We start from the raw sequence: 57671 nt of genomic DNA, 5'->3' as shown, positions 1-57671 counted from the left end.
AATTCCAATAGGAGACAGCGGCGCGTGTTCCTTTCGGTTTTCGACCTGTTCAAGATCGGCATTGGACCATCGAGTTCGCACACGATGGGACCGATGACAGCTGCGCGGCGTTTTCTCGACGAGGTCGCGGGAGATGACTGGCCACGCCCGGCCGGCGCCAAGGTCGACCGCATCGCCGCCAGCCTGCACGGCTCGCTTGCCTATACCGGCATCGGCCATGGTTCCGATCGCGCCGTCGTGCTCGGGCTTGCCGGCCAGACGCCGCAGACGGTGGACCCCGATCAGGCGGACAACATCGTCGACCGTATCGCCGCCGACAAGCGGATTTCGCCGCCCGGCCATCCCTCCTATCGCTTCGACCCGGCGACGGATCTGGTACTGGATCGCAAGACGCCGCTTTCCGGCCACGCCAACGGCATGGCTTTTTTCGCCTATGATGCTGACGACCGCCTGCTGCTCAAACGCATCTATTATTCGATCGGCGGCGGCTTCGTGGTTTCCGAGGAGGAGCTGCAGCGGATGAAGGTGAAGGGCTCGGTGAAGACGGAAGGCAAGAAGGTTCCATACCCCTTCAAGAACGCCGTCGAGATGCTGTCGATGGCGGCGAAAAGCGGCCTTTCCATCGCCGACATGAAGCGCGTCAACGAAGAGACGCAGATGCCGCGCGAGGAACTCGACGCCGGCCTCGACGGCATCTGGAGGGCGATGAAGAGCTGCATCGAGCGTGGCCTGTCGCAGGACGGCATCATGCCGGGCGGGCTGAAGGTGCGCCGACGCGCGCGGCAATTGCATGACAAGCTGCAGGACCAGTGGCGGCAGAACCGGCCCAATCCGCTGCTCGCCAACGACTGGCTGTCGATCTATGCCATGGCGGTGAATGAGGAGAACGCCGCCGGCGGGCGCGTCGTCACCGCGCCGACCAACGGTGCTGCAGGCACGCTGCCCGCGGTGCTGCGCTACTGGCTGCATTTCCATCCCGAGGCCGACCAGCCAAGCATCCGCGATTTCCTGCTGACCGCGGCGGCGATCGGCGGCATCATCAAGACCAACGCTTCGATCTCGGGCGCCGAAGTCGGCTGCCAGGGCGAGGTCGGTTCGGCCTCGGCGATGGCGGCAGCGGGGCTGTGCGCCGTGATGGGCGGCACGCCCGAGCAGGTCGAGAACGCCGCCGAGATCGCGCTTGAACATCATCTCGGCATGACCTGCGATCCGGTCGGCGGGCTGGTGCAGGTGCCTTGCATCGAGCGTAACGCACTCGGCGCCGTCAAGGCGGTGACGGCTGCTTCGCTGGCCATCAAGGGCGACGGCGTTCACTTCGTGCCGCTCGATGCCGCGATCGAGACCATGCGCCAGACCGGCCTCGACATGAACGAGAAATACAAGGAAACCAGCCTCGGCGGACTGGCCGTCAATATCGTGGAATGCTGAGCCAAACTTTGCACTGGGATTGGCACTGTGGAGAACAGCACTGCCAAGACTGGCACTGTGGAGAAAGTCGGCCAGGCCGTTGACGCCTTCGCACGCCGGACTAACCTTAATCCATGTCTCTTAATCTGATAAAGCTCTGCGTTGGCTGCGACAGCGTCGAAGATCTCGAAGAGTGGATCGCCTTCCGCCTCGACGAACGGCGGCGCGCCGGTGAACCGGTCGAGCATTACCACACCACCCGCATGATGCCGACGCGCGGCGCCGAGGTCACCGATGGCGGTTCCCTCTACTGGGTGATCAAGGGCAATGTGCAATGCCGCCAGTTGATCACGGAAATCCGTCCTTTCACCGATGACGAGGGCATCGGCCGCTGTCATCTGATCCTCGATCCCGCGGTGGTGCGCACCGAATGGCAGCCGCGCCGCGCCTTTCAAGGCTGGCGCTACCTGAAACCGTCGGACGCATCGGCCGATCTCGGCAAGGGTAAAGCGGGATCGGTCGAGATGCCGCCGAAACTCAGGCGCGAGCTTGCCGATCTCGGCCTTCTCTAGGAAGGTCCCCCAAATTCAAAGCTGCCGTGATCGCTGGCCCTCCAGATCGCCTCATGCTGGGCTTGCAAGCTGTGCGACAACGCCACATCTTGAATGTCATGAGCGACAAGAAGCAGCCCGTGCCCGCAAAGGCCAATCCTGCGCCGGTCGAGTCCCAATCAAGCACTGGCGAGATCGACGCCTTTATCCGTCAGGCAAGGACGCTCGCTGCGTCCGCGACCGGTTCTGGCAGGCTGATACTCTCGCTCGACGCGACGATGAGCCGCCAGCCGACCTGGGACCTTGCCTGTGCGCTGCAGGGCGAGATGTTCGACGCCGTCGGCAAGGCCGGAGCGCTGAAAATTCAATTGGTTTATTTTCGTGGGCTTGGCGAGTGCCGCTCATCTGGATTCGTCACCGATACGGACGCGCTGAAGCAGCTGATGACGCGGATCGAATGCCGCAGCGGCCAAACCCAGATCGGCAAGGTTCTCGCCCATGCGCTGAAACAGACGGCGGCGGCCAGGGTGAATGCGCTGGTCTATATCGGCGACGCGATGGAAGAAAACATAGACGATCTGGCCGAAAAGGCCGGCAGCCTCGGCCTGCACGGCGTTCCTGTCTTCGTCTTTCAGGAGGGCCATGATGCCGGCGCAGAAAAGGCATTTAAGGAGATTGCGCGGCTGTCCAAAGGTGCCTGGTTCCGATTTGATCGGCGGGCCGCCGCAACATTGGCCAGCCTGCTTTCGGCGGTCGCCGTGTTTGCAACCGGCGGGCTGAAGGCACTGGAGGCCAGGGGCAGGCCGGAAGACCGGCTGATGATCGAGCATCTGCGGAGCAGCAGAAAATAATGGGCGCGACTATCGCATTCGTGGCGTTGCTTTTGGTGCTGCTCGGCGTGGCCACGATCTTTCTCCGCGCCGACCCCGCGAGACTCGCAAGCGGGATGAGGACACTTGGGCCCGTCCTGCTGGCGCTGATCGGCGTCGCCGTGCTTCTGGTCGGACGCGAAGGTCTCGGCGGCTTGATCCTGTCGACTGCGCTCGCCTGGTATGGCTCCATGCGGATGAAGCGGCCGACGGCGAAACTGGAGCCGGGCAAGCATTCGACGGTGCGCACCGCGGCACTCGAAATGGAGCTTGATCACGATACCGGCAATCTGGAGGGGCTCGTGCTCGCCGGCCGCCATGAAGGCAAGATGCTTGGCACGATGAGCCTTTCGGAGTTGCAGCAACTTTATCGCGAGCTCCCCGGCGACCCGGAGAGCCGCCAGTTGCTAGAGACGTATCTTGACGGCAGATTTCCCATCTGGCGCAAAGACGCTGAGGCGAATGGTGGCGAAGGGCTGGGTGTTTCGCCAGGTTCGGGCGCCATGACTAAGGAGGAGGCCTACAAGATCCTTGGTCTTGAAGCGGGGGCCGCCGCGGCGGATGTCCGCAAGGCGCACCGCCGCCTGATGCAGCGCCTGCACCCCGATATCGGCGGCACGTCTTTTCTGGCGGCGCGGATCAATGAAGCCAAGGACGTCTTGCTCTCCAATCACAACTAGTCTCCTTCGACGCAGAATTTTTCCCGGAGATGTTTTCGACGCCGTCTACTGCTGGACGGCGTAGCACTCGATTTTCTTTTTCTTCAGGGCGTTGCAGGCTTTCCAGGCAGCAGTCTTCGAACCAAAGCCGAACCGGGCGCGGTAATAGGTGACGCCGTCCTTTTCGAAGGCGACGGTGAAACCTGTGGCATCGGCGAGGATCGAAGGCGCCTGCCTGCTCGTCTCGTCCAGGAGAGCCTGGGCTTCGGATTGTTTTGGCGAAGAGGCGACCTGGACTGCCCAGCCGGACGGCACCGATGCCGTGTTGACGGGATCGACCGCCGCCGGTTCGGCGTAGGCTGCTGCGACCCTTGCCGTCGCGACATCGTCCGCCGTGGCCGCGGCCACTGTGTCGACCTTCTTGGTCTGAGAAACGGGCCTGGTCTGGACGACGGGGGTGGCTTCTTCAACGGCGGGGTCGGTTTCCTCAACTAGCGAGGCAATGGCATCATCGTCCGGGGCATCGTCGTCCGGCCGGCTGTCCGGCGTCGGCGCGTCGCGCTTGGGCAGGAACACTTTTGCCAGGGCGCTGATCGGGTTGCCGCCGCCGGCCTTGGCGACCAGCATGCCGTTGCCGCGCGACGACGCCTTCGGCATGTAGGTTTTGATCAATGCGGCCATTTGGTTGTCGCGGCTGCCGCCGGATTTCCCGCCTATCACCACCGCCACGATGCGGCGATCGCCGTCGTCGACCGAGGAAACGAGATTGTAGCCGGAGGCGCGGGTGTAACCGGTCTTGATGCCGTCGACGCCCTTGATGCGCCCAAGCAGGCGGTTATGGCCGTTGATGCGCCTCCGGCCGTAGAGAAAGGAACGCTGCGAGAAATAGCCGTAATATTGGGGAAAATGCTCCCGTAGCGCGATGCCGAGCACCGCCATGTCGCGCGCGGTCGTGAACTGACCGGGGTTTGGCAAGCCGTGGGCGTTGCGGAAAACGGTCCCCTTCATGCCCAGCGCCCGGGCCTTGGCTGTCATCATATGGGCGAAATTGGCTTCATTGCCGCCGAGAAGCTCGCCGAGCGCCGTCGCCGAGTCGTTTGCCGACTTGGTCACCATCGACAGGATCGCGGTCTCGACCGTGATCGCGCCGCCCCGTCTGACGCCGAGTTTCGTCGGCGGTTCAGCAGCAGCATTGGCCGAAAAGACGACCCGGGAGTTCTTGCTGATCTTGCCGTTCGCCATGGCCTCGAAGGCCAGGTAAAGCGTCATCATCTTGGTGAGCGAGGCCGGATAGCGCCGACCATCGGCATTCGAAGAATAAAGCACCTTGCCGGTCTTGGCATCGATGACGATGGCCGCCGACCTCGCTGCCATGGACGAAGCAGCGTCGGCAACGACGAATGTCATCGCCAAAGCGAGGATCATGATCGTTTTCAAAGAGGACGCGGATTTGGAGAGAATGCCCGACAACGCCTGACGCACCGATAGTTCCTTTGAATTTTTTGTTGCTGGAGGCGGCAAAGGTCCTGCCTCACTTCGAGCCAAGCTATCGCGGTCAGCGTTACCAATCCGTTTATGGTAACCATCGTGTTCACCATTTTCTTCGGGCTTGAGCTTCCCTTTATTTGAATTTTAGCGATTGCCGGTGGCCGGGCCTGCACGCCGGGCCGGTCGCCCGGAACCGCGCTCGGCGAAACATTGACTTTTTGTGCAGTGCACAATATATAACTTGCATTGCACAACGCGGCCCCCGGACAGGGCGCGTCCACCGTTCAACGGCAACTGTCAAGGGAGCGTGAAATGACCCAGACCTATGAAGATTTCAGCAAATACGGCAAGGAGTTTGCCGACACCGGCTTGAAGAGCTTCGCATCCCTTTCCAAGGGTGCGCAGGCCATCGCCACCGAGGCGGGCGAGTACACCAAGAAAAGCTTCGAGGCCGGCAGCGCAGCAGCCGAGAAACTGTTGTCGGCCAAGTCGCTGGAGAAGGCGATCGAGATCCAGTCCGATTTTGCCAAGCAGTCGTACGAAGCCTTCGTCGCCGAAGCGACCAAGATAGGCGATCTCTATGCCGAACTCGCCAAAGAAGCCTACAAGCCGTTCGAATCAATCGTCGCAAAAGCGAAATAATCTTGCTATAATGTGAAGATGGCCCTAGGGCTGCAAGACAGACCCGGTCGCGAACGCGCGACCGGGTTTTTTCATGGCAATTTGAAATCAGGGGTTTCTGCCGCCTTCACGATTTCGAAAATCGGCCAAGTTTGGCCACCTAGCCATATTGTCAGCTAAACAGAAGGGCTTAAAATCGTTCATCGAAGACCTACATGTCGAACTCGTATGGGGATTCGAAAAGGCAGGGCTACGTGACGATTGGTTTGACTGCCATGAGAGATGTGGTGCGGATGCAAAACGGCAACGACGGCAATGAGGCCGGTCGCGGCACGGCTGTCATCACGCGCACCAAAACCAAGACCAAGAAGCCTAGCCTTTATCGGGTCCTCATTCTCAACGACGACTATACGCCCATGGAATTCGTGGTTCACGTACTGGAGCGTTTTTTCCAGAAGGACCGTGAAGCCGCCACACGCATCATGCTACATGTTCACAATCATGGAGTGGGCGAGTGCGGGGTCTATACATTCGAGGTGGCCGAGACCAAAGTGTCTCAGGTCATGGATTCCGCCCGACAGAATCAGCATCCGCTGCAATGCGTGATGGAGAAGAAGTGAGGTAACATGCCGGCTTTCTCCCAAGGCCTGGAAAAGGCGCTTCACCAGGCGCTGACGCTCGCCAATGAGCGGCACCACGAATACGCAACCCTTGAACATTTGCTGCTCGCTCTCATCGACGACACCGAGGCGGCCGCGGTCATGCGCGCCTGCAACGTCGATCTCGACGAGCTGAAGCACACGGTTCTCACCTATATCGACACCGAGCTCGACAACCTCGTCACCGGCTACGACGAGGATTCCAAGCCGACGGCCGGTTTCCAGCGCGTCATCCAGCGCGCGGTGATCCATGTGCAGTCGTCCGGCCGCGAGGAAGTCTCCGGCGCCAACGTGCTCGTTGCGATCTTCGCCGAGCGTGAGAGCCATGCCGCCTATTTCCTGCAGGAACAGCAGATGACCCGCTACGACGCGGTCAACTACATTTCGCATGGCATCGCCAAGCGTCCTGGCGCATCCGAGACGCGGTCGCCGCGCGGCGCCGACGACGAGCAGGGCGGCCAGAGCGGCGCCGAGCCGCAAGAGGACGGCGGCAAGAAAAAGCAGCAGCAGGACGCGCTCACCGCCTATTGCATCAATCTGAACAACAAGGCCAAGGCCGGCAAGATCGATCCGCTGATCGGCCGGGGGTCCGAGATCAACCGCACCATCCAGGTGCTGTGCCGCCGCTCCAAGAACAATCCGCTCTATGTCGGCGACCCCGGCGTCGGCAAGACGGCGATCGCCGAGGGCCTTGCCAAGCGCATCGTCGAGGGTGACGTGCCGGAAGTGCTGCACAACGCCACCATCTTTGCGCTCGACATGGGAACATTGCTGGCCGGCACCCGCTATCGCGGCGATTTCGAGGAGCGGCTGAAGCAGGTCGTCAAGGAACTCGAGGACTATCCGGGCGCGGTTCTGTTCATCGACGAGATCCACACCGTGATCGGGGCAGGGGCGACGTCGGGCGGCGCCATGGATGCGTCGAACCTGTTGAAGCCGGCGCTGTCGTCCGGAACGATCCGCTGCATCGGCTCGACCACCTACAAGGAGTTCCGCCAGTTTTTCGAGAAGGACCGCGCTTTGGTGCGGCGCTTCCAGAAGATCGACGTCAACGAGCCGACCATCGAGGACGCCATCGAGATCATGAAGGGTCTGAAGCCGTATTTCGAGGAGTTCCACAAGGTTCGCTACACGGCTGAGGCGATCAAGGCTTCGGTCGAACTGTCGGCGCGCTACATCAACGACCGCAAGCTGCCGGACAAGGCAATAGACGTGATCGACGAGACCGGCGCCTCGCAGATGCTGGTGCCGGAGGCCAAGCGAAAGAAGACTATCGGCATCAAGGAGATCGAAGCGACGATCGCCACCATCGCCCGCATTCCGCCGAAGACGGTTTCCGCCGACGACGAGAAGGTGCTGGCCGGTCTCGACGTTGAGTTGAAACGTGTCGTCTACGGTCAGGACACCGCGATCACGGCATTGACCTCGGCGATCAAACTGGCGCGGGCCGGCCTGCGCGAACCGGAGAAGCCGATCGGCTCCTACCTGTTCTCGGGACCGACCGGCGTCGGCAAGACCGAAGTGGCAAAGCAGCTCGCCGCCTCGCTCGGTGTCGAGCTGATCCGCTTCGACATGTCGGAATATATGGAACGCCACACCGTCTCGCGGCTGATCGGCGCGCCTCCCGGCTATGTCGGCTTCGACCAGGGTGGCCTGTTGACCGACGGCGTCGACCAGCATCCGCATTGCGTGCTGTTGCTGGACGAGGTCGAGAAGGCGCATCCGGACCTGTTCAACATCCTGCTGCAGGTCATGGACCACGGCAAGCTGACCGACCACAACGGCAAGCAGATCGACTTCCGCAACGTCATCCTGATCATGACCACCAATGCGGGCGCTTCGGATGCGCAACGCGCGGCGATCGGGTTCGGCTCGACCAAGCGCGAAGGCGATGATGTCGAGGCGATCAACCGGCTGTTCACGCCGGAATTCCGCAACCGTCTCGATGCGATCATCCCGTTTGGCTCGCTGCCGGTTCCGGTCATCCACCAGGTGGTGCAGAAGTTCGTCATGCAGCTCGAGGCCCAGCTCTCCGAGCGTGGCGTCACCTTCGACCTGTCGCAGGAAGCGATCGCCTGGCTGGCCGAGAAGGGCTACGACGAGCGCATGGGAGCACGGCCGCTCGGCCGCGTCATCCAGGAGCACATCAAGAAGCCGCTGGCCGACGAGGTGCTGTTCGGTAAGCTCAAGAAGGGCGGCACGGTGCGTGTCACCGTCGAGAAGAAGGAGACCGGCGAGACCGGCCTGAAGCTCGAGTCGCTCGCCGACGAGGCGCCGGTCAAGCCGAAGAAGGAAGAACCGGACGACACGCCGAAACTCAAGAAGGCTGCCAGCAAGAAGCCCGTCGCGAAAAAGGCGATCGCGCAGAAGGCGGAGCCCAAGGGCAAAGATGGCGGCAAGCGCAGCTTGGTGCCGCAACTGCCCCGCAAAGGGTGATGGCCTGAAAAAGCCCCGGAAACGGGGCTTTTTTATTGGATAAAGAGGTAGTGGATGCTGGAGGCGTTGTGCGCGACGCCCGGCTTCAGCTTCCCAGCTCTGTTCGTATCTTGTCAGCGTTCTCAGTCAACACTTCCGGTTTCTCCATCTGCCCGCTATGCGGCTTCAAAGGGATTCCCTGGAAGCGCGGAATGACATGGACATGGAGGTGGTAGACGGTCTGGCCCGAAGCAGGCTCGTTGAACTGCAGGATGGTGACACCATCGGCGCCGAAGGCCTTCTTCACCGCCAACGCCACCTTCTGCACGACGGCGAAGAGCGGGCCGAATACTGCCGGGTCCGCGTCAAGCAGGTTGCGCGACTGCGCCTTCGGCACAACCAGCGTATGACCCGGCCCTTGCGGCATTACATCCATGAAGGCAACGATCGCGTCATCTTCATAGACGCGATGCGACGGTATTTCACCGCGCAGGATTTTCGCGAAGATATTGTTGCTGTCGTAGGTGGGGTCAGCCATGGCGTGCGCTCCGGATTGTGCCTTGCTCTACCGCATCAAACCCGAAAATCGGAATCGATTTTCGGAAAGTACGATGCGGAGATTTCAAAGTGTTAGAGCATGCTTTGTGCGTCCAATTGGACGCGTCGCCCTAACCGTCCGCCAGATCCTTGCGGAACGGCGTGTGCTCTTCAAGATAGTCGCCCATCCGCTCCACTTCGCGCCGCTCGCGCCTGAGATAGTCGGCGACCGCGTTGCGCAAGCCGGGATGCGCGATGTAATGCGCCGAATGCATGGTCACCGGCCTATAGCCGCGCGCCAGTTTGTGCTCGCCTTGCGCGCCGGCTTCGACCACTTTCAGCTTACGGTCGATCGCGAAGTCGATGGCCTGGTGATAGCAGACCTCGAAATGCAGGAACGGATGGTCTTCGATGCAGCCCCAGTTGCGGCCGTAGAGCGCATCGGAACCGATGAAATTGATAGCGCCGGCAATGTAGCGTCCATGGCGCTTGGCCATCACCAGCAGGATGTCGCCGGCCATGCGCTCGCCGATCATTGAGAAAAACTCGCGGTTGAGGTAGGGCCGCCCCCATTTCCTGCTGCCGGTATCCATGTAGAAGGCAAAGAAGTCGTCCCAGATCCTTTCGGTGAGATCCCTGCCGGTCAGCCAGTCGATCGAGATGCCGTGGGCGAGCGCCTCGCGCCGCTCCTTCTTCATGGCCTTGCGCTTGCGCGACGCCAGAGTGGCGAGAAAATCGTCGTAGGTCGAAAAACCTTCGTTGAAGAAATGGAACTGCTGGTCGGTGCGGTGCAGGAAACCCGCCGCTTCCAGTGCCCCGACATCCTTCTGCTGCGCGAAGGTTACGTGCGCGGAAGAGACGCCGAGCTTGTCCGTCACCGCCTTCAGGCCTTCTGCCAAGCCGGCTTTCACGGCGCGACTGTCCTCGCCCTTGTTGACCAGCAGGCGAGGACCGGTGACCGGCGTGAACGGCACGGCGCATTGCAGTTTTGGGTAGTAACGCCCGCCGACGCGCTCGAACGCGTCGGACCAGCCGTGATCGAAAACATACTCGCCCTGGCTGTGCGATTTCAGGTAGCAGGGAACGGCACCGAGCAGTTTTCCCTGCGCTGTCTCCAGCCTGAGATGATGGCCCCGCCAGCCGGTGCGCTGCACGGCGCAGCCCGAATCTTCAAGCGCGCTCAGAAAAGCGAACGAAACGAGGGGGTTGTAGCCGTTTTCTGCATCGCCGCGTGCGGTACCGCCGAGGCCATCCCATTCCGCGCAGGTGAAGGCTCCGATGCCGGAGGCAACCCGGATCGCATACGCTCCATTCGCCGTTTGCCCGTCGCCTTCATCGCCTTGATCCATGAGGCTTATTTAAGCTCCGTGCCGGTCCATGCAAGCTCGGTTTCAAGCGACCTGCACAAGATCGGGTTCGAATCCTTCGAACGTCATTTGGTCGGCGTATCTAAGGGTCAGGTCGACCGCCGGTTGGTCGAGCACGGTCCAGGTGATGACCGGCATTTTGAGCCGTTCGCGCACGAAACTGACAAACCGGTTCGGCAGGTCGCCGGCGGCGTAGGAGGCGAAGGCGATGTCGTGCGCCAGCATGGCGAAATGCGCCTCGATCAGCTTGACGTCCTTGCCATAAGCGGTCAGCCCGCCCGGAATGCCGGGCGCGTGTTTCGGGAAATCGCGGATCAGCCAGTGGTCGAACGACATGATCGCCGCCTTGCCCTTGTAGTGCTTGAGCATCTCGCCGACGCTTTCCACCAGACCTTCGTCCCGGCCGGGGACCCCTTTCAGCTCGACGACCATCGGCACACGACCATCGACCAGGTCGAGTGCCTGCTGCAGAGTCGGTAGATGGTCTGATGTGCCGCCAACCCTGAGCGCCGTCATCTCCGCTGCCGTTCGCTGCCAGACGAAGCCGTCCTTGCCGGTCAGCCGCTTCAGATCGCTGTCGTGAATCACGACCGGGATGCGGTCAGACGACAGATGCACATCGCATTCGATCGCATAGCCGCGTTCGGCTGCCGCGGCAAAGGCGGAAAGCGTGTTCTCCCACCGCGTCTTGTTCATGTCGTGGAGGCCGCGATGGGCAACGGGTCGGGCGGTCAGCCAGGAAAGATCGGTCATGATTGGCTCATTCGACTTCGAAGATGGCTTCGATTTCCACTGCGGCATTAAGCGGCAGGGAGGCGGCCCCGACGGCGGAGCGGGCATGTTTGCCGTGATCGCCGAGCACTGCAACCAGAAAATCCGAGGCGCCGTTGGCAACCAGGTGCTGTTCGACAAATTCCGGTGCCGAGGCGACGAAGACGGTGATCTTCACCAGGCGGCGGATTTTCTCAAGATCGCCAAGGGCTGCCTTGGCCTGCGCCAATATGTTGATTGCGCAGTATTTTGCCGCTTCCTTGCCGCTTGCGGTGTCGACATCGCGGCCGAGCAGTCCGCTCACCTGCAGCTTGCCCTCGCTGAGCGGCAGCTGTCCGGCGGTGAACAGCAGATTGCCTGACCTGGAATAGGGCACGTAATTGGCGGCGGGCGCGGCTGCGACCGGAAGCGTCACGCCGAGACCGCTTAGCCGCTTTTCGATTGTTTCGCTCATGGTATTTCCCTATTGCTTGATGACGCCGGGCAGGCCGGGCCGAAATTGCTATTTTTGCCTCGCTTCCGCCACGACTTTTTTTAAGCTGGACCCTCTTTCCTGCGGCCTGCCATCAGGCGCGATGATCGGAGCCCTCATGCGCGCAACACGCCTCGCATTCCACGCTGTCCTGCTGCCAGCGGTGTTCTCGATGGCGCCGGCTTTTGCCGTACCGGCGCTGCAAGCGCATCGCGCGGTTTACGATCTGAGCCTGGACAAAGCCTCCGATCGCTCCGGCATTACCGGCATTTCCGGCCGCATGGTCTATGAGTTCAACGGCTCACCTTGCGAAGGCTACACGGTGAAGTTCCGCTTCGTCACCCAGATTGCCACTAACGATAATGCAACAAAGCTGACCGACCAGCAGACGACCACTTTCGAGGACGCCGAAGGCAAGACGTTCTCGTTCGTGACAAAATCCTTCGTCGACCAGAACCTCGACAAGGAGGTGAAGGGCACCGCGACGAAGGAGACGAAGGGCCTCAAGGTCGACATCGACAAGCCGGAGAAGAGCAGCCTCGAACTCGCTGCCACCCAGTTTCCGACCCAGCATCTGGCCGAACTGATCGACAAGGCCGAAAAGGGCGAAAATTTCTACGAAACCAACCTGTTCGACGGCTCGGAAGATGCCGACAAAGTGATGACCACCACCGTCGTAGTCGGCAAGAAAGCCGATGCCGACAAAGCTGATCCGGAAGCGCCGGCATTGGCGAAACTCGCCACCGACAAATACTGGCCAGTCGACATTGCCTATTTCGACGGCACCGACAAGTCAGGCGAGGAGGTGCCGGAGTACCGGATCAGCTTCAAGCTGCATGACAACGGCATCACGCGCGACCTCGTCATGGACTATGGCGAGTTCTCGATGACCGGCAAGCTGGTCAATCTGTCGTTGTTCGATCAGTCGAAAGCCTGTCCGCCGAAATAGGCTTCAGGTTAACCACGCCGGGAAGGCGGCGCCTACAGCGCCGCGCGTTCTTGGCCGCGCAAAGGACGCTGTAGCACTTTGATTTTGCGCATGATCCTTTCCGAAAATCGATTCCGATTTTTTGGGGTCATGCGCCATGACTTGAACACGCCGCAATTGCATCTCAACTTCTACGCCGATGGGTCGATCGGGGGGTGGGTTGAGCAGAATCGATGTGTTCGTGGCGCCGAGGCCCAATCCGGCGCTGATCAGGATCATGACTGTAGTCAACCGGGTTGTCATGCTGCATGGCATTCCCGGGTTTCGCGACCTGTTGCCGTTCAACCGCCTGGCCGGATTGCGCGGCGTCGCCAATGTCCGTCATATCGACTTTCCCGACGACGACCGGCAGCGGCTGAAGGCCTGTTGCGGCGCCGGCAAGGCGACGTTCATCACGCCCAACCATCCGGAATTCTTTACCGACTGGATGATCGACAAGGAGATCGTCTCGCAGGTCAGTCCGCTCGCGGCATCCTGGGCCACGCATGGCGTCGTCAACGGCCTCGGCCGGATCATGCAGAAATTCTGGCTGGCCAACAATCTGATCGCCCAGATTCCCGGCAACAGTGGGGCCGCCAAGGAACACTCGATCGCCTGGGCGCTGAAAGGGCATGGTGTTCTCTTGCATCCCGAAGGCGGCGTCGGCTGGCATGCAAATGTCGTCGGTTCGCTCCTTCCGGGGGCGGTCGAGATGGGGTTCGAAGCGCTTAAGCGCGGTCGCGCCACGGATCAGGATTGTAGGATTTGGATCGCGCCGGTTGTCTGGAAGCTCGCCTTCACCAAAAATGTCGAGCCGGCGCTGGCGCAGGAATGCGCGTATGTCGAGAAGAGCCTGAAGATCGAACGCCGTGCCGCCGATACGCTGCCGGAGCGCGTCCACCATGTCTATGCGACGTTGCTGTCGCGCGATGAGATTGCCTGTGGCATGGCACCCGACGAACGGGCTTCGTATGCAGCGCGTCAGACGCAACTGCTGCTCGAATTGAGTCGGCGCCTGGGGGAGGGCATTTCGTTCGATCCCGGCGCCAACGAGATCGCCGAGCTTTTGCGCCGGTCGCGCCGCTGGCTGCGGGAAAACACCGGCGACGCTGAGAGACAAAAACAGGTCCGCACGCTGGCGGACACGATCCAGCGTCTCCAGCGCGTCGGACCGTGGGCCTCAGTTAACTCGCGCATCACGCAAGAGGAGATCGCCGAGCATCTGAAGCGCGTCCGCAACGACTATTGCAAGGGCACGCTGCGCGACACGATCAACCGTTTCGTGCCGCAGCCGGCCGGGCCGCGCTGCGCGCATATCCGGGTGCCGGAACCGTTGGGATTGCATGCCTTTCGGGGCTCGATCGACGATGCGCTCGCCGAACTTCACAGCCGTATGCAGGCGGCTGTCACCACGTCAGTAGCCGAACTCGAAGCCGCCGGCGGCTTCATTTTCTATCCGAATCCCTTCTATCATCGCTAACGTTTGGATCTTGGCCCCAGGTGAACTGCGGCTCCGCTGGTCGGCGCAAGATGAAGGAGTGCGGCAAACCTCATGGCGGTGTATGTCGACGCGGCGATCTGGAAATGGGTCGGCCACCGCTGGTGTCATCTGCTGGCCGACGACACCGACGAGCTGCATCGTTTTGCAGCACAGCTCGGCGTCAAGCGCTCGTCCTATCAGGGGCCGCCGAAGACATCGGCGCCGCATTATGACATAACCGGCTTCGAGCGTGACCGCGCGGTGCGGCTAGGCGCCATCGAATGCAGCCGCGAAGAGATCGTTGCTGTTTTCCGGCGTGTCCGCGTGCCGAAGGGGAAGATACGACCATAGCCCGGGTGCGCTGATCGCCGCATGCTGAGCCGCAAGACACCGCAGCGCTTGCGTTTGTCGCGCATCCCCTCTATATGCGCGCTCATTCCACACACGGACTTTGGTGTCTGCCCGGGAGAAATCCGGCTGAAACCTCCGGTGGCGTTCGAGGACAAAGTCCAGAAATGCCTGTGTCCGTGGAGGCTAACCGGAAAGGATACTCAAGAATGGCTCTGCCTGATTTCAGCATGCGCCAGCTTTTGGAAGCTGGCATTCACTTCGGCCACCAGACTCACCGCTGGAACCCGAAGATGGCGCCCTATATCTATGGCGCCCGCAACAACATCCACATCATCGACCTCTCGCAGACGGTGCCGCTGCTGCACCAGGCGCTGAAGCAGGTTTCCGACACCGTCGCCAAGGGTGGCCGCGTACTGTTCGTCGGCACCAAGCGCCAGGCGTCCGACATCGTCGCCGACGCCGCGCAGCGCTCGGCCCAGTACTATGTCAACTCCCGCTGGCTCGGCGGCATGATGACCAACTGGAAGACGATCTCGAATTCCATCCAGCGCCTGCGCAAGCTCGACGAGATGCTGGCTGGCGAGGCCCAGGGGCTCACCAAGAAGGAGCGCCTCAACCTCGATCGCGAGCGCGAGAAGCTCGACAAGGCGCTGGGCGGCATCAAGGACATGGGCTCGACGCCCGACCTGATGTTCGTGATCGACACCAACAAGGAAGCGATCGCCATCCTCGAGGCCAAGCGCCTCGGCATCCCGGTCGTCGCCATCATCGATTCCAACTGCGACCCGGACAAGATCGATTTCCCGATCCCCGGCAATGATGACGCGGCCCGCGCCATCCAGCTCTATTGCGATCTGATCGCCAAGGCTGCAATCGACGGCATTGCTCGCCAGCAGGGCGCGCTTGGCGTCGACGTTGGCGCTTTGGCCGAGGCCCCGATCGAGCCGGCACTCGAGCCGACGCAGACCGCCGAGACACCGGCTGCCCGGACACCGGAAGCATAACAGGGAAGGCCGGTTTCGGCCTTCATCTTTCTCATATTCTGGCGCGCTAAGCGCTGGCGCCAGGCGCATCATCGAGGACCGGTGGTGCGTCGGTGCATTTTAAACAAAGAGGCGACAATGAGCATTTCGGCTGCACAGGTCAAAGAACTCCGCGACTTGACCGGCGCGGGCATGATGGACTGCAAGGCGGCGTTGAACGAGACCAACGGCAACATGGAAGAGGCCGTCGACTGGCTGCGCAAGAAGGGCATTTCCAAGGCCGACAAGAAGGCCGGCCGTACCGCGGCCGAAGGCCTGATCGGCGTCGATTCCGGTATCCGCGAGGCGGCGGTCGTCGAGGTCAATTCTGAGACCGACTTCGTTGCCCGCAACGCCGCCTTCCAGGAGATCGTCGCCAAGGTCGCCAAGGTCGCGCTCGCCTATGGCGGCAAGACCGAGGCCGTCGCAGCCGCCCCCTATCCGGGTTCCGACAAGTCGGTTGCCGACACCATCAAGGACGCTGTCGGCACTATCGGCGAGAATCTTGGCTTCCGCCGTTCGGCCAAGCTCACGGTGGAGCAGGGCGCTGTCGCGACCTACGTCCACAATGCGGTTGCCGACGGCCTTGGCAAGCTCGGCGTGCTGGTCGCCATCGAGACGACAGGCAACGCGCAGGCCGCCAACGCCTTTGCCCGTCAGGTCGCCATGCATGTCGCCGCCACCAACCCGATGGCGCTGACGACGGAGCAGCTCGATCCGGCCGCGGTCGAGCGCGAGAAGGCGATCTTCGCCGACCAGGCGCGCCAGTCCGGCAAGCCGGAGGCGATCATCGAGAAGATGGTCGAGGGCCGTCTGCGCAAGTTCTACGAAGAGGTCGTGCTGCTCAAGCAGGCTTTCGTGCTCAATCCCGACATCACCGTCGAGAAGGCGCTGCAGGATGCCGAGAAGGAAATCGGCGCACCGGCCAAGATCACTGCCTATCTGCGCTTCGCGCTCGGCGAGGGCATCGAGAAGGAAGAGACCGATTTTGCGGCGGAAGTCGCGGCGGCGGTCAAGAAGTAAACCGCACCCTATCTTTCTGAAATGACTTTATGGCCGGGTGTCCGCGAGGATGCCCGGCCGATTTCTTGCGTGGTGCGGCCGGCGACAGGCCGGTTGGCTATCTGCCGGATCTGCTCATGCCCGGATCTGCTCATGCAAGGTGCATTTGCCGGCGTAAGCTAAAGGCTGGAAGAGAGTTTTCCGGTTCGGGCGCCGCGTGACATCGCGGCGCCCTTCGTGTATCGGAACCCAATGTTTCGGGGCAGCGCCTGCGCGGCGGCAGCCCGCGGCGCGTCACACGCATGATAATGAGGACCAGATGACGGTGAAGCCCCTCTACCGACGTGTCTTGCTGAAAGCATCTGGCGAAGCGTTGATGGGCGAGCAGCATTTCGGCATCGACGTGTCGGTAGTCGATCGCATCGCCGCCGACATCGCCGAGGCCCGCGCCCTGGGCATCGAGGTCGGCATCGTCATCGGCGGCGGCAACATCTTTCGCGGCGTGGCGGTTGCGTCCAAGGGAGGTGACCGGGTCACCGGCGACCACATGGGCATGCTCGCCACCGTGATCAACTCGCTGGCGCTGCGCACTTCGCTGAACAAGATCGGCGTCGACGCGGTGGTGCTGTCGGCAATCGCCATGCCTGAGCTTTGTGAGAGTTTTTCGCAGCGTCAAGCGACCGCCTACATGAACCAGGGCAAGGTCGTCATTTTCGCCGGCGGCACCGGCAATCCTTTCTTCACCACCGATTCGGCCGCGGCGCTGCGCGCGGCGGAAATCGGCGCCGATGCGCTGTTCAAGGGTACCCAGGTCGACGGCGTTTATTCGGCAGATCCCAAGAAGGACCCGAATGCGACCCGCTTCGAGCGCATCAGCCATGGCGAAGTCATAAGACGCGGTCTTTCGATCATGGATACGGCTGCGATTGCACTTGCGCGCGAAAACAACATTCCGATAATCGTCTATTCGATCCACGAGAAGGGTGGTTTCGGTGATATTCTGAGGGGCGGCGGCCGTTGCACGGTCGTCACGGACGACTGATCGGGAGCCCGATCCCGAACCCGAAGGTTTCCCGTAGGCGAAAAGCGGGAACCGGTTTTCGGATTGAGGCTTGAATACGGGATTACCCTGAAGTGAACCCGGCTAACGGGTCGAGGAGACGATGATGAGTGGCGAATACGATGATCTCAAACGGCGCATGGACGGGGCGATCGCTGCGTTCAAGCACGATCTGGCTTCGCTGCGGACCGGCCGCGCTTCGAGCAACCTGCTCGACGCGATCCAGGTGCAGGCCTACGGCACCACCATGCCGATCAACCAAGTGGCAAACGTGTCGGTGCCGGAGCCGCGCATGATTTCGGTTTCGGTCTGGGATAAGTCGATGGTCGGCGCGGTCGATCGCGCCATCCGTGAATCCAATCTCGGCTTCAATCCGATCGTCGATGGCACCAATCTCAGAATTCCGCTGCCCGAGCTCAACGAACAGCGCCGCAAGGAACTGGTCAAGATCTCGCACGGTTATGCAGAGAATGCTCGTATAGCCGTGCGCCACGTGCGCCGGGACGGCATGGAGTTTCTCAAAAAGGCGGAAAAGGACGGCGATATAAGCGAAGACGATCATCGCAAGCGGTCCGACCAGGTTCAGAAACTCACCGACGAGATGATCAGCACCATCGACCATCTGCTTTCCGATAAGGAAGCTGAAATCATGCAGGTTTAGGGTCTGGCCACTGCTGGCTCGAAAGCGAGAACATGACAAGCCCCGCGCATGTCGCGATCATCATGGACGGAAACGGACGCTGGGCCAAGGCGCGTGGTTTGCCACGGCTTGCTGGGCATCGTGCCGGCGTCGAGGCGCTGCGCAACACGGTGCGCGCCGCTCCTGGCCTCGGCATCTCATTCCTGACCGTCTACGCCTTCTCGTCGGAAAACTGGTCGCGGCCGAAGTCCGAAGTCAGCGACCTGATGGGCCTGTTGAAAATCTTCATTCGCCGCGATCTCGCCGAACTGCACCAAAACGGCGTGCGGGTCAGGATCATCGGCGACAGGGCAGGCCTGCAGCCTGACATCAGGACCCTGCTTGAAGAGGCCGAAACCCTGACCGTCCGCAACGACGCGCTGACCCTGGTCATCGCTTTCAACTATGGCGGACGCGACGAGATCGTGCGCACAGCGCGCAAGCTTGCCTCGGCGGTGGCGCGCGGCGAGCTCGACAGCGAGGCGATCACGGCCGAATCCTTTGCCGGCTCTCTCGACACCCAGGGTATTCCGGATCCGGAACTGGTCATCCGTACCAGCGGCGAGCTCAGGCTGTCGAATTTCCTTCTGTGGCAAGCGGCCTATAGCGAGCTTGTCTTCCTGCCTTGCTACTGGCCCGATTTCAGCCGCGAGCATTTGGCCGACGCATTGCGCGACTTTGCCAGTCGCGAGCGCCGTTTCGGCGGTCTGGGCGCTCAAGACGTCGCCGTGACGGCCAAGGGATGAGCAACCTCCAGCTTCGGGTTATTTCTGCCGTCGTGCTTGCGGTCGTCACACTCAGCTTGACCTGGCTGGGCGGACTGCCCTTCCGGTTGCTTTGCGCGGCCATGACGATTCTGATCTTCTACGAATGGTCACGAATGTGCCGCCCGGTTGCCGCCACGGGTCTTGGTTTTCTGCCGGAAGCGCTGCTTCTGGTTTTCGTCGGCGGTTTGGTCGCCGGCTTGCCTGCGTCATGGCTTCTGCTTCTTGTGGCAGTGATGGTCGTTGTCACCGTGGTCGTGGGTTCGATGCGCCAGGCGGGACAGTGGGACGCGTCCGGCCTTGCCTATGCCGCCATTTCCGGACTGTCACTTGCTCTTTTGCGTGACGGCGATCATCCCGGCCTCGTCGCCATTCTCTTCCTGTTCGCGGTGGTTTGGGCGACCGACATATCAGCCTATTTCGTCGGCCGCGCTGTCGGCGGTCCGAAGCTGGCGCCGTCGATCTCACCAGGCAAGACTCAGAGCGGGGCACTCGGCGGCGCCGTCGGCGGCGTGGTTGCCGGGCTGCTTCTGGCGGCCGCGGCCGGAGGCGGAAATCTCGCAGTGCTCGGCGTCGTCGCGCTCGTGCTTTCGCTCGTCTCCCAGGCCGGCGACCTTTTCGAATCATGGGTGAAGCGCCGCCACAACCGCAAGGATTCGGGCACGCTGATACCGGGCCATGGCGGCGTCATGGACCGGGTCGACGGGCTTGTCGCGGCGGCTTTCGCCCTGTACGTCATCGGCTGGATTTCGGCGACCGCCGACCATCCGGCACAGGGGCTGTTTCCAGCTTGACCAGCATTGATTCCCGGCCTGGTTTCTTGACCTGCGCAGGATGCGCCATGGATTCGCCTGGATTGATGCCACAGTCGCGGTACGACCGTGCTGCGGACGAATTTGAGGACATGAGTTGAACGAGATTCTTCAGGCGGTTTTCAGCACGGAAGGCTTTGTCCTCGGCACGCTGGTGCCGTTCCTGTTCGTGCTGACCGTAGTCGTGTTCGTCCACGAAATGGGCCATTATCTCGTCGGCCGCTGGTGCGGCATCGGCGTGAAAGTCTTTTCGATCGGCTTCGGCCCGGAACTCTTCGGCTTCTATGACAGCCATGGCACGCGCTGGAAACTCTGCGCCATACCACTCGGCGGCTACGTCAAATTCGTCGGCGACATGAACGCCACATCGAGCCAGCCCAGCTCGGAGGAGATCGAAACGCTGACCGATGCCGAGCGCAAGATCGCGTTTCACACGCAGCCGGTCTGGAAGCGCGCCGCGACTGTGGTGGCCGGTCCGCTGTTCAATTTCCTGCTGACGATCGCCGTCTTCGCGGTGCTGTTTACCGCCTATGGCCGCCCTGTGATGGAGCCGATGGTGGCTGAAGTCACCGCCGACAGTCCGGCGGCGCAGGCCGGGATCCTGCCCGGGGACCGATTCGTCAGCGTCGACGGCAGCAAGGTCCAGACCTTCGCCGACGTCCAGCGCCGGGTCTCGGGCCGCGGCGGCGACGCCATCACGTTCGTCATGCTGCGCGACGGCAAGGAGATCACCGTTACGGCGACGCCGCGGTTGATGGAACAGGAAGACGCGCTGGGCAACAAGGTCAAGGTGGCCGTGATCGGCGTCGTCAACAACCAGGAATTCGGCCAACCGCGCCTGATCACCTATAGCCCGGCTGGCGCACTGGCTGCCGCGGTCGAGGAAACCGGCCACATCATCCAGGGTACCGGCCAGTTCCTGCAGCGTTTCGTCGTCGGTCGCGAAGACAAATGCCAGCTGGGCGGTCCAATCAAGATCGCAAAGATGTCGGGGCAGGCGGCAAAACTGGGCTTCGACTGGCTTGTGCAACTTGTTGCGCTGTTGTCGGTCGGGATCGGTATTCTCAACCTTTTGCCGATTCCCCCCCTCGACGGCGGCCATCTCCTGTTCTACGGCGTGGAGGCCGTCATTCGGCGACCGGTGTCGGAACGGATGATGGAAATGGGTTACAGGGCCGGCCTGCTTCTCGTCTTGGGCTTCATGGGGTTCGTTTTCTGGAACGACCTGTTTGGATGCTGAAATCATGAAGAAATTTGGCTTCGGCACAGCCAATGTTGAGACGCCGTTTACCATGCATGGGGATATGCGTGACGCGAAAGCCACGCAACAGGGTTAAGTAAATACAAATTAACCAGGAGCCTTGCGTGTAGGGAAAATCCGGTTAATACGGTAGGGGAAATTACCGCACGTCCGGTTTTCTCGCCGTGGGGACTTCGAGAAAAGGTACAAAAGCCCGATGAAGGCAGCATCCAAGTTTCTGAGCGCCGCGTCCGCGGTGGCCCTGTCCGCCGCCCTGGTCGTACCAGGTGCGCTCACAGTGCAGTTCGTTGCCACATCGGCGGCCGAGGCCGCTATTGTTTCAAGAGTTGAAGTCAGCGGCAATCAGCGTGTCGACGCCGACACGATCCGCAACTACGTAACGATCAAGCCCGGCAAGCCCTTTTCCAGTTCCGATATCGACGATGCGGTCAAGGCGCTGTTCGGCACCGGGCTGTTCTCGGACGTCCAGATCAACCAGGTCGGTTCGTCGCTGGTCATCAAGGTTTCCGAATATCAGGTCGTGAACCAGGTGCTGTTCCAGGGCAACAAAAAACTCAAGGACAACGCCCTTGCGACGGCGGTCCAGTTGAAGCCGCGTGGAACGTTCTCGCAGCAGGCGCTCGATGCCGACGTCGAGGCGGTCAAGGCTGCCTACAGGCGTATCGGCCGCGACGACGCCGCCGTGACCACCCAGATCATGGATCTCGGCGACAACCGCGTGAACGTGGTCTTCAACATCAACGAAGGCGGCCGCACGCAGATCGCCGCCATCAATTTCGTCGGCAACAGTGCCTATTCGAGCCGTCGCCTGTCCGACGTCATCTCCACCAAGCGCTCGACCATCCTTTCGTTCGTGCTGCGCGACGACGTCTATGACGAAGATAAGCTGCGCGCCGACGAGGAGCTGCTGCGCCGTTTTTATTACAATCACGGATATGCCGACTTCCAGGTGATTTCCGCGGTCGGCGAACTCGACGAAACCACCAACAAGTACACGGTGACCATCACCGTGCAGGAGGGCGACCGCTACACCTTCGGCGACGTCAGCGTCGAGAGCACGATTCCCGAGGTCGACGCTGCATCGCTGCAGTCGGCGGTCGAAACCCACAAGGGCGACGTCTACAACGCTGAGAACGTCGAAGACACCATCATTGCGTTGACCGAGAGGGTCGCCGGTTCCGGCTATCCCTTCGCCCAGGTGACGCCGCGCGGCGACCGCAATTTCGAGAACCACACCATTTCAGTGGTCTATACGATCGACCAGGGTACCAAGGCCTATGTCGAGCGCATCGAGATTCGCGGCAACGACCGGACACGCGACTATGTCATTCGCCGCGAATTTGACGTGAGTGAGGGCGATGCCTTCAACCAGGTTCTCATCCAGCGCGCGAAGAAGCGGCTGGAAGCGCTCGATTATTTTGAAAAAGTCGAAGTTTCCACCGTTCCCGGCTCTGAGCCAGACCAGGTGGTGCTCGTGGTCGACGTGGTCGAAAAATCGACCGGCGAGTTCTCGATTGGCGCTGGCTATTCGACAGGCGGCGACACGTCAGGCCCGTCCGTCGAGGGATCGATCACCGAGCGCAACTTCCTCGGACGCGGCCAGTTCATCAAACTATCGGCGGGCGGCGGCAAGAATTCGCGCGACTACAGCTTCTCCTTCACCGAGCCCTATTTCCTCGGGCGGCGCATTGCCGCCGGTTTCGATATCTTCAACCGGACCAGGGAATACGACGACTATAAGAGCGAGACGCTAGGCGCGACAGTGCGCTTCGGCCTGCCGATCACCGACAACATCTCGACGCAGCTGGCGTACAATATCTCGCAGGAGAAGTATAAGCTCGACGATGACTGCGATCCACTGGCTGGCTGCGACATCTCTCAGGCTGTCCTAAACGGGATTGAGGAAAGCCCATGGCTCAAGTCGTCGGTCAGTCTCGCCATGGTCTACAACACCATCGACGACATGAAGAACCCGCATGAAGGCATCTTCGCCAACGTCACCACGGAATTCGCCGGTCTCGGCGGCGACGCCAAATTCGTCAAGGTGACCGCGCGCGGCAGCGTCTATCAGACATTGTCGGAGCAGCTTGATCTGGTGGGGGTGATTTCGGGCGGGGCTGGCCATATCCAGGGCTTCGGCAACGACGACCTGCGCATCTTCGATCATTTCCAGAGCAGCGACCGCATGATCCGCGGCTTCGCCTATGGCGGCATCGGTCCGGCGGCCCCAGCACCCAGCGACGACCATCTCGGTGGCACCACCTATTTCAATGCCTCTGCGGAAGCCCAGTTCCCGATGCCGGTCATTCCGGAAAGCTTCGGCCTGCGCGGCGCGGTGTTCGCCGATGCGGCGACGCTCTATGGCAGCCAGATCGAGACTGCACTGGTCGATCAGTCGACGGTCGACATGCAGTGGCGCGCCTCTGTCGGCGTCGGTCTTATGTGGGCGTCGCCCTTTGGCCCGATCCGCATCGACTATGCGATTCCGGTCCTCAAGGAGGACACCGACGAGGTACAGGAATTCAACTTCGGTATATCGACCCGCTTCTGATCGGCGGGCAACGATGCTTCCGGGCCGTTGGCGTCCGGAAGAGAGTGATCCGACACTACAGCCCCGCGCGTCCTCTTGGACGCGCAAAGGACGCTGTAGAACTTTGATTTTGCGCATGATCCTTTCCGAAAATCGATTCCGATTTTCAGGGTCATGCGCTAGCTGGATATAGCTTCTGGAATGACCGATCCGGTGTTCTTCGCGCCATCACGCCGGTATACGGCTGGCGAAGTCGCGAATCTGACCGGCTCGGTGCTTGTTGATTCCGACCTCTCCGATATATCGATCGAAGCCTTGGCGCCGGCAAGCGAAGGCGGCGAGCACGCTCTTGTCTTCGTCGATGGCAGGCGCAACTTCGCGCTGATGCAATCGCTGCGGGCAGCGGCGGTTCTCTGTCCCGCCGAATTTGCCGGCAAAGCGCCGGCGGGCATCGCGGTTTTGGTCCATCCACGCCCGCAACAGGCTTTCGCGATGGTCGGACGCCTTCTTTTTCCGGCGGCTGCGACACCGGCGCCGATGACCGGCGAAACCGGTATCTCGCCGCATGCCCATGTCGATTCATCGGCGCATGTCGAGGCCGGCGCGATCGTCGAGGCCGGCGCGATCATCGGCCCCCGCGCATCTATCGGCAGCGGAACCGTCATCGCTCCTCATGCCGTCATCGGTCCCTCCTGCCAGTTCGGCCGCGACGGCTATGTCGGTCCAGGCGCCAGCATCCAGTACGCGCTTATCGGCAACCGCGTCATCATTCATGGCGGCGCCCGCATCGGCCAGGACGGTTTTGGCTTCGTGGCCGGCGCCAAGGGCCCGGAGCGCGTCCCGCAAATCGGCCGGGTCATTATCCAGGACGACGTCGAGATCGGCTCGAACACCACGGTCGATCGTGGCGCCATGTCCGACACGATCATCGGTCAAGGCACCAAGATCGACAATCTGGTGCAGATCGCTCACAACGTCCGTATCGGCCGCAACTGCATAATCGCCGGCCTTTCGGGTATTTCCGGTTCCGTAACGGTGGGCGACAACGTCACCATGGGTGGCGGTGTCGGCCTTGCAGATCACCTGACCATAGGAACAGGAGCCAAGCTTGCTGCAAGAAGCGGGTTCATGAGCAACGTCCCTGCGGGCGAGATTTGGGGTGGGTACCCAGCGCAGCCCATGGCGGAAGCCATGCGGGAGATCGCGGCTCTGCGAAGACTGGCCAGGGCGCGCAAATCCGGCGACGGAGGGAAGAACTGAGATGGTGGCGGCGACGACGCTCGAGGCGGTCGACATATTGGGGTTGATGAAGCTCCTGCCGCATCGCTATCCGTTCCTGATGATCGACCGCATCATCGACATCGATGGCGACGAGTCCGCTATAGGCATCAAGAACGTGACCATAAACGAGCCGCATTTCCAGGGTCATTTCCCGGATCAGCCGGTCATGCCGGGCGTGCTGATCGTCGAGGCGATGGCGCAGACGGCCGGCGCCATCTGCATCCGCAGCCTTGGCACCGAAAAACCGTCGCTGGTCTATTTCCTGACCATCGACAATGCCAAATTCCGTAAACCGGTCGTTCCCGGCGACCAGTTGAAGATCCATGTGAAGAAAATCAAGAAACGTGGCAACCTTCTCAAATTCGCCTGCGAGGCTCTGGTCGACGGCGTCAAGGCCGCGGAAGCCGAGATCTCGGCGATGATGGTTACGAGCGACTGACGATCGAATGCTTATGAAAATCCAGACAGTCATCCATCCATCGTCGGTCATCGAGGCCGGCGCAAAAATCGGCGAAGGCGTCCGCGTCGGGCCATTCTGCCACATCAGCGCCGACGCGGTGATCGGCGACCGCGTCGAACTGGTCAGCCACGTCTCGGTGATGGGCGCCACCATCATCGGTGCGTCGACCAAAGTGTATCCGATGGCGACACTGGGCGCGCCGCCGCAGAACACCAAGCACAAGGGCGGCCGCACCACGCTGGTCATCGGCGAGAACTGCACGATCCGCGAAGGCGTGACCATGCACCTCGGCACCGATTCCAGCCGCGGCGAGACGACGATTGGCGACAACGGCAACTTCCTTGCCTACGCCCACATCGCCCATGACTGCATCGTCGGCAAGAATGCCACCTTCGCCAATCAGGCGACGCTGGGCGGCCATTGCGAGATCGGCGACAACGTCTATATCGGTGGCCTCACCGCTGTTCATCAGTTTGTCCGCGTCGGCGACAATGCCTTTCTCGGCGGTTGCTCGGCAATCGTCGGGGATGTCATTCCCTACGCCATCGCCGTCGGCAATCGCGCCAGCCTTCGCGGCCTCAACATCATCGGCCTGAAGCGCGCGGGCCTGCCGCGCTCCGAGATCCATACGCTGCGCAAGGCCTACAGGACGATCTTCGATCGCTCCCGAACCGTCGGCGAAAACGTCGAGTTCGCCAAGGCGGAATTCGCCTCGTCACCGACCGCCATGAAAATCATCGATTTCATCGCCAGTCGCGGCAGGCGGCATTATGCCGTCCCGTCGCTCAAGGCTGGCGACGGTGACGATGCAGATGACGAAGATTGAGGCCACTCGGACGGGCCTTGATCTCGCGCCAGACTCCAAGGTCGGCATCATTGCCGGCGGCGGCAGTCTGCCGGTCGAAGTCGCCAGGGCGCTTGGTGGGCAAGGTAAGTCTCCCTTCGTGGTAATCGTGGCGGGCGAGGTCGACCGCATATCCGATTTCGACGCCTACGAGCAGGCGACGTTGAGGCTGGAGGATGTCGGCGCACTGCTGCCGACGCTCAAAAATCATCATGTTACCCATTTGGTGACAGCGGGCCATATCACGCGCCGTCCCCGGCTGAGCGCCATGCGCCTCAATCTCGGCCTGCTCGCCTGGGTGCCCAGCCTTCTTGTCGGTGTAACCCAAGGCGACGACACGGTGCTGAAACTGTTCGTGCGGAGGATCGAGCGCAGCGGCATCAACGTTGTCGGCGCCCATGAGATCGTGCCGGAATTGGTCGCTGCCGAAGGCGCGCTGACCAAGGCTATGCCGCGGAAATCCGATTGGCGCGACATCGAAGCGGCGCATACGGCGGCAAAGGCCATCGGCGCGCTGGATATCGGCCAGGCGGCTGTTGCGATCGGCGGCCGCGCCATCGCGCTGGAGGGCGTCGAGGGCACTGACGGATTGCTCGATCGAACAAGGCAGTTGCGCGACCATGGCAGGCTGGCCGGCAGAACGCGCGGCGTCCTGGTCAAATGCGCCAAGCCCGGCCAGGAGTTGCGCGCCGACCTGCCCTCCATCGGCCCGCAGACGGTCGAGGCGGCGCATGCCGCCGGACTTGCCGGCATTGCCATCGAAGCCGGCCGCTCGCTGGTTCTGGAAGGCCCTACCGTCGTTGCCCGCGCCAATGCGCTCGGCCTATTCGTGATCGGCCTGCCTGCTGCGGAGCCGATGCATGGCGACTAAGAAACCGCTGAAGATCGCCATCGTCGCCGGCGAGGAATCCGGCGACCTGCTTGGCGCCGACATCGTAGCGTCGCTCAAGCGCGCGACTGGCCGCGAGGTCCGGCTCGTCGGCATCGGCGGCCGGCATTTGCAGGCGCTCGGCCTCACGCCGCTCTTCGACGGCGGCGAGATCGCGCTGATGGGCCTGAGCGCCATCCTGCGCGACCTGCCGCGCCTGATACGACGGATCAGCCAGACGGCCGACGCGGTCGCCGGTGAAAAGCCCGACTGCCTCATCACCATCGACAGCCCAGATTTTTCGCTGCGCGTGGCGAAGAAGGTGCGTGCCGCCGATACGGCAATCCCGATCATCCACTATGTCTGCCCGAGCGTCTGGGCGTGGCGGCCGGGCAGGGCGGAAGCGATGAAACCGTATGTCGATCATATCCTCTGCATCCTGCCTTTCGAGGTGAAGGAGCTCGCCCGCCTCGGCGGCCCGCCCGGCACCTATGTCGGCCATCGCCTTATGCACGATCCGGGCGTGCTCGGCGCTGCCAAGGCGCAAAGCCTGCCGCGCGACCTGTCCGAGGATCGTGTGAAGACACTGCTTGTGCTGCCCGGCTCGCGTCGCGGTGAGGTGCGACGGCTAGTTGGCCCGTTTGGCAAGACGATCTCGATCCTCCGCGCACGCGGACACCGCTTGCGCCTGCTGTTGCCGACGGTGCCGCATGTCGCCGACCTAGTCAGGGCTTCGGTGGCAAGCTGGGACGAGAAGCCGGAGATCATCCTCGATACCGAACGCAAATGGCAGGCCTTCGGCAAGGCCGATGCAGCGCTGATCGCATCGGGAACGGTGTCGCTGGAACTGGCGCTGTCGGGCGTGCCGATGATCTCCTGCTACCGGCTCGATCCGGTCATGCGGATTGCCCAGCGCCTGATCACCGTATGGAGCGCCGCCTTGCCCAATCTCATCGCCGATCGCCCGATCGTGCCGGAAAGCTACAACGAATATGTGCGGCCGCACTATCTGGCGCGGCAGTTGGAGGCGCTTTTTTCCGACACCCCCTATCGTGCATGGCAGAAGGACGGTTTTGCCGAGGTGGCCAGACGCATGGCCGTTGACAAACCTTCCGGCGATATCGCTGCGGGGGTCGTGATGAGATACATTCAAAGGGTGAGTAGTGAGTAGTGAAGATAGCAGAGCACCGCTCGGCGTCTGGAATTCCTATTTACTACTTACTACTCACTTTTTCTATTCACCGTTTAGCAATCGGCACGTAGTCGCGTTCCGGCGCACCTGTATAGAGCTGGCGCGGGCGACCGATCTTCTGGTGCGGATCCTCGATCATCTCCTTCCACTGCGCGATCCAGCCGACGGTACGGGCGACCGCGAACAGCACGGTGAACATGGTGGTGGGGAAGCCCAGCGCCTTCAGCGTGATGCCGGAATAGAAATCGACGTTCGGATAAAGCTTCTTCTCGATGAAATAGGAGTCGGTCAGCGCGATCTTTTCCAGTTCCATGGCGATGTCGAGCAGCGGATCATCCTTGATGCCGAGTTCGCCCAAAACCTCATGTGCGGTCTTCTGCATGATCTTGGCGCGCGGATCGTAGTTCTTGTAGACGCGGTGGCCAAAGCCCATCAACCGGAACGGATCGTTCTTGTCCTTGGCGCGGGCGATGAATTCCGGGATGTGGTCGACATGGCCGATCTCGCCCAGCATGTTCAAGGCCGCTTCGTTGGCGCCGCCATGAGCCGGTCCCCACAGGCAGGCGATGCCGGCGGCGATGCAGGCAAACGGGTTGGCGCCCGACGAGCCGGCGAGGCGAACGGTCGAGGTCGAGGCGTTCTGCTCGTGATCGGCATGCAGGATGAAGATGCGCTCCATCGCACGCGCCAGCACCGGATTGATCTTGTATTCCTCACACGGCACGGCAAAGCACATATGCAGGAAGTTGGCCGCGAAATTCAGCTCGTTCTTCGGGTAAATGAAGGGCTGGCCGATGTGGTACTTATAAGCCATCGCCGCGATCGTCGGCATCTTGGCGATCAGCCGCATCGACGCGACCATGCGCTGGTAGGGGTCCGAGATGTCGGTGGAATCGTGATAGAAGGCTGACAGCGCGCCGACCACGCCGCACATCACCGCCATCGGGTGCGCGTCGCGGCGAAAGCCGGTGAAGAAGCGCGACATCTGCTCGTGCACCATGGTGTGGCGCGTCACCCGGTAGTCGAAATCGTCCTTCTGCGCCTTGGTCGGCAATTCGCCGTAGAGCAAGAGGTAGCAGACTTCGAGGAAGTCGCCATGCTCGGCCAACTGGTCGATCGGATAGCCGCGATGCAAAAGGATGCCGGCATCGCCATCAATGAAGGTGATTTCCGACTCGCAGCTTGCCGTCGAAGTGAAGCCGGGATCATAAGTGAACGCCCCGGTGGTGCTGTAAAGCGAGCCGATATCGATGACGTCCGGTCCGACCGAGCCGCTTCGCACCTTGAGCTCGTGAGTTTTGCCGCCGAATTCAAGCTTCGCAGTCGACGCGTGGGTTTTGCCGCCAAATTCCATTTTTGTCGCAGCTTCGGACATTGCAAACTCCTTTAGTTTTTCTCATGCCGGCAAAGGCGAAATATCTGCAACGCAACACTTCGAAAGCACCGGAGTTCGCGCGTTTGCGCCCGCAATTGGATTTGCGTGCCAAATTGGGCCAAGGCCTAATGTTGCACTGCGAAACCCACCTTTCAATGCCAATCTTCTTGGGCCAGTTTTGCTAATCGATTTGATCCGCGACGCGCGCCAGGCTTGCCTCGCGGCCAAGCACGGCAAGCACGTCGAACACGCCCGGCGAGGTGCTTTTGCCGGTGAGCGCGGCGCGCAAGGGTTGGGCCACAGCGCCGAGCTTATGGCCGCCGGCCACCGCATATTCCCGGATCGCAGCCTCCGCTGCTTCGGCCGTCCAGTCGCCTGAAATCGCCTTCAGCGCCGCATGAGCACCCCGCAGGATCTCGCGCGCATCACCGCCGAGCAGCGCCGCCGCCTTCTCGTCGATCCGAAGCGGCCGCTCGACAAACAGGAAGGCGGCACCGTCGGCCAGCTCGACCAGTGTCTTGGCCCGCTCCTTTAAGCCGGGCAGGGCGGCGAGCAACTGCGCCTTGCGCGTGTCGTCGAGGCGCGCTGCGATCGCCGGGCCGCCTTCCAGATAGGGCAAAGTGGCGATGAAGATATCGAGCAATTCGGCGTCGTTCATGCGGCGCATATACACCCCGTTCAGCGCCTCGAGCTTGGCGAAGTCGAAGCGGGCGGCCCCCTTGTTGACGTCGCCGATGTCGAACCAGGCAATCATGTCGGCGATCGACATGACCTCGTCGTCGCCGTGGCTCCAGCCAAGGCGCGCCAGGTAGTTGAGCAGTGCCTCAGGCAGGTAGCCCATGGCACGATAGGCTTCGACGCCTAGGGCACCGTGCCGCTTCGACAGCTTGGCGCCGTCGGCGCCATGGATCAGCGGGATATGAGACATCGACGGCACGTCCCAGTCCATGGCTCGATAGATCACCATCTGGCGGGCGGCATTGGTCAGATGGTCGTCGCCGCGGATGATGTGGGTGATGCCCATGTCATGGTCGTCGACGACGACGGCATGCATATAGGTCGGATTGCCGTCCGAGCGCAGGATGATGAAATCGTCGAGATCCTTGTTGGGGAAGCGGACTTCGCCCTGCACGCGGTCATGCACCACCGTCTCGCCGCCGGCCGGCGCCTTGATGCGGATCGCGCCCTTGGCGCCGGCCGGCGCCTCCGACGGGTCGCGGTCGCGCCAGCGGCCGTCATACCGAGGAGGCAGCCCCTTGGCACGCGCGCTCTCGCGCATCGCCTCCAACTCGGCCGGCGTCGCATAGCAGTAATAGGCTTTGCCGAGCCGCACCAGCTCCTCGGCGACCGCGCGGTGGCGCGGCGCGCGCTCGAGCTGCGATACCGGCTCGCCGTCCCAGGTGAGGCCGAGCCAGGCGAGCCCATCGAGAATGGCAGCGGTTGCCGCATCGGTCGAACGCTCGCGATCGGTGTCCTCGATGCGCAGCAGCATCTTGCCGCCAGTGTGTTTCGCATACAGCCAGTTGAACAGCGCCGTGCGCGCCCCGCCAATATGCAGGAAGCCGGTGGGCGAGGGGGCAAAACGGGTGACGACCTTGTCGGACATGGAACTCTCAGGCAAGCGCAGGAAACGGATGTGGTTGCGCGGACTTTCGCGCGTCGCGCGTTCATGTAGCATAGGAGGTCAAGGGCGCAAGGGGCAGACCCGATGGCTGGACCAGGCCGGGGCGTGGACAAGAGCGAGGGCGCGATCACAAGCGTCAGCGAACGATCGCTGTTTGCCGACGTTCCTCACGCCGAGCCGCTACCCGCTTTGCTGCCTGCATCGCACCCGGCCACCCAGCCTCTTTCGCCGGACCGCTCCGCGCCAATACCGGCTGCACAACCGGGGCCCGTCATTCGTTTCCGCCGACAGCTCAGCCATCTTTCACCATCCAATATCCGCAACAGCGTGGCCTCGGCAGCCGGCCTGGAACTCGACCGCGGCGTCGCCTTCCTGCTGGTGCCGGTTTTTCTGGCGTGCGGCGTGATCGTCTATTTTTCGCTTACCGTCGAACCGGACTTTCCGCAGCCCATTGCCGTCGTGGTCCTCACGGCATTGTGTGCGGCTGTCACCCGCTCATGGCGCAAGACGCATCTGTGCTTCATGGCAGCGTTGCTGTGCGCACTCGGTGTTCTCGCCGCCAAGGTTGAAACCTGGCGCGCGGGAACGCAGATGCTCGGTTCGGAAATCCAGACCCAGCTCACCGGCCGTGTCGTTAGGCTCGATCAGATGGCGAACGGCCGGATCAGGCTGACCATCGACGTGATGTCGACCGCCCGGCCGACACTGCGTTATGCACCGGGACGTGTCAGGGTTTCGGCACGCAAAATTCCCGCTGAGATGACTGCAGGCTCGGTGGCAACCGGTTATGTGCGGCTTTTGCCTCCGACTGGCCCGGTTAGGCCGGACAGTTATGACTTCTCCTTTGACAGCTATTTCGCCGGTATCGGTGCCAGTGGCTTTTTCCTCGGCAATCCGAAGATCGTCGTTTCCGAGGATGCGCCGTTCGCCGCGCGCCTCTCTTCCTCGATCGAAAAGGCGCGCGAAAACATTGCCGACCATATCAGGGACAGCATTGGTGGCGCCGAGGGGGAGATTGCCGCCGCACTGATCATCGGCGTGCGTGCCGGCATTCCCGAAGAGATAAACGAATCGATGCGGCGCACCGGCATCTACCACATCATCTCGATTTCCGGCCTGCACATGGCGCTTGTCGCCGGCACGATTATGGGATTGCTGCGCGGCGCCTTTGCGCTGTTTCCCGATTTTTCGTCACGCCGGCCGGTCAAGAAATATGCGGCTGCTGCCGCACTCCTTTCCATCGCTGCCTATCTCATTTTTTCCGGTATCGTGGTCGCGGCTGAACGCAGCTTCATCATGCTGGCGGTAATGCTTGTCGCCGTGCTGTTCGACCGAGCGGCACTTACCATGCGCAATCTGACGATTTCTGCCATCGCCGTCATCGTCGTGTCGCCGCACGAGGTGGTCGGCCCAAGCTTCCAGATGTCCTTCGCCGCGACTGCTGCTCTCGTGGGCGCCTATGCCGGCTGGTCCGACTATCGTGCCGACAGGGCCACGGCGCCGCCACAGCGACGGTCGCCGGTCGCTTTCGTCACGCGAAAACTCGCCGCTGGGACAGGTACCATCGCAATGACCTCCATCATTGCTGGCAGCGCCACCGCGCTCTTCGCCATCTGGCACTTCCAGCGCGTATCGCCGCTTAGCCTGTTCGCCAATCTGGCGGTCATGCCAATCGTCACGGTCGTCATGTTCCTGGCCGTCCTCAGCGCTCTGGCAATGCCTTTCGGCTTCGACGGACCTTTCCTCTACATGATGGGCAAGGGACTGACGGCCATGATCGCAATATCGGGATGGATTTCCGTGCGGTCGCCGGTCGATGCAGTCGGGCTGATCTCGTCGCAGTCGGTTCTGCTGGTGACGGTCGCCCTGGTCATCGCCACGATGGCGACGACATGGTTGCGGCTTGCGGCACTTCCCTTTGCGCTCGCCGGCCTGCTGACGATTTCCGACACGCGCGCCCCCGATGTGCTGATTTCGGAAGATGCGCATCTGGTGGCGCTGCCGATCGGCGGCGGCGAACTTGCCGTCAACCGGGTGCGTTCGAACGAATTCACCACCGACAACTGGAAACATGCGCTGGTTTCAGCGACCATCGTCGAGCCGGAGACATTCGAAAAAGGAGACGTTCGGTTCGACATCGCCGACCCGGCCGACCTGCCGCCTGGAGCGCCCTTCTACTGCACTGCCGGCCTGTGCCTCGCCCGGCACCCGTCCGGCGCGATCATCGCACTCGCCGACGACTGCAAAACCGCACGGCCAGCCTGTGCCTTTGCGGATTTGATCGTCATCGACGATGCCACAGCCTATTATGATCCCTGCCGCAATCCGCTGGTTCTCGTCGTTACCAAACGGCAGCTCGCTCGCATGGGCAGTGCCGCCGTCTTCTTCGATCCGCTATCAGCGACGACGCGCGCAGAAATCCGTTTTGCCGTCAGACAGCCATATAGGCCTTGGGAGATTTTCGCGCGAGGCGAGGGGCTTGCCGCCATACCGCAGGGCCGAGAAACCCAACAAGCCTGCCGCTCAGTAACGCCGGATCAGTCCGACGAGCTTGCCTTGCACCTTGACCCGGTCCGGCCCGAAGATGCGCGTCTCATAGGCCGGATTGGCGGCTTCCAGTGCGATCGAGGCGCCCTTGCGGCGGAACCGCTTCAGCGTCGCTTCCTCCTCGTCGACCAAGGCGACGATGATCTCGCCAGGCTGGGCGGTGTCGGCGTTGCGGATGATGACCGTGTCGCCGTCGAAAATGCCGGCCTCGATCATCGAATCACCCTTGACCTCCAGCGCGTAGTGCGTGCCGCCGGTGATCATGTCCGGTGGTACCGAGATCGAATGCGTCTGGTGCTGGATGGCGTCGATCGGCACACCGGCAGCGATGCGGCCCATCACCGGTATGGAGATGGTGGCAACGACGTCGTCGTCATTGCCGGCCGCGGGCAGGCGCGAAGGCGCCGGTTTGATCTGTCGTCCGAGGTTGCCCTGCCCAAGGCTGCCCTGAATGACGCTTGGCGAGAATTTGCGAGCCGCATTGAGGCCGGGCGCGATCGAATCGGGCAGGCGCAGCACCTCCAGCGCGCGGGCCCGGTTGGGCAGGCGGCGAATGAAACCGCGCTCCTCCAGCGCCGTGATCAGCCGATGGATCCCCGACTTCGAGGCGAGGTCGAGCGCTTCCTTCATCTCGTCGAACGAGGGCGGAATGCCACTTTCCTTCAGCCGCTCGTGGATGAACATCAGCAGTTCATGTTGTTTGCGTGTCAGCATCGCGACCCCCAACAGAATCAGAAAAACAAACCCAGAACAAACACTATCTGTTCCAGTTGTGTTCCGCAACCGTTTAAAGTTTAATGAATGTGTTGACGTTTTGTTCAGCGTAGCATCAGCACGCTGCACGCGGCGCCCGTCGCGGCTGGGGGAGCGAATGGCTCGCGCACGATCAGCCCGTTGGCGTGGGCCAGCATTTTGAGCATCGAGGAATCCTGGATGCCGAACGGGGTCGCCAGTGGCGTGCCGGCTTCTTCCTTCACCACCGCGCGTACATAGTCCTGCCTGAGATCGTTGGCCGGCATGGCGGCGCCGAGCCGCGCCTGACGCATGTCCTGCCGGAAGGCGCGGCCGCCGAGCCGCGCAAGCAGCGGCTTCAGAAAGAGCTGGGTGCAGACCAGGCTCGCCACCGGATTGCCAGGCAGGCCGATGCAGCGGATCTCGCCCAGCCGCCCGAACATCAACGGCTTGCCGGGCCGCATGGCGATTTTCCAGAAATCGAGCGTCATGCCTTCACCGGTCAGCACGTCATGGACCAGGTCATGGTCGCCGACCGAGGCGCCGCCCAGCGTGACAATGACATCGGCGCCTGCGTCGACCGCTTGTTTCACCAGCGTGGCGATCGCCTCCTTGCGGTCGGGGGCGATGCCGAGATCGAGCGCGCTGGCGCCGACCGAGCGGGCCGCGGCGGCGACGCCATAGGCATTGGACGAGATGATCTGGTCGGGGCCAAGGTCGCTGCCCGGCGGCAGCAATTCGTCGCCGGTGGCGATGATGGCGATCAGCGGCCGTTTCACCACGCTGACCTGCGGGTGGTTGGCCGAAGCCGCCAGCGACAATGCCGCCGGATCAAGCGGGCGGCCTTTCTCCAGCAGGACGTCGCCCTTCGAGAAATCGAGCCCGAGGCGGCGGATGTTGCGGCCTTCAACCGTCGACGCGGTCACTTCGACGCTGCCGCCGCCGAGATCCCTGGCATTCTCCTGGATGACGATGGTGTCGGCGCCTGCAGGAAGCGGCGCGCCGGTGAAGATGCGCACGGCCTGCGCCGGGCCGACTGTTCCGGCAAAGCCGCGTCCGGCCGGCGCCATGCCGATCACCGAAAGTCTTGCGGGCACGGACGCGACGTCCTCGGCCCGCACGGCATAGCCGTCCATGGCGGACGCGTTGAACGGCGGCTGGGTGCGGAGCGCCAGAAGCGGTTCCGCCAGCACGCGGTCGGCGGCGTCCATCAGGGTGACGCATTCAGCCTGCAAGGGCGCAGCATCCTCAAGCAGGCGCTCGAGCGCCTCGGCGACCGGAAGCAGTGCCATTATTGGCCTGCCCCCTTGGCGTCCGCCTTGTAGTCGCCGGATTTGCCGCCGGTCTTTTCCACCAGCCTGATGCCCGAGATCACCATGGCGCGGTCAACCGCCTTGGCCATGTCATAGATGGTCAGGCAGGCGACCGAGACGGCGGTCAGCGCTTCCATCTCGACGCCGGTCTTACCTGCGACGCGGGCCAGCGCCGTGACCTTCAGGCCTGGCAGCGTCGCGTCCGGTTCGATGTCAACGGATATCTTGGTCAACAGCAGCGGATGGCAGAGCGGGATCAGCTCATGCGTCCTCTTGGCCGCCATGATGCCGGCGATGCGCGCCGTGCCCAGCACGTCGCCCTTCTTGGCATCGCCGTCGAGAATCATCTTCAGCGTTTCGGGCCGCATCGCGACAAGACCTTCGGCGATTGCCGTGCGCGTCGTCTCCGCCTTGTCGCCGACATCGACCATATTGGCTTCGCCTTTCGGGCCAAGATGGGTGAGGGCGGCCGTCATCGTCAGTCAGTCTTAGAGCGACGTGCGTCCGTTTGGACGCGCAAAGTACGCTCTAGCACTTTGAATCTATGCATCGTGCTCTCCGAAAATCGATTCCGATATTCGGGCCGATGCAATGGCGGGCGCCTTGCCCGTCAAAAGCAGGCGCGTCGCAGTGGCCACATTCTGTTGCCGCATCAAGCTCTCGCCGACGAGGAACGTACCGATGTCGCTCAGTTCCAGCCTGCGGCAGTCTTCGTGCGAGAAAATACCGCTCTCGCTGACCAGCAGGCGGTCTGCCGGCACCATCTTCGCGAGCCGCTCCGAGGTCTCGATGCTGGTTTCGAACGTCCGGAGATTGCGGTTGTTGATGCCGATCAGCCGCGACGACAGTTTCAGCGCGCGTTCCGTCTCGGCCTCGTCATGCACTTCGACCAGTGCGTCCATGCCGAGTTCGAACGCTGTCGTTTCGAGTTCGCTGGCCACGGCGTCATCGACGCTCGCCATGATGATCAGGATGGCATCCGCGCCCCACGCACGGGCTTCGAACACCTGATACGGCTCGAACAGAAAATCCTTGCGCAAAGCGGGCAATGTCACGGCGTTGCGCGCATCGGTGAGGAATTCAGGCGCGCCCTGGAAGGACGGCGCGTCGGTCAGCACCGAAAGGCAGGCAGCACCACCTTTCGCATAGGCCCTGGCCAATGCCGGCGGATCGAAATCGGCGCGGATCAGGCCCTTGGACGGGCTCGCCTTCTTGATCTCGGCGATCAGCGCGAAGCTGCCGGATTTGCGCTTGGCTTCAAGAGCCGAGAGAAAGCCGCGCGCTGCATCGGTGTCCTTCGCCCGCGCCTTGATCTCGGCAAGCGGCACGCGCGCCTTCGCCGCAGCGATCTCGTCGCGCTTGTAGGCTTCGATCTTGCGCAGGATATCAGACACGGCTCTATCCGTTCGAAATCTCGACCAGCCGGTCGAGCACTTTCAGCGACCGGCCGCTGTCGATGGATTGCGCCGCCGTCGCCATGCCGTCGGCAAGCGTCGTCGCCTTGCCCGCCACCACCAGTCCGGCGCCGGCGTTCATCAGCACTGTATCACGAAAGGCGCCGGCAGCGCCGCCCAGCATATCGCGCAGCGCCTGGGCGTTGTAGGCGGCGTCGCCGCCGCGCAACTCGTCCTTGGTGTGCCGCTTCAGCCCGACCGCTTCCGGGGTCAGTGAAAAGCTGCGGATCTCGCCGCCGACCAGTTCGGCCACTTGGGTCTCACCGGTGGTGGTGATCTCGTCATAGCCGTCGCCATGGGCGACCCAGGCGTGGTCGGCGCCCAGCGCCTTCAGCGTCTCGGCCACCGGCATGATCCATTCAGGCAAGAAGACGCCGACCATCTGCCGGCTCACACTGGCCGGATTGGAGAGCGGGCCAAGCAGGTTGAAGATGGTGCGGGTGCCGAGCTCGACGCGGATCGGGCCGACATGCTTCATCGCCGGATGATGCGCCGGCGCGAACATGAAGCCGACGCCTGTGTCGTGGATACAGCGGCCGATCGTTTCCGGCGGGATATCGATCTTGACGCCGAGCGCGGTCAGCACGTCGGCGGCGCCGGTCTGCGAGGATAGTCCGCGATTGCCGTGCTTGGCCACCGGCACGCCGCAGGCGGCGATGACGAAGGCGGATGCGGTCGATATGTTGACGCTGTGCGAATTGTCGCCGCCGGTGCCGACGATGTCGATCGCGCCAGCCGGCGCGTCGACGCGCAGCATCTTGGCGCGCATGGTGGCGACGGCGCCGGAAATCTCGCTCACCGTCTCGCCGCGCACGCGCAGCGCCATCAGGAAGCCGCCGATCTGGCCGGGCGTAGCGTCGCCCGACATGATGATGTCGAAGGCCTCGCGCGCCTCCTCGAAGGAAAGGGAGTTGCCGGTGGCGACCTTGGCGATATGGGTCTTGAGCGCGCTCATCTGGTCAGGGCTTGGGCAACGGCGGTCTGGTCGATGCGAACGTCGTACTGCGTCTGCAGCTGCGCCACCAGCTGGTCGAGCAGGTCGTCGGACATGCCGGCGGTGAACGATTTCTGCGCGTCGTCCGGCACCGAGCTGGCGTCGGCTCCGGCAGGTTCGAAGACTTCGGCGATCTTGAACAGGATCTGTCCGTCGCCGGTGGGCGAAGGGATCAATCCGGTCCCGCCTTCGCCTTCGCCGAACATCGCAGCCGCCCCTTCCTTGCCGAAATCGACGTCGTCCGCCTCGCGCTTGACGCCGCGCTTGGTCTGCTTCTCAAGCTTGAGCTCGCTCGCGATCACGTCGAGCGTGGCGCCGGCCTTGAGACGCTTTTCGAGCTCGTCCGCTTTTGCGGTGAGCCGCTTGGTCGTTTCCGCCGCCGTCCAGTCGGCTACCACCTTCTGTCGGACTTCATCTAGCGTGCGGTCGCGGGCCGGCGTGATCGACTCCACTTCGTAGAACACGAAGCCGTTGTCGGCGGTGGTGAGGTCGGGATTCTCGGTGCCCGGTTCGGCGTCGAACACCGCCTTGATGAGTTCCGGCGATTCCGGCAGGTCCTTGACGATGGTGCCGTCCGGCCTCAGGCCGGTGCGATCGATCGCGTCGATGGTGATGACCTTCAGCTTCAGTTTTTCGGCCGCTTGCTTGAGCGTGCTGCCCGAAGCGCGGATATCTTCGTAATTGTCGTGCACATCCAACAGAATGCGGCTTGCCTCGCCCAGCGCCAGATCCCTGCGGATATCTGCGGACACTTCGGCCAGCGGCTTCACCACTTCGGGCTTGATGTCGGTGACGCGCAGCAGCACCGGACCGAAGGCGCCCTGAACGACCGGACTTACTTCGTTGACATTAAGCGCAAACGCCGCATCCGCCACTGCCTTGTCGGCGATCTTGTCCTTGGACAGCGTGCCGAGCAGCGTGTCGGCTTGCGTCTTGCCCTCGGCGACGACGATCTTGTCGAAGGTAGCGCCGGTCTTGAGTGAATCGAGCGCGGCCTTCGCGGCATCAGGCGTTTTGAACACGAGCTGTTCGATGGTGCGCATTTCGGGCGTGGTGTAGCGCCCCTTGTTCTTGTTGTAGTCGTCGCTGACCTGTTGGTCGGTCACGGCACTCGGATCCATGATGTCTTGCGGCTCGAGCCTGACATAGGAGAATTTGCGGTATTCGGGCGCCGCATAGGTCTTCTTGCTTTCCTCGAAATAGGCCGAAAGCGCAGTGTCGGATGGCGCTTCAATCGGCTCGACCAGCGATTTCGGCAAGGTCACATACTCGATGGTGCGGTCTTCGCCACGATAGAGCGCGACTGCCTTCAAGAAAGTATCCGGAGCCTTGAGGCCGTCCGAAACCGCCTCGACAATCTGCTGGCGCACAGCCACCTGGGCGCGATTCCTCAGATAGTCTTCCGGCCGCATGCCGACCTGTTGCAGTATGTATTCGAACGTCCTCCGGTCGAAGGTGCCGCCAGGACCCTTGAAAGCTGGGTCTTCATGCGTGAGTTGGGCCAGCCGGTCCTTGGACAACCCAAGCCCGAGCTTGCGCGCCTGCTCATCGAGGACTGCACCCGACACGAGTTGCGCCAGCACCTGGTTATCGAGGCCGAGCGCCGTCGCCTGCTCGCGGCTGATGCGCTGGCCGAATTGCTGCGACATCACGCTGATCTGGCGATCATAGGCGAGGCGATACTCGTTGATTGACACTTTGGTGCCTCCGGCCGTGATAACGGCATCGTGGCCCGCAAAGCCACCGACCATCTGGCCGGAAATGCCCCAGACGGCAAAGCTCAACACCAACAATATCAGCAGCGCCTTCGCGACCCAGGTCCCCGCCGCGCTTCTCAAGATACTAAGCATGGTCACTTCCGATTTTTGGCGCATTTTCGCATGCGCCGAGTTTGAAACAAGCGCAATAGCGTCCTTCCGGCCCACTGTCGATTGCTTTGTGGGCTGAGTTTGGTAGTGAGGACGCAGCCGAATATTGCCCGGAGAAGCAAATCCCATGACGCTAGGAATCCGCCCGCTGGTCGCAGGCAACTGGAAAATGAACGGCACCAGCGCCTCGCTCAACGAACTCAGGATGATCGGCAACGGCTTCATGAGCGGGCTCGATGCGGAGACCGAAGCGCTGGTCTGCGTTCCGGCGACGCTACTCGCGCACGCCGCAGAGATTTTGTCGCGCACGCCGGTCCGGGCCGGGGGCGAGGATTGCCACACGAAGGAGAGCGGCGCCCATACCGGCTGCATTTCGGCCGAGATGCTGAAGGATGCGGGCGCTAGCTACGTCATCGTCGGCCATTCCGAACGTCGCGCCGATCACAATGAGGACGACGCCATTGTTCAGGCCAAGGCGTCCGCCGCGTGGCGCGCCGGGCTGATAGCCATCATCTGCATCGGCGAGACGAGAGCCGAGCGCGAGGCGGGCGCGACGCTCGATGTGCTGTCGCGCCAGGTCGCCGGCTCGGTGCCGCCCAACGCCACGGCGTCGAACACCGTTATAGCCTATGAGCCGGTATGGGCGATCGGCACTGGACTGACGCCGACCGCCGCCGACGTTGCTGAGGCGCATGCGCATATTCGCGAAAAACTGTCGGAAAAGCTTGGCAGCGCGGCGGCGAAGATGCGCATCCTCTATGGTGGCTCGGTCAAGCCGTCGAACGCGGTCGAACTGCTCGGCGTGAAAAATGTCGACGGCGCGCTGGTCGGCGGCGCCAGTCTGAAGGCGGCGGACTTTCTCGGTATCGCCGAAGCCTATCGAAATATCTCGTAGCATCGAAAGGCTATCGGGGCACTTTGGATAGGCTGTGCCGCAGCGGGAAATCGTTGCAAAGGGCGCACTGCTTCCCATATTCCGGCCACGGGCTTGGAAATGCCATCAAAGCATTGTATTGAGCCGCCTCCAAATCACCGGCCGTATCCGCGGCCGCGCAAGGCTTTGCCAGGGTAAGCTATGGAAACCGTTCTGATCGTCGTCCACCTCATGGTCGTGCTCGCTCTTGTCGGCGTGGTGCTGCTGCAGCGCTCCGAAGGCGGCGGCCTCGGCATTGGCGGCGGCTCGGGCTTCATGACCGCGCGCGGCGCGGCCAACGCGCTGACGCGGGCGACGGCGATCCTGGCGGCGGCTTTCTTCGCCACCTCGCTGACATTGTCGATCGTCGCGCGTTATGGCGAGAAGCCAATCGATATTCTCGATCGTGTGCCTGTGACTAACGGCGGGGGCGGCGTGCTCAACCAGTTGCCTGGCACCACGGCGCCGACACCACCTTCCGGCAATACAGCGCCAACGCCGCCTTCCGGCAATGATGCTGCAGCCCCGGCTCCCGCTGCACCGCCTGCGGCGGATTCGACCACGCCGCCGGCCACAAACGGCGTCACCCAGCCAGTAACGCCGCAGGTTCCGAACCAGTAACCAGCAGACGTCCGGCGCCGCGATCTGTTGTTGTTTGAACACAGTCGCGGCAAATGCCGCACGATCCCGAGAATTCGACCGGGCACGGCACGACAGGGCGCTTGAGGCGTCTTCGATTAATCGATTATAGATTGCGCGCGGCACTTTCGGCGTCCTTGGGGGACGCCGGGCGACGCCGTGGGCAACAAGCATTGAACGATCGGATCTTCGCCATGCAGCTTCGCAGCTTCATATTAGCCGGCCTTTGTGCCGTGCTCAGCCTTGGTGGGCCCGCTTACGCGGCCATGCCGGCGGGTAATTCGGCCTCTAAAACCGCAGTAACAACTGACGTTGTCAACGTCGCCGCCAAAAGCGATACGGCGCAGCTAAGGCTCCTCAAGAAGAAGAAAAATCCGACCGCGGACGATCTGGCCCAAATCGGCAAGATCGAAGCCAAGATTGCGGCCGACAAAGAGGCCGCTCGAGCCAAGGCGCTCGAGGCCAGGAAGCTGGCGATGCGCGAGGCGGCCAAAGCCAAGGCCGACGCGGAACGGCAGGCGTTCCTTGCCAAGAAGAGCCTTGCCAAGAAGGATAAGTCCGCTGCCCAGCTGGCCGACGGAAAGCCGGCTAAGAAGACCGTCAAGATCATCGAACCCATCGCACCGATCCAGTCGGCCGAGCCGGTTTCCACCGAGGCCATGAACGTCGCGTTGACCGGCAACAACGGTGAATTGCGCAGCGAGCCGGTTGGACAGAAGCCGCAGAGCGTCGGGCTGTTCGCCGGTCTGTTCGGCGGCACGTCCTCGTCGATGTCGCTGCTCCCCGAGACCCGCGCTCTCGATGCCGCACTCGCCAGGAAGGAAGCCAAGAAGCAGTTCAAGGTGAAGCCGGAGTTCGTGCCGCAAGAGGTCGAATTCACCGGCTACAGTCCCGGCACCATCGTTATCGATACCAGCGCGCGCCGCCTCTATCTCGTCGAATCCTCATGGACCGCCCGCCGTTATGCGATCGCGGTCGGTCGTGACGGCCTGCAGTTCAAGGGCACGGTAGCGGTCGGCGACAAGCAGGAATGGCCGCGCTGGATCCCGACACTCGAGATGCAGAAGCGTGAACCGAAGAATTATGGCCGGTACAAGGACGGCATGCCCGGCGGCGGCGAAAATCCGCTCGGCGCGCGCGCCATCTATCTCTACGACGGCAAGAAAGACACCCATCTGCGCATTCACGGCACCATCGCGCCGCAGTCGATCGGAACGAGCGCCTCCAATGGCTGCTTCCGCATGATCAACGAGCACGTGATGGACCTTTACCGCCGGGTGAAAGTGGGCACCAAGGTCGTCATCATCTGACGACTTAACGGACTATTCCAAAGGGCCGGTCTCGCCGGCCCTTTTGTTTTGGTTCGAGCATCACCAGGGCGCCTTCTTGGGAAAAAGCCTTCGCGGCGGTTTTTTCTCTGGCGGAATCAATCCGGCCGCGTTAAGCGATGACTCCCATGGCGCGATATGTATTCATCACAGGCGGCGTGGTTTCCTCACTCGGAAAAGGCATCGCTGCAGCGGCCCTTGGGGCTCTCTTGCAGGCGCGAGGCTATCGCGCGCGCATAAAGAAGCTCGATCCCTATCTCAATGTCGATCCCGGCACGATGTCGCCATACCAGCATGGCGAAGTCTTCGTGACCGACGACGGCGCCGAGACCGATCTCGATCTTGGCCATTATGAGCGCTTCACCGGCCGCTCGGCCAACCAGCAGGACAACATCACCACAGGCCGCATCTACAAGAACATCATCGAGCGGGAGCGGCGCGGCGACTATCTTGGCGCCACCGTGCAAGTGATTCCGCACGTCACCGACGAGATCAAGAACTTCATTCTCAACGGCAATGACGACTATGACTTCGTGCTGTGCGAGATCGGCGGTACGGTCGGCGACATCGAGGCGATGCCGTTCCTGGAGGCGATCCGCCAGCTCGGCAACGATCTGCCGCGCAACAACGCCGTCTACGTGCACCTGACGCTGATGCCCTACATTCCAACGGCGGGCGAATTGAAGACCAAGCCGACCCAGCATTCGGTCAAGGAATTGCGCGGCATCGGCATTGCGCCCGACATTCTGCTGGTCCGCGCCGACCGCCCAATCCCCAGGGAAGAGCGCCGCAAACTGTCGCTGTTCTGCAATGTCCGCGAGAGCGCGGTCATTCAGGCACTCGACGTCCCGCACATCTATGACGTGCCGATGGCCTATCACAATGAAGGGCTGGATTCGGAGGTGCTGGCCGCTTTCGGCATCGATCCGGCGCCGAAGCCGCGCATGGAGCCCTGGCAAGCGGTGTCCAACCGCATTCACAATCCGGAAGGCGAGGTGACCATCGCCGTCGTCGGCAAGTATACCGGCCTCAAGGACGCGTACAAATCGCTGATCGAGGCGCTGTCGCATGGCGGCCTCGCCAACCACGTCAAGGTCAAGCTCGACTGGATTGAGAGCGAGATTTTCGAGAAGGAAGATCCGGCGCCGTGGCTGGAAAAGGTCCACGGGATTCTGGTCCCCGGCGGCTTTGGCGAGCGCGGCGCTGAAGGCAAGATCCTGGCGGCGAAGTTCGCCCGCGAGCGAAAAGTGCCATATTTCGGCATCTGCTTCGGCATGCAGATGGCTTGCATCGAAGCAGCGCGCTCGCTGGCCGGCGTCGAGCATGCCTCGTCGACCGAATTCGGTCCGACCGAGGAACCGGTCGTCGGCCTGATGACCGAATGGCTGAAAGGCAACATGCTGGAGAAGCGCAGGGAAACTGGCGACCTCGGCGGCACCATGCGGCTCGGCGCCTATCGGGCTGACCTCGCCAGGGGTTCGAAAATCGCCGACATCTACGGTGACACGCAGATTTCCGAGCGCCACCGCCACCGCTATGAGGTTAATGTCGACTACAAGGAGCGGCTCGAGGATTGCGGCCTGGTCTTTGCCGGCATGTCGCCCGACGGCGTGCTGCCGGAAACGGTCGAATACCCCGACCATCCCTGGTTCATCGGCGTGCAGTATCATCCCGAGCTGAAAAGCCGGCCACTCGACCCGCACCCGCTGTTTGCCAGCTTCATAGAGGCCGCGGTGGAACAGTCGCGGCTGGTCTAGGCTGCCACCGGCCGTCATGCAAACTTACGTCGCTCTGCTTTACAGCATCGTTCTGGGCGAGGGGCGACGTCTCGTCATGTCCGATCTCAGGGCCATGACAGAAGGCTTGGGGCTGTACAACCCGCGCACGCTGGTGGCGACCGGCAATCTGGTCTTCGAGACGAAAGAGACAGAAATTGCCGCGCTGGAGCGCCGGTTGGAGACGGCGTTCGAAAAGACCTTCGGCCGCCATGTCGACATCATCGTGCGCCGCGCGGATGACTGGTTGAAGCTTGCGGCCGGCAATCCGTTTCCCGCCGAATCGGCTGCCGCGGCGGATCAGGTAGCGGTGCGCGTGATGCGCAAGCCCGTTCCCGCTGGAGCCCTCGCGGCGCTGGAGGCCTATGTCGGCAACGATGAGCGAATGCAGGCCGTCGGCGGCGACATCTGGATCTTCTTTTCCCGCGAGACGCCAAGTTCGCGGTTGCTTGCGGCGACAAGCCATAAACGTCTCGGTGTCGGCACATCCCGCAACTGGAACACAGTGCGCAAATTGGCGGAGATGGTCGGCGGGTAGGCTTCTCCTTCTCCCACAAGCTAGGGAAGGAGGGGACAATTATGTCATGCCTTCGCCGTTCCGGCTCCGGCGGAACTCGCCGTTTCCCTGTAGAGAGCCTCGACGCGAGGGAACCGGCAACCGCTTGGTTTGCCGGCTTTGGCCTATAGGCATTCGATGAAAGCCGCGCCTATCGGCGCACAACGGTTCGTCGCACCCTTGTCACGTTTGGTGATTCGATTTCGGTCGAACGATATGAGAGACTTCGTCTTGGCCCGGCCTCATTTTTTAGCATCGGGCCCTGTTTGCCGGAACCAAGTGGTCAGCCGTAAGTTCAACAAGGTTCGATCAGGCACGTAGCGATCGACCGGGAGGAAACGATGGATCGCCTGCAATTCTTTACGCCTGTGCGGATTTCGCGCGGGCAGGAAAGCCCTGCCGAAGAAATTTATAGTGTAGCCGAAGCGATGGGGTTCTTGCGTAAATGGCCAATAGGCCGGCGTGGGCCAGTCTACCAGTGCGCGGTGAATTGCTGCTCTGCGGCTCTGGCGGGCCGGATGTCGGCAGAAGAAGCAAGGAAGGCTTTTGCGGGCTTCGCCCGAATCACACGCTTGCTCGACGACGACATGACACTGCCGATGGGCGGCGAAAATATTAATAGCGTGCATGCGCTGAGGCGATGAACGGTCATATTGCACCCCGCCATGAACGCGGTGCCTACGGCAACGTCACAGCACCTCGACTGAGGCAGCGAACACGCAGCCAGCGCCGCGCTCGGTGACAACGAGCTTCGGCTCGCTCGGGTTGACCTCAAGCTTGCGGCGCAGTCGCAATATCTGCACGTCGATACTGCGGTCGAACACCTCTTCGTCGAGAATCCTGCTGGCGGCGAGCAGCTGCTCGCCGCTCAGGATCTGCGACGGCGATTGCAGGAACGCTGCCAGCATGTCGAGGATCATCAGGTCCACCGGTCTTTGTTGAGGACGCGCGACAAGGGCCGGCATGCTCGTCACGACACTGCCTTTCTTGTCCGCTCGAACATGGAAATGACATTGTTGTTCGATGGCCGCTCGCCGTTGCCCGTCACCCGGTCGAGGTCGCCACGCTTGCGAAGGCGGGCCGCATCCAGAAGCATGCTGCCGGCCCAGCGATAGACGTTATTGTCGCGGACCATCTCGCGCATGGGCCGCATACGCTGGCGCTGTTCCTCCGGCGTCATGGTCAGCGCCTGCAGCAGCGCTTCGCTCGTCATGGCCGTATCGTAGGGATTGACGATCAATGCCTCCAGAAGTTCGCGCGAAGCGCCGGCAAAGGTGCTGAGCAACAGCACGCCCTGTTCGTCGTCGCGCGCCGCGACGAATTCCTTGGCCACCAAGTTCATGCCGTCATGCAGGCTGGTGACCATACAAATGTCGGCCGCCCGATAGATCTCGTAGACCTGTTCCTGCGAGTGATGTTCGGCCACCATCAGGAGAGGACTGTAGTCGTTGGTGCCATAGCGCTGGTTTAGCTCTTCGGCATAGCGAAGGCATTCGTCATGAAGTTGCTGGTAGGCCGGCAATGTGCCCCGGCTGGGCGCCGCGACCTGCAGGAAAACCACTTTGCCTACCCATTCGGGATATCGCGTGAACAATTCGTCCAAGGCATGAAAGCGATCGAGAATGCCTTTGGTGTAGTCGAGGCGCTCGACGCCGACGCACAGTTTGACGTTCGCAGGCAGCCCGAATCTTTCGCGGACACGGGCACGGCATTCCTCGACAGCCGGCAATCTTGCCAGCAGTTCGGCCGGCCATTCTATTGAAATGGGGTAAGCGTGGACCAGAGTCGTTTGCCCGCCATAGGAGATCGCCGCGTCCGCCCGTTCTATGCGGCTTTCCAGGAAACGATCGACGCTTTCGGTAAAATTGTTGGCGTGGAACTGAGTATGGAAGCCGATGATGGAGCTGCCCAGCAAGCCTTCCAGGATCCGTTCACGCCATGGACAGATGCTGTACACTTCCGAGTTGGGCCACGGGATATGCCAGAAAGTGATGACGATTGCCTCGGGCAGGCGCTCGCGGATCATGCGCGGCAAGAGCGCGAAGTGGTAGTCCTGGACCAGCACAATCGGCCGCTCGTTGCGCGCCTCGGCAACCACTGTATCGGCGAACTTCCGGTTGACGGCCTCATAGGCTTCCCAATCCGACGCGCGAAAAATCGGGCGGGTGAAGGCGATATGGCAAAGCGGCCACAGACCCTCATTGGCGAAGCCCAGATAATAGGCCTGGTATTCTTCCTCCGTCAGCCAGACCCTGCGCAGCGTGTAGGACGGATTGCCAGGCGGCACCTCAACCCGGTCGTTCTCGTCGACGGTGAGACGGTCAGCTGTTCCGCCGCCGTAGGCGATCCAGGTGCCGGCACAGGCTCGGGTGATCGGCTCAAGCGCCGAAACCAGCCCGCTGGCCGGTACCAAGAGCTCGACGCCGTCATCGTTGACGTTGTGGATGTAGGGTTCGCGGTTGGATACCACGATCACCTGCGTCTCCGGCAGATCCTCGGCCAGGATCTTGCGCAAGGTGTCGGGCGACCATGTGATCAGCGCTGCATCGGCCGAGTGGCCGTTCTTTTCAAACTCCCGCAGCACTGTGCGAGCCGCTTCCGAAATCACGTCCTCGCCTGGGGTGGATGCGGCCGCTGGTATGTGGCGTCGGTGGGATATCGAGAACACCAGGGCAACAGCGGAAAGGCCAAGGCTTGCAATGATTAGAACCCAGAGTACCTCTATGCCATAGTCCAACATTGGAATAACGATTTTTCTCAGGCCGATCAGTGGCCATGTTGGTGTGTTGGTGTGTTTTTCGAATTCGCAGCCGGCCAATCGTGACAAGCTGCCGTGCGTCGGAACGTTCAGACGGGCCATCGGTTCCGCTAATCGCAGCGCAGCGGTCGGTTCCGAAAAGCCAAACTAGGTCCGCACGATGAGCGGCACCAAGCCCTCATGCCGGTCGGCGAGAAAGGCGACGACCCTATCGCCGACACGCTGGAAGGTGAGATCCACCTTACTGGTGCCAACGCCCAGATGCCTCAGCGTGAGCGTGTCGATACCAATCGGCAGCCTGGGACCGGTGACGTGGATTTCGCCGTCCCAGCCGTCGATCTCCAGGCCGAGGCAGGCCTGCATCAGCATGAAGGCAGACCCGGCCGACCAGGCCTGCGGCAGGCACGCGACGGGATAGGCGATCGGCGCTTCGCCCGGCGCGCGGGTAAAGCCGCAGAACAGTTCGGGCAACCGCATGTTGAAATGGACAGCCGATTCGAAGGTGCTGCTCATCAGCCGGACCACGCTTTCGCGCTCGCCAAAGCGTGCCAGACCGGCGCTGCACATGGCGGTGTCGTGCGGCCAGATCGAGCCGTTGTGGTATGACATCGGGTTGAATAACACAGCATCGTCGGCGAGCGTCCTCAGCCCCAGCCCGAATGGAAGGAAGCCGAAAGCAGCTGGTCGGCGACCAGCTTCGCCCGCGTCGGCTCGGGGAGCCCGACATAGAGAAGATGCCCGACATTAGACGTCCGCACCTTGCAGGGCTCGCCGGCGCCATCAATCGCCAAGGCATAGAAGCCGAGATCATCCAGCCAGAAATGGCGTTCCACAGCGGCACGCATGGCCTCGGCGCGGCTGTCCCAATGATCGGCCCTGTCACCTTCGCTGCGGCGGCGGGCGAGCGCCGCCAGCCCCCGGAAGGCGGCAAAGACATAGCCTTGCACCTCCACCTGAGCGATCGGTCCCTTTGGGATGCGGCCATCTGCATGGAAGACGGAATCAATGCTGTCCTTCCATCCCTGGTTGGAGAGGCCGGATTCGGCGGCACGCTGATAGGTTACGAAGCCGGTTGGCCGGCTCGCCTCCTCGGTCCACTCGGCCGCAGCGCAGAGCGACGGCCACAGACTGTCCACGAACGCCATGTCGCCGGTACGGTCCGCATAGGCGCAGGCGAGATGGATGAAGAGCGGCGTCGTGTCGACACCGCCATAGTAGCGGCCGAAGGGGAGCTCCCGCAGCGCCGCCATTTCGCCTTTGCGGGTCTCGTGCATGATCTTACCCGGCTGAGAATCGCTGAACGGCGATGTCTCCGTAGCCTGGTGCTGGGCAAGGAAGGCCAGCACGCCTCGCGCCAAACCCGGGTTGAGCCACAGCCATCTGCAACGCGGAGATCACGCCGTCACGGCCGAACGCCGTAGAAAACCAAGGGATACCCGCATATGGGTAGGGTCCGGTCGTAAGCTCCGTGGTCAGCAGCGCCACATCCGCGCGAGCGCGCTCGACCCAATCGTTGAAGACGCGGCCGGAACTGTGCACAGTGGCACCATGGCGGCGCTTGGCCCGCATGCCGAAGCGAGCGCGGGCCGCGGCGGCGCGGTAGCGATCGCGGTTCGGCGTTTCCGCCACTCCGGGACCGACCTCGACATACAGCACCTTGCTGCTGCGCCTCGTCACGGCAATCAGGAAGTCCGCACGGTCGGCCGTCAGCTGGTCCGGCGCCTGCGAGAAAGATATCGCCGACCTCCGCGCCAGCCCGTCTAGCCCGTCGTAGCGAAGCAGGACGGAGGTCGCATCCGTCTCGGCAGCATGGGCCATGCCGCGCTTCAGCCTTGTCGAGCCGCGCACTTCGAACATGTCGCGGAAATCGGCGGCAAAAGGCAGCGAAACGCGGATAGTGGAGTGGTCCTGGCTGTAATTGGAAAGGGTAATGCGTTCAAATAATCGGTCCTGCCAAAGCAGCCTGACGCGTTCGATATGGATCGCGCCCTGCGGAATGTCCCGGCCGCGGGCGCTCTGCATCGGCAGATTGGTCAGGTTGGAGGTGAAGAGCACATTGTCCTGGCTGAGCGACGCACCGAGCAGCGATGTCTGCCGGCCGCCGACGGTCAGCCGGAATTCGGAAAGCACTCGCGTGTCGTCACGGAAGAAACCATCGCCGGCGCCGCGAATATCGCCGTAGGCGTCGGCCACGGCAAAGCAATCGCCTTGCTTGAGGGCGAACAGCCGATGCGGCTCTCGAGGTGCGGTGGCGTCCAGGGACGCAAGTGCCACCGCGGGATCAAGCTTGCGCTCGTCGAGTTGGGCCATTCGCTACATATCTCTCTCGTTTCGCCCCCCGAGGTAATGCCGCTCACAACGCTCTTGCTTCGGCCGAGGCGCCGATCAGGCGCGCATAGGCGGAAACGTAGTCGCGGGTCATTCTTTCGGCGGAAAACCGCCTTTCGAAGACAGCTCGCACCTTCCGCCTGTCGAGCCGCAGCATGCCCGGCACCGAGGCGACCGCGCCCTCCATGGAATCCACGATAAAACCGGTCACGCCTTGATCGACGATTTCCGGCATCGCGCCGGAGTTCCAAACGATCACCGGCGTGCCGCAGGCCATCGCCTCTATGACGGCAAGACCGAACGGCTCTGGCCAGTCGATCGGGAATACGAGGCCGGCCGCGTTGCCGAGGAATTCCGCCTTCTTATCCTCCTCGATCTCGCCGACATAGTCGACACGGTCACCGTCGACCAGCGGCTCGACCACCTCTCGGAAATAGGCGCGGTCGTCGTCGCCGATCTTTGCCGCAAGCTTCAGTTTCAGCCCCGAGCGCAGCGCGATCTCGATGGCACGATCCGGACGTTTATCGCGCGACATCCGGCCAAGGAAGGCGAGGTAGGGCTCCCCTGGGCTCGTCTCGAAAACCGGTTTGTAGAGTTCGGTCGGCAGCCCGTGGTGGATCGTCGTCAGCCAGTTGGCGTTGGCGAGCCCCGTGCTTTGGCTACGGGATACGGAGATCATCGGAAAGCGCGGAAAACGCTCATAGGCCGGCCCCAGATCGACATAGTCGAGCCTGCCGTGCGGTGTCGTCACCGTCCGCTCGGGCATGTGCTCGAAGAAAGAAAAATGCAGGAAATGGCTGAGGTGAAAATGAATGATATCAAAATCATGAGCTCGTTTCCTCACCTCGGAAAGCATCGAAAGGTGCGCGGCTGTCTCGGATTTCAGCGGGCGTGGGTCAAGACGCAGCGCACGCTCGCGACACGGCACCAATTTTGCCGACGTTTTTGTATCGCCACTGGCGAACAAGGTTACGTCATGGCCAAGCTCGACCAATCCTTCGGTCAGATAGGAGACAATGCGCTCCGTACCTCCATAAAGCCGGGGCGGCACGGATTCAAGGAGCGGCGCCACATGGGCTATTCTCATAGGCTGGCATTTCCCTCAAACATCATCGCTGAAGTCGAAATGCATCACCCCCCCGAACGTTCCGCAACGGCAAGAAGTCGGGCGATGATTGGCGATTCACCACCCGACCCTTTGCCTTTTACCAAGGCCGTGGGCGTTTTTGCCGGGAACCAATTGGCTGGCCGTGAATTTAATAAGGTTCGATCGAACGCATCGCGATCGACGGGAGGAAAAGATGAATCGCCTGCAGTTCTTTACGCCGGTGATAATTTCGCGTGGGCAGGGAAAACCTGTCGAAGAAATCGACAGTGTCAGCGAAGCGATGACGTTTTTGCGCCACTGGCCGAAAGGGCGGCGCGGCCCGGTGTATCAATGCGCGCTGAACTGCTGCGCTGCGGCTCTGGCGGGCCAGATGTCTGCCGAGGAAGCAAGAAAGGCTTTTACGGGCTTTGCCCGGATCACCCGGCTGCTGGATGACGACATGTCGCTGCCGACAGGCAGCGAAAGGATGGACAGCCTGTACACGGCGAGGCGATAGACGGTAGATCCACTCGCGACGATCCGCGCCGGTGCGTCCACGCCGCCAAAAGAGACAGGCTTCAAGCTGCAGTTCGTGCACCTGTCTCTGTTGGCGAGCGCGCTCTCATGCGAGGTCGTGTCCCGTTAGCTCGTTCAGGTCACAAAGAATGCAGCTGCCGTAAGCGACAGACCTGGAGAGAGAGTGGCGAATTGTGTTTGAACCGCGCCGCCGATCCCGTCGCTGTCGAAAGAGAGTGCTCCGGTTGAATTGTTGTAGAGGATACGGTCGGAACTGTCGTGCGCGGCCGCACCCGCAAAGAAAGCGGCGGATGTGAGCGCGCCCGAGCTCAGCCCGGCAAAGATTGCGTTGTCGAGGTGGATCTTGTCCTGGGACTTATTGAAGTCGGTAATCCTGTCGATATTGCCGGCCCCCAGAGCGGTATTGAAAACGAAGGCATCATTGCCGCCATTGCCGGTCAAGGTGTCGGCGCCGCGGCCGCCATTGATGACATTGGCGCCGGCATTGCCCTTAATGGTCTGGGCGAATTCGTTGCCGGTGAGGTTGATTGCCGTGGTGGCGGACGGATATCTGGCGGCCAGAAGTTCGACCGCCGAGCCGGCCGCAAGCGCGTAGCTCACCGTGGTGGCCACGGTATCGCGACCGCCGCCTGCAGCCTCGATCACCTTGTCGCCGGCATTGTCGATATAGTAGCCGTCGTTGCCCCCATAGCCGATCATCGTGTCGGCGCCGCCGAGACCATTGATGGCATTGGCGCCGGCGTTGCCCTGGATTGTCTGGGCGAACTCGTTGCCGTTGAGGTTGATTGCCGTCGTGCCCGACTGGCTGGTGGTGGCGAGAAGCTCGATCTGCGAGCCGGCCGAAAGAGCATGACTCAATGAGGCGAGCACCTTGTCGGTGCCGCCGCCCACCGCCTCGACGACCCTGTCGCCTGCATTGTCGACATAATAGGTGTCGTTGCCGCCGTAGCCGGTCATCGTATCGGCGCCAGCGAGGCCGTTGATGACATTGGCGCCGGCATTGCCCTGGATAGTCTGGGCAAACGTATTGCCGGAGAGGTTGATTGCCGTCGTGCCAGACGGATTCGTGGTGGCGAGAAGCTCGATTTCCGAGCCGGCCGCGAGCGCATAGTTCAGCGAGGTGAGTACCCTGTCGGTGCCGCCGCCGGCCGCCTCATTCACCTTGTCGCCGGCATTGTCGACGTAGTAGGTGTCGTTGCCACCGTAGCCGATCATCGTGTGGGCACCGGTTCCCTGAAGTACATCGGCTCCGCTGGTGCCATAGAGCGTATCGTCGGTTGGAGGTGGGGTCGTGGTGCTGGTGTTGTGTCGCAGGAAAAAGTCTTGCATCGCCGGAGTGTTCCCAAGCGAGGTTTCGCCGTTCTGAGAGGACCATTTATAAGCCATGTCAAACGCAGGATTGGGTACCAGCCTTTCCCAGTGGTCCATCATGGTCTGCATCTGGGACGTCGTGGGCATGACATATGATCCGCCCGTATTGGTCGCCCAGCCGCCGCCGCCAAACGTCTGATAGACCGGAATGATCGCGCTCTGCGGGATGCCTGCTTCCAACGCCGCAGCCACGGCTCTGTCAATGTAGTTGAAGTCCACCGCAGTCGTGCGCACCGGATAAGGGTTTATTCCGTAATAATCGATGCCAGTGTTGGCAGGATTGTACGTATTGGAATAGTCCGAATCTGCGAATGACCCCATGTCCATCAGGGTGATAAAAGTCTTGGCGCCCGGAAAATGGGAATGGATCCAGTCGGATTCCGCCTTCAGATTTGCAGCGCTCACTTGGGTATGATATCTGCCGGTGGGATCAGGCTCGTCAGTCAGGAAAAATCCTAAAACCTTCGGATTGCCGATGAGAGGCGTTACCTTGTCTATAAAGGACTGGGTTACTCCATTGCTCTCGCCGAGCCAGATCAGGGCCTTCGAGCCCTCCGGCAACGCGTTGACCGACGACGCGTATTGAAGATCAACTAGGTTGAAACCAGCGGCCTTGGCCTGGGCCGCTGAGGCGCCCCAGGTGAAATGCATTGTGGCCATGCGAATATCCCTCGTGTGATTCGGTACCCCCGATCCCTGCCTACTCGACGGCCCATATTAGCGCCAAATCAATTAGCGACACGCCATTGATAGAATCATTGATCTTCGACGGAACACCAATCGTCATGTGATTTGACTCACTGACCTTGCGCGAAACTTGATGACGGCAATGTTGGATATATAGTCAGTCAGTTGGGATTGCCTGGTTTCCCGAACGCTTCTAGAGCCGCTCTCTCGTGTGAGGATGGCGTCGATGAAGGCCGCACCGAACCGCAGGCGCTTGGTGTTCGGCTGATATTGTCGCCATGTCGTTTGTACGACTAAGGATCGTTGATTGCGCTCGCCCTCCGAAGGCAGAGGTCGCACGTTCGACTCCTGTCGGGAGCGCCAAGTGGCGCCGGTCCATTCTGGACACATAGGTTACGGTTTATACTGCTGCGAGTGGCTCTGGGCCAGATATCGGACGAGGAAGCAAGGAAGGCTTTTGTGGGCTTTGCCCGGATCACCCGCCTGCTGGATGACAATGTGGCAGGGCCGATAGATGGTGAAAGATGGACAGCGTCTACACGCCGAGGCGATATGCTGTGCCGGAGTCGGACGCGAGCGGTTATCCGGCGGTGAGCCGCGTCTCAAGAGTGGTACTCAACCCAAGCTTCCTGCACCCCGCCATGACGCTATATCCATCTTCTAAATCGAATGCCGGCTTCGCCGAATGCTTGCACCATTCTGGCTTCGAGGGCGCGCTTCTCCCGTCTCGCGGGATTCCTCAGTTTAAGAGAGTGGAATTCCACGTAGGCGGCATATAGATCACGATGGGTTCCAGCCCTGATCAAATCATCAAGAATTTCGTATTCTGCCCCCTCGACGTCGAGCTTGAGAACGATCACGTCATACAGCGTACGCTTTGTCCGGATCATTTTTGAGAGTGAAAACGTTTCGACGAGGTCCGGCGCAAATCGCTGTGATTGATACAGGCTTTCGTTGTGGTCCAAGACTATCGAGCAACTTTGGTGGGTGGCTTCCGCTCGATCTGGAGGAGGCCCAAACAATTCAGCGTAGCCGTCTTTTACGCTCGCCGCCTTTGGGATAATCTCCATAGTCAAATTTTTCGCGCGCAATGCATTAAGCTGCGCAAGGCAATTCTTGTTTGGTTCGATCAAAACGTAATCGTATTTGTCGGGCGTATAGTATGTAGAAAAGAATCTAAGACCTTGACCTATATTTGAACCGCAATCGATAAACAATCCGCGACTTCGATTTGTCAAATTGAGATGGGACAATGCCTGCTTTGCATCAGACGCAACGCGAGGACGAAGCCCTTGCCATCTGAGCGGCTCGATCAGCGATAGGGCAGACAATTGGAGGAGTCGACCAGGCCCTTCGGTTCGTAAAACCTCCAAGGATCGCTTGATCTTTCCCATGACCCCTCATTGCCAATCGCCCTGCCGGCCCAGTTGCGCCCTGGCATCCCCGGTTTTAAAACCCGCTTGCTGCTTTTGCCCGCGGAACTGACGCCCACCGGATGCTCTCCAAAGTCAAACACGCATCGCCTGCGGAGAGCCTCCCTTTGAAGGGCAGGTCCACTCATCTTCAATCCCTAGCCACTAAGGTATGAATTCTCATCCTACGAATGGATGACAGCGACAGGCGTTTCGCCGAAACAATGCGTTAGCGAACCTAGCGTGGTTCCTTCGGCCTGCTGCTGGTTCAGGGGACCGGCACTTGAGCTAACCTTGCCATTCTGGAGCTCAAACGGTCCGGGGTAGCCTGCTTCGCAGGACGTGGAGGAGAAACGACAATGCCGAAATGGGCTTAGAACGGTTCTGGGGACGGCCGGCGCCATCGCAGGTGCCGCGACGATCCGCGCCAGGGCATCCACGCCGCCAAACGAGACAGGCTTCAAAAGTGCAGTTTATCCACCTGTCTCTGTTGGCGAGCGCGGGCCCCTCGCGCGATGGCGTTTCCCGCTAGCTCCGTTAGGTCACAAAGAACGAGGCTGCCGTAAGCGACAGATCTGGAGAAAGAGTGGCGAACTGTGTTTGAGATGCGCCGCCTGTGCCGTCGCTGTCATAGGAGAGCGCTCCAGTCGAACTGTTGTAGATGATGTGGTCGGAACTGTCATGCGCGGCATTACCCGCAAAGAAAGAGTCGGATGCGAGCTTGCCCAACTTAAGCTCGGCAAAAATCGCGTCGTCGAGGTGGATCTTGTCTTGGTTGAAGTCGACGACCTTGTCGACATTGCCGTTACCAAGGGCGCTATTGAAGACGAAAATGTCGTTGCCGCCGAAGCCGCTCAACTTATCGGCACCGCCGCCGCCGTTGATGACGTTGGCGCCGGCATTGCCCTGGATGGTTTGGGCCGACTCGTTGCCGGTCAGGTTGATTGCCGTGGTGCCGGCGTCCTTTGTGGTGCCAAGGACTTCAATCGACGAGCCGGCCGAGATCGCATAGCTAACAGAGGTCCACACCCTGTCTTGACCTTGGCCAGAGGACTCGACCACCTTGTCGCTGGCATTATCGACGTAGTAGTCATCGTTGCCGCCAAAACCGCTCAACTTGTCGGCACCGCCGCCGCCGTTGATGACGTTGGCGCCGGCATTGCCCTGGATGGTTTGGGCCGACTCGTTGCCGGTCAGGTTGATTGCCGTGGTGCCGGCGTCCTTTGTGGTGCCAAGGACTTCAATCGACGAGCCGGCCGAGATCGCATAGCTAACAGAGGTCCACACCCTGTCTTGACCTTGGCCAGAGGACTCGACCACCTTGTCGCTGGCATTATCGACGTAGTAGTCATCGTTGCCGCCAAAACCGCTCAACTTGTCGGCACCGCCGCCGCCGTTGATGACGTTGGCGCCGGCATTGCCCTGGATGGTTTGGGCCGACTCGTTGCCGGTCAGGTTGATTGCCGTGGTGCCGGCGTCCTTCGTGGTGCCAAGGACTTCAATCGATGAGCCGGCTGAGAGTGCATAGCTCACAGAGGTCCACACCCTGTCTTGACCTTGGCCAGAGGACTCGACCCCCTTGTCGCCGGCATTGTCGACATAGTATTCGTCGTTGCCGCCGTGGCCGATCATGGTGTCGGCACCGACGCCGCCGTTTAGAGTGTTGGCGCCGGCATTTCCCTCGATGGTCTGGGCGGGGCCGTCGGATGGGGGCGTGCCAGAATCGCTAACTGGAGGCGTATCAGAATCGCTAACTGGAGGCGTGTCAGAATCGCTGACTGGAGGCGTGTCAGAATCGCTAGCTGGAGGCGTGTCAGAATCGCTAGCTGGAGGCGTGGCAGGATCGCTAACTGGAGGTGTGGCCGGGGCGTCATCCTGAAGATTGTGCTCCCGGAAGACGGCTTGCAGTTCCGGCGAGCTCTCAAGTGCGACGTCGCCTTCCTGCGAACCCCAGGCATAGGCAAAGTCGAATTCGGGCGACGGA

49 protein-coding genes and 3 pseudogenes are annotated in these 57671 nt (G+C 61.7%); 31 read left to right on the top strand and 21 right to left on the bottom strand.

All coding sequences use genetic code 11. The features are described 5' to 3' along the window. Nucleotides 1-24: 24 nt before the first annotated feature. From CIT31_RS22325 to CIT31_RS22310, 4 genes are all read left to right on the top strand, one after another. On the top strand, nt 25-1428 hold the full coding sequence (locus CIT31_RS22325; RefSeq protein WP_095520552.1) for an L-serine ammonia-lyase: 1404 nt from the start codon (nt 25-27) through the stop codon (nt 1426-1428). A 113-nt stretch (nt 1429-1541) separates the two neighbouring features. Continuing rightward, on the top strand, nt 1542-1979 hold the full coding sequence (locus CIT31_RS22320; RefSeq protein ID WP_095520403.1) for a DUF1489 family protein: 438 nt from the start codon (nt 1542-1544) through the stop codon (nt 1977-1979). Nucleotides 1980-2077: 98 nt separating this feature from the next. Next, nucleotides 2078-2809 (top strand): vWA domain-containing protein, encoded by a 732-nt coding sequence (locus CIT31_RS22315; protein ID WP_165778528.1) that lies wholly within the window; start codon nt 2078-2080, stop codon nt 2807-2809. Then, nucleotides 2809-3507 (top strand): DnaJ domain-containing protein, encoded by a 699-nt coding sequence (locus CIT31_RS22310; protein ID WP_095520401.1) that lies wholly within the window; start codon nt 2809-2811, stop codon nt 3505-3507. Before CIT31_RS22315 ends, CIT31_RS22310 begins: the two co-directional genes overlap by 1 nt. A gap of 45 nt (nt 3508-3552) precedes the next feature. On the opposite strand, the gene CIT31_RS22305 is transcribed toward CIT31_RS22310, so the two are convergent. Then, nucleotides 3553-4968 (bottom strand): D-alanyl-D-alanine carboxypeptidase, encoded by a 1416-nt coding sequence (locus CIT31_RS22305; RefSeq protein ID WP_095520400.1) that lies wholly within the window; start codon nt 4966-4968, stop codon nt 3553-3555. Between the two features lie 318 nt (nt 4969-5286). On the opposite strand from CIT31_RS22305, the gene CIT31_RS22300 reads away from it, so the two are divergent. The 3 genes from CIT31_RS22300 (at nt 5287) to clpA (ending at nt 8690) form a co-directional block, all read left to right on the top strand. Next, the gene (locus tag CIT31_RS22300; RefSeq protein ID WP_029352797.1) at nt 5287-5616 is read left to right on the top strand and encodes a phasin family protein; all 330 of its coding nucleotides are present in this window, start codon (nt 5287-5289) and stop codon (nt 5614-5616) included. Between the two features lie 272 nt (nt 5617-5888). Further along, nucleotides 5889-6215: an ATP-dependent Clp protease adapter ClpS gene (gene clpS / locus CIT31_RS22295; protein WP_165778534.1), complete on the top strand. Its 327-nt coding sequence runs from the start codon at nt 5889-5891 to the stop codon at nt 6213-6215. A gap of 6 nt (nt 6216-6221) precedes the next feature. Further along, on the top strand, nt 6222-8690 hold the full coding sequence (gene clpA, locus CIT31_RS22290) for an ATP-dependent Clp protease ATP-binding subunit ClpA (RefSeq protein WP_029352793.1): 2469 nt from the start codon (nt 6222-6224) through the stop codon (nt 8688-8690). Nucleotides 8691-8775: 85 nt separating this feature from the next. On the opposite strand, the gene CIT31_RS22285 is transcribed toward clpA, so the two are convergent. From CIT31_RS22285 to CIT31_RS22270, 4 genes are all read right to left on the bottom strand, one after another. Beyond that, nucleotides 8776-9207, bottom strand: coding sequence for an HIT family protein (locus CIT31_RS22285; protein ID WP_029352791.1), 432 nt, complete (start codon nt 9205-9207; stop codon nt 8776-8778). A gap of 130 nt (nt 9208-9337) precedes the next feature. Next, nucleotides 9338-10555 (bottom strand): GNAT family N-acetyltransferase, encoded by a 1218-nt coding sequence (locus tag CIT31_RS22280; RefSeq protein ID WP_095520399.1) that lies wholly within the window; start codon nt 10553-10555, stop codon nt 9338-9340. 42 nt (nt 10556-10597) lie between these two features. Continuing rightward, entirely contained in the window at nt 10598-11326 is a 729-nt protein-coding gene (locus tag CIT31_RS22275) for a glycerophosphodiester phosphodiesterase (RefSeq protein WP_095520398.1), read from the bottom strand. 7 nt (nt 11327-11333) lie between these two features. Beyond that, nucleotides 11334-11798, bottom strand: coding sequence for a RidA family protein (locus CIT31_RS22270; RefSeq protein ID WP_095520397.1), 465 nt, complete (start codon nt 11796-11798; stop codon nt 11334-11336). A 136-nt stretch (nt 11799-11934) separates the two neighbouring features. Between CIT31_RS22270 and CIT31_RS22265 the strand changes: the two genes are divergently transcribed. From CIT31_RS22265 to lpxB, 16 genes are all read left to right on the top strand, one after another. Next, nucleotides 11935-12765 (top strand): cell envelope integrity EipB family protein, encoded by an 831-nt coding sequence (locus CIT31_RS22265; protein WP_029352783.1) that lies wholly within the window; start codon nt 11935-11937, stop codon nt 12763-12765. 199 nt (nt 12766-12964) lie between these two features. Then, nucleotides 12965-14263, top strand: a complete 1299-nt coding sequence (locus tag CIT31_RS22260) for a hypothetical protein (protein ID WP_065009580.1) — start codon at nt 12965-12967, stop codon at nt 14261-14263. 72 nt (nt 14264-14335) lie between these two features. Then, nucleotides 14336-14614, top strand: a complete 279-nt coding sequence (locus CIT31_RS22255; protein ID WP_029352779.1) for a DUF4031 domain-containing protein — start codon at nt 14336-14338, stop codon at nt 14612-14614. Nucleotides 14615-14820: 206 nt separating this feature from the next. After that, nucleotides 14821-15618 carry a 30S ribosomal protein S2 gene (gene rpsB / locus CIT31_RS22250; protein WP_065009581.1) on the top strand — a complete coding sequence of 266 codons (798 nt, stop codon included), beginning with the start codon at nt 14821-14823 and terminating at the stop codon, nt 15616-15618. 117 nt (nt 15619-15735) lie between these two features. Continuing rightward, nucleotides 15736-16659: a translation elongation factor Ts gene (gene tsf, locus CIT31_RS22245; RefSeq protein ID WP_095520396.1), complete on the top strand. Its 924-nt coding sequence runs from the start codon at nt 15736-15738 to the stop codon at nt 16657-16659. 298 nt (nt 16660-16957) lie between these two features. Continuing rightward, nucleotides 16958-17680 carry a UMP kinase gene (gene pyrH / locus CIT31_RS22240; RefSeq protein WP_029352773.1) on the top strand — a complete coding sequence of 241 codons (723 nt, stop codon included), beginning with the start codon at nt 16958-16960 and terminating at the stop codon, nt 17678-17680. Between the two features lie 124 nt (nt 17681-17804). Next, complete coding sequence (frr, locus tag CIT31_RS22235; protein ID WP_095520550.1) at nt 17805-18359, top strand: ribosome recycling factor; 555 nt, start codon at nt 17805-17807, stop codon at nt 18357-18359. Between the two features lie 32 nt (nt 18360-18391). Next, nucleotides 18392-19123 (top strand): isoprenyl transferase, encoded by a 732-nt coding sequence (locus tag CIT31_RS22230; RefSeq protein ID WP_095520395.1) that lies wholly within the window; start codon nt 18392-18394, stop codon nt 19121-19123. Then, nucleotides 19120-19935 (top strand): phosphatidate cytidylyltransferase, encoded by an 816-nt coding sequence (locus CIT31_RS22225; RefSeq protein ID WP_095520394.1) that lies wholly within the window; start codon nt 19120-19122, stop codon nt 19933-19935. The genes CIT31_RS22230 and CIT31_RS22225 overlap by 4 nt, the downstream gene beginning before the upstream one ends. Before the next feature lie 115 nt (nt 19936-20050). Then, nucleotides 20051-21193 carry an RIP metalloprotease RseP gene (gene rseP / locus CIT31_RS22220; RefSeq protein WP_095520393.1) on the top strand — a complete coding sequence of 381 codons (1143 nt, stop codon included), beginning with the start codon at nt 20051-20053 and terminating at the stop codon, nt 21191-21193. A gap of 217 nt (nt 21194-21410) precedes the next feature. Beyond that, nucleotides 21411-23765 (top strand): outer membrane protein assembly factor BamA, encoded by a 2355-nt coding sequence (gene bamA, locus CIT31_RS22215; RefSeq protein ID WP_095520392.1) that lies wholly within the window; start codon nt 21411-21413, stop codon nt 23763-23765. Nucleotides 23766-23945: 180 nt separating this feature from the next. Further along, nucleotides 23946-25004 carry a UDP-3-O-(3-hydroxymyristoyl)glucosamine N-acyltransferase gene (lpxD, locus tag CIT31_RS22210; RefSeq protein WP_065009586.1) on the top strand — a complete coding sequence of 353 codons (1059 nt, stop codon included), beginning with the start codon at nt 23946-23948 and terminating at the stop codon, nt 25002-25004. Between the two features lies 1 nt (nt 25005). Then, complete coding sequence (fabZ, locus tag CIT31_RS22205; RefSeq protein ID WP_095520391.1) at nt 25006-25464, top strand: 3-hydroxyacyl-ACP dehydratase FabZ; 459 nt, start codon at nt 25006-25008, stop codon at nt 25462-25464. Nucleotides 25465-25477: 13 nt separating this feature from the next. After that, nucleotides 25478-26311: an acyl-ACP--UDP-N-acetylglucosamine O-acyltransferase gene (gene lpxA / locus CIT31_RS22200; protein ID WP_095520548.1), complete on the top strand. Its 834-nt coding sequence runs from the start codon at nt 25478-25480 to the stop codon at nt 26309-26311. Continuing rightward, nucleotides 26298-27200 (top strand): LpxI family protein, encoded by a 903-nt coding sequence (locus tag CIT31_RS22195; RefSeq protein WP_095520549.1) that lies wholly within the window; start codon nt 26298-26300, stop codon nt 27198-27200. Before lpxA ends, CIT31_RS22195 begins: the two co-directional genes overlap by 14 nt. Then, complete coding sequence (gene lpxB, locus CIT31_RS22190) at nt 27190-28368, top strand: lipid-A-disaccharide synthase (RefSeq protein WP_095520390.1); 1179 nt, start codon at nt 27190-27192, stop codon at nt 28366-28368. Before CIT31_RS22195 ends, lpxB begins: the two co-directional genes overlap by 11 nt. Nucleotides 28369-28435: 67 nt before the next feature. On the opposite strand, the gene gltA is transcribed toward lpxB, so the two are convergent. Further along, nucleotides 28436-29764 (bottom strand): citrate synthase, encoded by a 1329-nt coding sequence (gltA, locus tag CIT31_RS22185; protein WP_065009590.1) that lies wholly within the window; start codon nt 29762-29764, stop codon nt 28436-28438. Nucleotides 29765-29945: 181 nt separating this feature from the next. Further along, nucleotides 29946-31370 (bottom strand): glutamate--tRNA ligase, encoded by a 1425-nt coding sequence (gltX, locus tag CIT31_RS22180; RefSeq protein WP_095520547.1) that lies wholly within the window; start codon nt 31368-31370, stop codon nt 29946-29948. A gap of 102 nt (nt 31371-31472) precedes the next feature. Between gltX and CIT31_RS22175 the strand changes: the two are divergent. Continuing rightward, nucleotides 31473-33918 (top strand): annotated as a pseudogene (locus CIT31_RS22175) (ComEC/Rec2 family competence protein). Here the strand turns inward: CIT31_RS22175 and lexA are convergent. The 6 genes from lexA to CIT31_RS22145 form a co-directional block, all read right to left on the bottom strand. After that, nucleotides 33912-34649, bottom strand: a complete 738-nt coding sequence (lexA, locus tag CIT31_RS22170) for a transcriptional repressor LexA (RefSeq protein ID WP_095520389.1) — start codon at nt 34647-34649, stop codon at nt 33912-33914. The pseudogene CIT31_RS22175 and the gene lexA overlap by 7 nt on opposite strands. Before the next feature lie 104 nt (nt 34650-34753). Continuing rightward, nucleotides 34754-35959 carry a molybdopterin molybdotransferase MoeA gene (locus tag CIT31_RS22165; protein ID WP_095520388.1) on the bottom strand — a complete coding sequence of 402 codons (1206 nt, stop codon included), beginning with the start codon at nt 35957-35959 and terminating at the stop codon, nt 34754-34756. Beyond that, nucleotides 35959-36456, bottom strand: coding sequence for a cyclic pyranopterin monophosphate synthase MoaC (gene moaC / locus CIT31_RS22160; protein ID WP_095520387.1), 498 nt, complete (start codon nt 36454-36456; stop codon nt 35959-35961). Before moaC ends, CIT31_RS22165 begins: the two co-directional genes overlap by 1 nt. 66 nt (nt 36457-36522) lie before the next feature. Continuing rightward, a complete protein-coding gene (trpC, locus tag CIT31_RS22155; protein WP_095520386.1) occupies nt 36523-37374 on the bottom strand; it encodes an indole-3-glycerol phosphate synthase TrpC in 852 nt (283 codons plus the stop codon). A gap of 4 nt (nt 37375-37378) precedes the next feature. After that, nucleotides 37379-38389 carry an anthranilate phosphoribosyltransferase gene (gene trpD / locus CIT31_RS22150; protein WP_095520385.1) on the bottom strand — a complete coding sequence of 337 codons (1011 nt, stop codon included), beginning with the start codon at nt 38387-38389 and terminating at the stop codon, nt 37379-37381. Continuing rightward, nucleotides 38386-40278 carry a SurA N-terminal domain-containing protein gene (locus tag CIT31_RS22145; protein WP_095520546.1) on the bottom strand — a complete coding sequence of 631 codons (1893 nt, stop codon included), beginning with the start codon at nt 40276-40278 and terminating at the stop codon, nt 38386-38388. The genes trpD and CIT31_RS22145 overlap by 4 nt, the downstream gene beginning before the upstream one ends. A gap of 145 nt (nt 40279-40423) precedes the next feature. Here CIT31_RS22145 and tpiA point away from each other — a divergent pair, with 145 nt between their 5' ends. The 6 genes from tpiA (at nt 40424) to CIT31_RS22115 (ending at nt 46151) form a co-directional block, all read left to right on the top strand. Then, entirely contained in the window at nt 40424-41191 is a 768-nt protein-coding gene (tpiA, locus tag CIT31_RS22140; protein ID WP_095520384.1) for a triose-phosphate isomerase, read from the top strand. Nucleotides 41192-41371: 180 nt separating this feature from the next. Beyond that, a complete protein-coding gene (gene secG, locus CIT31_RS22135) occupies nt 41372-41830 on the top strand; it encodes a preprotein translocase subunit SecG (RefSeq protein WP_065009597.1) in 459 nt (152 codons plus the stop codon). A gap of 212 nt (nt 41831-42042) precedes the next feature. Continuing rightward, nucleotides 42043-43158 (top strand): L,D-transpeptidase, encoded by a 1116-nt coding sequence (locus CIT31_RS22130; RefSeq protein ID WP_095520545.1) that lies wholly within the window; start codon nt 42043-42045, stop codon nt 43156-43158. A 137-nt stretch (nt 43159-43295) separates the two neighbouring features. Continuing rightward, nucleotides 43296-44933, top strand: a complete 1638-nt coding sequence (locus CIT31_RS22125) for a CTP synthase (protein ID WP_095520383.1) — start codon at nt 43296-43298, stop codon at nt 44931-44933. A 16-nt stretch (nt 44934-44949) separates the two neighbouring features. Next, a complete protein-coding gene (locus CIT31_RS22120) occupies nt 44950-45489 on the top strand; it encodes a DUF1697 domain-containing protein (RefSeq protein ID WP_095520382.1) in 540 nt (179 codons plus the stop codon). Nucleotides 45490-45848: 359 nt separating this feature from the next. Continuing rightward, nucleotides 45849-46151 carry a DUF982 domain-containing protein gene (locus CIT31_RS22115; RefSeq protein ID WP_095520381.1) on the top strand — a complete coding sequence of 101 codons (303 nt, stop codon included), beginning with the start codon at nt 45849-45851 and terminating at the stop codon, nt 46149-46151. Nucleotides 46152-46196: 45 nt separating this feature from the next. Here CIT31_RS22115 and CIT31_RS22110 read toward each other — a convergent pair whose 3' ends face one another. From CIT31_RS22110 to CIT31_RS22095, 5 genes and pseudogenes are all read right to left on the bottom strand, one after another. Next, nucleotides 46197-46427 carry a winged helix-turn-helix domain-containing protein gene (locus CIT31_RS22110; protein WP_280950353.1) on the bottom strand — a complete coding sequence of 77 codons (231 nt, stop codon included), beginning with the start codon at nt 46425-46427 and terminating at the stop codon, nt 46197-46199. Between the two features lie 50 nt (nt 46428-46477). After that, nucleotides 46478-48247 carry an alpha,alpha-trehalose-phosphate synthase (UDP-forming) gene (locus CIT31_RS22105; RefSeq protein ID WP_095520543.1) on the bottom strand — a complete coding sequence of 590 codons (1770 nt, stop codon included), beginning with the start codon at nt 48245-48247 and terminating at the stop codon, nt 46478-46480. Between the two features lie 165 nt (nt 48248-48412). Continuing rightward, a pseudogene (locus CIT31_RS36130) lies at nt 48413-49611 on the bottom strand (amylo-alpha-1,6-glucosidase). Then, nucleotides 49544-50575, bottom strand: coding sequence for a glycogen debranching N-terminal domain-containing protein (locus tag CIT31_RS36125; protein ID WP_425350634.1), 1032 nt, complete (start codon nt 50573-50575; stop codon nt 49544-49546). The pseudogene CIT31_RS36130 and the gene CIT31_RS36125 overlap by 68 nt, the downstream one beginning before the upstream one ends. Nucleotides 50576-50618: 43 nt before the next feature. Beyond that, the gene (locus CIT31_RS22095) at nt 50619-51680 is read right to left on the bottom strand and encodes a glycosyltransferase family 4 protein (RefSeq protein WP_095520380.1); all 1062 of its coding nucleotides are present in this window, start codon (nt 51678-51680) and stop codon (nt 50619-50621) included. Between the two features lie 214 nt (nt 51681-51894). On the opposite strand from CIT31_RS22095, the gene CIT31_RS22090 reads away from it, so the two are divergent. Then, nucleotides 51895-52197: a DUF982 domain-containing protein gene (locus CIT31_RS22090; protein ID WP_095520379.1), complete on the top strand. Its 303-nt coding sequence runs from the start codon at nt 51895-51897 to the stop codon at nt 52195-52197. Between the two features lie 134 nt (nt 52198-52331). On the opposite strand, the gene CIT31_RS22085 is transcribed toward CIT31_RS22090, so the two are convergent. The 3 genes and pseudogenes from CIT31_RS22085 to CIT31_RS34370 all read right to left on the bottom strand — a co-directional run. Further along, nucleotides 52332-54248, bottom strand: a complete 1917-nt coding sequence (locus tag CIT31_RS22085; protein WP_165778526.1) for a calcium-binding protein — start codon at nt 54246-54248, stop codon at nt 52332-52334. A gap of 674 nt (nt 54249-54922) precedes the next feature. Next, the gene (locus CIT31_RS22075) at nt 54923-55669 is read right to left on the bottom strand and encodes an FkbM family methyltransferase (RefSeq protein WP_095520378.1); all 747 of its coding nucleotides are present in this window, start codon (nt 55667-55669) and stop codon (nt 54923-54925) included. A 555-nt stretch (nt 55670-56224) separates the two neighbouring features. Then, nucleotides 56225-57671 (bottom strand): annotated as a pseudogene (locus tag CIT31_RS34370) (hypothetical protein); the annotation flags it as partial.

Source organism: Mesorhizobium wenxiniae, assembly GCF_002284535.1.
GTDB classification, from domain to species: domain Bacteria; phylum Pseudomonadota; class Alphaproteobacteria; order Rhizobiales; family Rhizobiaceae; genus Mesorhizobium; species Mesorhizobium wenxiniae.
The sequence above is the reverse complement of the archived record's forward strand: the minus strand, read 5'-3'. Positions and strand labels throughout refer to the sequence as shown.

Coding starts and splice junctions, on each gene's coding strand:
- CIT31_RS22270 (WP_095520397.1), bottom strand. CDS start 11,798: ATGAGCGAAACAATCGAAAAGCGGCTAAGCGGTCTCGGCGTGACGCTT.
- CIT31_RS22115 (WP_095520381.1), top strand. CDS start 45,849: ATGGATCGCCTGCAATTCTTTACGCCTGTGCGGATTTCGCGCGGGCAG.
- CIT31_RS22230 (WP_095520395.1), top strand. CDS start 18,392: ATGACAAGCCCCGCGCATGTCGCGATCATCATGGACGGAAACGGACGC.
- CIT31_RS22225 (WP_095520394.1), top strand. CDS start 19,120: ATGAGCAACCTCCAGCTTCGGGTTATTTCTGCCGTCGTGCTTGCGGTC.
- rpsB (WP_065009581.1), top strand. CDS start 14,821: ATGGCTCTGCCTGATTTCAGCATGCGCCAGCTTTTGGAAGCTGGCATT.
- CIT31_RS22315 (WP_165778528.1), top strand. CDS start 2,078: ATGAGCGACAAGAAGCAGCCCGTGCCCGCAAAGGCCAATCCTGCGCCG.
- trpD (WP_095520385.1), bottom strand. CDS start 38,389: ATGAGCGCGCTCAAGACCCATATCGCCAAGGTCGCCACCGGCAACTCC.
- CIT31_RS22195 (WP_095520549.1), top strand. CDS start 26,298: ATGACGAAGATTGAGGCCACTCGGACGGGCCTTGATCTCGCGCCAGAC.
- CIT31_RS22265 (WP_029352783.1), top strand. CDS start 11,935: ATGCGCGCAACACGCCTCGCATTCCACGCTGTCCTGCTGCCAGCGGTG.
- tpiA (WP_095520384.1), top strand. CDS start 40,424: ATGACGCTAGGAATCCGCCCGCTGGTCGCAGGCAACTGGAAAATGAAC.
- CIT31_RS22275 (WP_095520398.1), bottom strand. CDS start 11,326: ATGACCGATCTTTCCTGGCTGACCGCCCGACCCGTTGCCCATCGCGGC.
- CIT31_RS22125 (WP_095520383.1), top strand. CDS start 43,296: ATGACTCCCATGGCGCGATATGTATTCATCACAGGCGGCGTGGTTTCC.
- CIT31_RS22085 (WP_165778526.1), bottom strand. CDS start 54,248: ATGGCCACAATGCATTTCACCTGGGGCGCCTCAGCGGCCCAGGCCAAG.
- CIT31_RS22110 (WP_280950353.1), bottom strand. CDS start 46,427: ATGATCCTCGACATGCTGGCAGCGTTCCTGCAATCGCCGTCGCAGATC.
- CIT31_RS22090 (WP_095520379.1), top strand. CDS start 51,895: ATGAATCGCCTGCAGTTCTTTACGCCGGTGATAATTTCGCGTGGGCAG.
- CIT31_RS22300 (WP_029352797.1), top strand. CDS start 5,287: ATGACCCAGACCTATGAAGATTTCAGCAAATACGGCAAGGAGTTTGCC.
- clpA (WP_029352793.1), top strand. CDS start 6,222: ATGCCGGCTTTCTCCCAAGGCCTGGAAAAGGCGCTTCACCAGGCGCTG.
- CIT31_RS22320 (WP_095520403.1), top strand. CDS start 1,542: ATGTCTCTTAATCTGATAAAGCTCTGCGTTGGCTGCGACAGCGTCGAA.
- gltX (WP_095520547.1), bottom strand. CDS start 31,370: ATGTCCGACAAGGTCGTCACCCGTTTTGCCCCCTCGCCCACCGGCTTC.
- CIT31_RS22095 (WP_095520380.1), bottom strand. CDS start 51,680: ATGAGAATAGCCCATGTGGCGCCGCTCCTTGAATCCGTGCCGCCCCGG.
- lpxD (WP_065009586.1), top strand. CDS start 23,946: ATGACCGATCCGGTGTTCTTCGCGCCATCACGCCGGTATACGGCTGGC.
- lpxB (WP_095520390.1), top strand. CDS start 27,190: ATGGCGACTAAGAAACCGCTGAAGATCGCCATCGTCGCCGGCGAGGAA.
- gltA (WP_065009590.1), bottom strand. CDS start 29,764: ATGTCCGAAGCTGCGACAAAAATGGAATTTGGCGGCAAAACCCACGCG.
- CIT31_RS22255 (WP_029352779.1), top strand. CDS start 14,336: ATGGCGGTGTATGTCGACGCGGCGATCTGGAAATGGGTCGGCCACCGC.
- lpxA (WP_095520548.1), top strand. CDS start 25,478: ATGAAAATCCAGACAGTCATCCATCCATCGTCGGTCATCGAGGCCGGC.
- CIT31_RS22285 (WP_029352791.1), bottom strand. CDS start 9,207: ATGGCTGACCCCACCTACGACAGCAACAATATCTTCGCGAAAATCCTG.
- CIT31_RS22145 (WP_095520546.1), bottom strand. CDS start 40,278: ATGCTTAGTATCTTGAGAAGCGCGGCGGGGACCTGGGTCGCGAAGGCG.
- CIT31_RS36125 (WP_425350634.1), bottom strand. CDS start 50,575: ATGGCCCAACTCGACGAGCGCAAGCTTGATCCCGCGGTGGCACTTGCG.
- clpS (WP_165778534.1), top strand. CDS start 5,889: ATGCAAAACGGCAACGACGGCAATGAGGCCGGTCGCGGCACGGCTGTC.
- bamA (WP_095520392.1), top strand. CDS start 21,411: ATGAAGGCAGCATCCAAGTTTCTGAGCGCCGCGTCCGCGGTGGCCCTG.
- CIT31_RS22280 (WP_095520399.1), bottom strand. CDS start 10,555: ATGGATCAAGGCGATGAAGGCGACGGGCAAACGGCGAATGGAGCGTAT.
- CIT31_RS22310 (WP_095520401.1), top strand. CDS start 2,809: ATGGGCGCGACTATCGCATTCGTGGCGTTGCTTTTGGTGCTGCTCGGC.
- secG (WP_065009597.1), top strand. CDS start 41,372: ATGGAAACCGTTCTGATCGTCGTCCACCTCATGGTCGTGCTCGCTCTT.
- CIT31_RS22120 (WP_095520382.1), top strand. CDS start 44,950: ATGCAAACTTACGTCGCTCTGCTTTACAGCATCGTTCTGGGCGAGGGG.
- fabZ (WP_095520391.1), top strand. CDS start 25,006: ATGGTGGCGGCGACGACGCTCGAGGCGGTCGACATATTGGGGTTGATG.
- CIT31_RS22130 (WP_095520545.1), top strand. CDS start 42,043: ATGCAGCTTCGCAGCTTCATATTAGCCGGCCTTTGTGCCGTGCTCAGC.
- CIT31_RS22165 (WP_095520388.1), bottom strand. CDS start 35,959: ATGGCACTGCTTCCGGTCGCCGAGGCGCTCGAGCGCCTGCTTGAGGAT.
- CIT31_RS22105 (WP_095520543.1), bottom strand. CDS start 48,247: ATGTTGGACTATGGCATAGAGGTACTCTGGGTTCTAATCATTGCAAGC.
- pyrH (WP_029352773.1), top strand. CDS start 16,958: ATGACGGTGAAGCCCCTCTACCGACGTGTCTTGCTGAAAGCATCTGGC.
- frr (WP_095520550.1), top strand. CDS start 17,805: ATGAGTGGCGAATACGATGATCTCAAACGGCGCATGGACGGGGCGATC.
- CIT31_RS22075 (WP_095520378.1), bottom strand. CDS start 55,669: ATGGGAAAGATCAAGCGATCCTTGGAGGTTTTACGAACCGAAGGGCCT.
- tsf (WP_095520396.1), top strand. CDS start 15,736: ATGAGCATTTCGGCTGCACAGGTCAAAGAACTCCGCGACTTGACCGGC.
- lexA (WP_095520389.1), bottom strand. CDS start 34,649: ATGCTGACACGCAAACAACATGAACTGCTGATGTTCATCCACGAGCGG.
- moaC (WP_095520387.1), bottom strand. CDS start 36,456: ATGACGGCCGCCCTCACCCATCTTGGCCCGAAAGGCGAAGCCAATATG.